This is a genomic window from Bradyrhizobium sp. USDA 4510, assembly GCF_054059095.1.
The window spans coordinates 4,042,017-4,098,408 of record NZ_JBSSBT010000001.1; the positions used below are offsets into that span (position 1 = coordinate 4,042,017).

General features: G+C 64.0%; 53 protein-coding genes and 1 pseudogene (2 of these 54 only partly in view). 30 read left to right on the plus strand and 24 right to left on the minus strand.

Features of this window, described 5'->3' with window-relative positions; genetic code table 11:
* Positions 1-162, plus strand: the 3' end of a protein-coding gene (locus ACVMDN_RS18490; protein ID WP_316397359.1) for an AI-2E family transporter. Its footprint begins 975 nt before the window's first position; the window shows 162 of its 1,137 coding nt (coding positions 976-1,137); the start codon falls outside the window, past its left edge; it ends in the stop codon at positions 160-162.
* A 7-nt stretch (positions 163-169) separates the two neighbouring features.
* Here the strand turns inward: ACVMDN_RS18490 and ACVMDN_RS18495 are convergent, their stop codons facing one another.
* The 5 genes from ACVMDN_RS18495 to ACVMDN_RS18515 form a co-directional block, all read right to left on the minus strand.
* Positions 170-406, minus strand: a complete 237-nt coding sequence (locus ACVMDN_RS18495) for a hypothetical protein (protein WP_316397358.1) — start codon at positions 404-406, stop codon at positions 170-172.
* Positions 407-450: 44 nt separating this feature from the next.
* Entirely contained in the window at positions 451-1,668 is a 1,218-nt protein-coding gene (locus ACVMDN_RS18500; RefSeq protein WP_057020653.1) for a GGDEF domain-containing protein, read from the minus strand.
* A 249-nt stretch (positions 1,669-1,917) separates the two neighbouring features.
* Positions 1,918-2,394, minus strand: a complete 477-nt coding sequence (gene rpsI, locus ACVMDN_RS18505) for a 30S ribosomal protein S9 (RefSeq protein WP_028333930.1) — start codon at positions 2,392-2,394, stop codon at positions 1,918-1,920.
* Complete coding sequence (rplM, locus tag ACVMDN_RS18510; protein WP_016840522.1) at positions 2,394-2,858, minus strand: 50S ribosomal protein L13; 465 nt, start codon at positions 2,856-2,858, stop codon at positions 2,394-2,396. The genes rpsI and rplM overlap by 1 nt, the downstream gene beginning before the upstream one ends.
* A 152-nt stretch (positions 2,859-3,010) precedes the next feature.
* On the minus strand, positions 3,011-3,439 hold the full coding sequence (locus ACVMDN_RS18515; RefSeq protein ID WP_057020654.1) for a PaaI family thioesterase: 429 nt from the start codon (positions 3,437-3,439) through the stop codon (positions 3,011-3,013).
* 70 nt (positions 3,440-3,509) lie between these two features.
* Between ACVMDN_RS18515 and ACVMDN_RS18520 the strand changes: the two genes are divergently transcribed.
* The 8 genes from ACVMDN_RS18520 (at position 3,510) to nadC (ending at position 11,425) form a co-directional block, all read left to right on the plus strand.
* Entirely contained in the window at positions 3,510-4,337 is an 828-nt protein-coding gene (locus ACVMDN_RS18520; RefSeq protein WP_316397295.1) for an enoyl-CoA hydratase, read from the plus strand.
* 106 nt (positions 4,338-4,443) lie between these two features.
* The gene (locus ACVMDN_RS18525; protein WP_057020656.1) at positions 4,444-5,028 is read left to right on the plus strand and encodes a CoA-binding protein; all 585 of its coding nucleotides are present in this window, start codon (positions 4,444-4,446) and stop codon (positions 5,026-5,028) included.
* A gap of 144 nt (positions 5,029-5,172) precedes the next feature.
* Entirely contained in the window at positions 5,173-6,453 is a 1,281-nt protein-coding gene (locus tag ACVMDN_RS18530; protein WP_141342882.1) for an O-acetylhomoserine aminocarboxypropyltransferase, read from the plus strand.
* A 157-nt stretch (positions 6,454-6,610) separates the two neighbouring features.
* Entirely contained in the window at positions 6,611-7,018 is a 408-nt protein-coding gene (locus tag ACVMDN_RS18535; protein WP_018271884.1) for a hypothetical protein, read from the plus strand.
* A 119-nt stretch (positions 7,019-7,137) separates the two neighbouring features.
* Positions 7,138-7,989, plus strand: coding sequence for an NUDIX hydrolase (locus ACVMDN_RS18540; RefSeq protein ID WP_233475385.1), 852 nt, complete (start codon positions 7,138-7,140; stop codon positions 7,987-7,989).
* Positions 7,990-8,043: 54 nt separating this feature from the next.
* Entirely contained in the window at positions 8,044-9,030 is a 987-nt protein-coding gene (nadA, locus tag ACVMDN_RS18545) for a quinolinate synthase NadA (protein WP_057020659.1), read from the plus strand.
* Positions 9,027-10,577: an L-aspartate oxidase gene (locus ACVMDN_RS18550; protein WP_316397294.1), complete on the plus strand. Its 1,551-nt coding sequence runs from the start codon at positions 9,027-9,029 to the stop codon at positions 10,575-10,577. Before nadA ends, ACVMDN_RS18550 begins: the two co-directional genes overlap by 4 nt.
* On the plus strand, positions 10,574-11,425 hold the full coding sequence (nadC, locus tag ACVMDN_RS18555) for a carboxylating nicotinate-nucleotide diphosphorylase (protein ID WP_168855921.1): 852 nt from the start codon (positions 10,574-10,576) through the stop codon (positions 11,423-11,425). The genes ACVMDN_RS18550 and nadC overlap by 4 nt, the downstream gene beginning before the upstream one ends.
* 21 nt (positions 11,426-11,446) lie before the next feature.
* Here nadC and ACVMDN_RS18560 read toward each other — a convergent pair whose 3' ends face one another.
* The gene (locus ACVMDN_RS18560; RefSeq protein WP_168855922.1) at positions 11,447-12,532 is read right to left on the minus strand and encodes a COX15/CtaA family protein; all 1,086 of its coding nucleotides are present in this window, start codon (positions 12,530-12,532) and stop codon (positions 11,447-11,449) included.
* 193 nt (positions 12,533-12,725) lie between these two features.
* Between ACVMDN_RS18560 and ACVMDN_RS18565 the strand changes: the two genes are divergently transcribed.
* Positions 12,726-12,935 (plus strand): DUF2842 domain-containing protein, encoded by a 210-nt coding sequence (locus ACVMDN_RS18565; protein WP_016844954.1) that lies wholly within the window; start codon positions 12,726-12,728, stop codon positions 12,933-12,935.
* Here the strand turns inward: ACVMDN_RS18565 and ACVMDN_RS18570 are convergent.
* Positions 12,932-13,960, minus strand: coding sequence for a polysaccharide deacetylase family protein (locus ACVMDN_RS18570; protein WP_168855923.1), 1,029 nt, complete (start codon positions 13,958-13,960; stop codon positions 12,932-12,934). The genes ACVMDN_RS18565 and ACVMDN_RS18570 overlap by 4 nt on opposite strands.
* A gap of 167 nt (positions 13,961-14,127) precedes the next feature.
* On the opposite strand from ACVMDN_RS18570, the gene ACVMDN_RS18575 reads away from it, so the two are divergent.
* Positions 14,128-15,321, plus strand: a complete 1,194-nt coding sequence (locus ACVMDN_RS18575; RefSeq protein ID WP_076825293.1) for a GNAT family N-acetyltransferase — start codon at positions 14,128-14,130, stop codon at positions 15,319-15,321.
* 4 nt (positions 15,322-15,325) lie between these two features.
* Here the strand turns inward: ACVMDN_RS18575 and ACVMDN_RS18580 are convergent, their stop codons facing one another.
* Complete coding sequence (locus ACVMDN_RS18580; RefSeq protein WP_076825290.1) at positions 15,326-16,264, minus strand: LysR family transcriptional regulator; 939 nt, start codon at positions 16,262-16,264, stop codon at positions 15,326-15,328.
* 323 nt (positions 16,265-16,587) lie between these two features.
* Between ACVMDN_RS18580 and ACVMDN_RS18585 the strand changes: the two genes are divergently transcribed.
* On the plus strand, positions 16,588-17,925 hold the full coding sequence (locus ACVMDN_RS18585; RefSeq protein ID WP_016844958.1) for an MFS transporter: 1,338 nt from the start codon (positions 16,588-16,590) through the stop codon (positions 17,923-17,925).
* Between the two features lie 50 nt (positions 17,926-17,975).
* On the opposite strand, the gene ACVMDN_RS18590 is transcribed toward ACVMDN_RS18585, so the two are convergent.
* Positions 17,976-18,935, minus strand: coding sequence for a LysR family transcriptional regulator (locus tag ACVMDN_RS18590; protein WP_310885900.1), 960 nt, complete (start codon positions 18,933-18,935; stop codon positions 17,976-17,978).
* Positions 18,936-19,074: 139 nt separating this feature from the next.
* On the opposite strand from ACVMDN_RS18590, the gene ACVMDN_RS18595 reads away from it, so the two are divergent.
* Complete coding sequence (locus ACVMDN_RS18595) at positions 19,075-20,055, plus strand: Bug family tripartite tricarboxylate transporter substrate binding protein (protein WP_057020864.1); 981 nt, start codon at positions 19,075-19,077, stop codon at positions 20,053-20,055.
* Positions 20,056-20,064: 9 nt separating this feature from the next.
* Here ACVMDN_RS18595 and ACVMDN_RS18600 read toward each other — a convergent pair whose 3' ends face one another.
* Complete coding sequence (locus tag ACVMDN_RS18600; protein WP_456835070.1) at positions 20,065-22,407, minus strand: GumC family protein; 2,343 nt, start codon at positions 22,405-22,407, stop codon at positions 20,065-20,067.
* Positions 22,408-22,582: 175 nt separating this feature from the next.
* Here ACVMDN_RS18600 and ACVMDN_RS18605 point away from each other — a divergent pair, with 175 nt between their 5' ends.
* The 4 genes from ACVMDN_RS18605 (at position 22,583) to ACVMDN_RS18620 (ending at position 27,412) form a co-directional block, all read left to right on the plus strand.
* Complete coding sequence (locus ACVMDN_RS18605; RefSeq protein ID WP_076825284.1) at positions 22,583-23,194, plus strand: polysaccharide biosynthesis/export family protein; 612 nt, start codon at positions 22,583-22,585, stop codon at positions 23,192-23,194.
* A gap of 3 nt (positions 23,195-23,197) precedes the next feature.
* Complete coding sequence (locus tag ACVMDN_RS18610; RefSeq protein ID WP_229190295.1) at positions 23,198-24,337, plus strand: glycosyltransferase family 4 protein; 1,140 nt, start codon at positions 23,198-23,200, stop codon at positions 24,335-24,337.
* Positions 24,338-24,452: 115 nt separating this feature from the next.
* Entirely contained in the window at positions 24,453-25,997 is a 1,545-nt protein-coding gene (locus ACVMDN_RS18615) for an undecaprenyl-phosphate glucose phosphotransferase (RefSeq protein ID WP_057020669.1), read from the plus strand.
* 146 nt (positions 25,998-26,143) lie between these two features.
* Positions 26,144-27,412 (plus strand): O-antigen ligase family protein, encoded by a 1,269-nt coding sequence (locus ACVMDN_RS18620; RefSeq protein WP_310885898.1) that lies wholly within the window; start codon positions 26,144-26,146, stop codon positions 27,410-27,412.
* Here the strand turns inward: ACVMDN_RS18620 and ACVMDN_RS18625 are convergent.
* Complete coding sequence (locus ACVMDN_RS18625) at positions 27,384-27,878, minus strand: MarR family transcriptional regulator (protein WP_141341084.1); 495 nt, start codon at positions 27,876-27,878, stop codon at positions 27,384-27,386. The genes ACVMDN_RS18620 and ACVMDN_RS18625 overlap by 29 nt on opposite strands.
* A gap of 123 nt (positions 27,879-28,001) precedes the next feature.
* On the opposite strand from ACVMDN_RS18625, the gene ACVMDN_RS18630 reads away from it, so the two are divergent.
* The gene (locus ACVMDN_RS18630; protein ID WP_310885897.1) at positions 28,002-29,201 is read left to right on the plus strand and encodes an FAD-dependent oxidoreductase; all 1,200 of its coding nucleotides are present in this window, start codon (positions 28,002-28,004) and stop codon (positions 29,199-29,201) included.
* Between the two features lie 178 nt (positions 29,202-29,379).
* Here the strand turns inward: ACVMDN_RS18630 and ACVMDN_RS18635 are convergent, their stop codons facing one another.
* From ACVMDN_RS18635 to ACVMDN_RS18645, 3 genes are all read right to left on the minus strand, one after another.
* A complete protein-coding gene (locus ACVMDN_RS18635; RefSeq protein ID WP_076825278.1) occupies positions 29,380-30,555 on the minus strand; it encodes a saccharopine dehydrogenase family protein in 1,176 nt (391 codons plus the stop codon).
* A 66-nt stretch (positions 30,556-30,621) separates the two neighbouring features.
* Entirely contained in the window at positions 30,622-31,404 is a 783-nt protein-coding gene (locus tag ACVMDN_RS18640; protein WP_076825277.1) for a DUF169 domain-containing protein, read from the minus strand.
* 86 nt (positions 31,405-31,490) lie between these two features.
* Complete coding sequence (locus ACVMDN_RS18645) at positions 31,491-32,285, minus strand: YdcF family protein (protein WP_083714900.1); 795 nt, start codon at positions 32,283-32,285, stop codon at positions 31,491-31,493.
* 66 nt (positions 32,286-32,351) lie between these two features.
* Between ACVMDN_RS18645 and ACVMDN_RS18650 the strand changes: the two genes are divergently transcribed.
* From ACVMDN_RS18650 to ACVMDN_RS18665, 4 genes are all read left to right on the plus strand, one after another.
* Positions 32,352-33,293: an acetamidase/formamidase family protein gene (locus ACVMDN_RS18650; protein WP_076825275.1), complete on the plus strand. Its 942-nt coding sequence runs from the start codon at positions 32,352-32,354 to the stop codon at positions 33,291-33,293.
* 195 nt (positions 33,294-33,488) lie between these two features.
* Positions 33,489-35,315, plus strand: coding sequence for an AMP-binding protein (locus ACVMDN_RS18655; protein WP_310885896.1), 1,827 nt, complete (start codon positions 33,489-33,491; stop codon positions 35,313-35,315).
* A 173-nt stretch (positions 35,316-35,488) separates the two neighbouring features.
* Entirely contained in the window at positions 35,489-35,689 is a 201-nt protein-coding gene (locus tag ACVMDN_RS18660) for a hypothetical protein (protein ID WP_016844973.1), read from the plus strand.
* A 107-nt stretch (positions 35,690-35,796) separates the two neighbouring features.
* Positions 35,797-36,264, plus strand: a complete 468-nt coding sequence (locus tag ACVMDN_RS18665) for a GcrA family cell cycle regulator (protein WP_141341067.1) — start codon at positions 35,797-35,799, stop codon at positions 36,262-36,264.
* 42 nt (positions 36,265-36,306) lie between these two features.
* Here the strand turns inward: ACVMDN_RS18665 and ACVMDN_RS18670 are convergent, their stop codons facing one another.
* The 6 genes from ACVMDN_RS18670 to ACVMDN_RS18695 all read right to left on the minus strand — a co-directional run bounded on the left by ACVMDN_RS18670 (position 36,307) and on the right by ACVMDN_RS18695 (position 45,107).
* Complete coding sequence (locus ACVMDN_RS18670) at positions 36,307-37,269, minus strand: SDR family oxidoreductase (protein ID WP_310881940.1); 963 nt, start codon at positions 37,267-37,269, stop codon at positions 36,307-36,309.
* A gap of 185 nt (positions 37,270-37,454) precedes the next feature.
* The gene (locus ACVMDN_RS18675; RefSeq protein ID WP_156436548.1) at positions 37,455-37,688 is read right to left on the minus strand and encodes a hypothetical protein; all 234 of its coding nucleotides are present in this window, start codon (positions 37,686-37,688) and stop codon (positions 37,455-37,457) included.
* A gap of 129 nt (positions 37,689-37,817) precedes the next feature.
* Positions 37,818-38,114, minus strand: coding sequence for a hypothetical protein (locus ACVMDN_RS18680; RefSeq protein WP_141341069.1), 297 nt, complete (start codon positions 38,112-38,114; stop codon positions 37,818-37,820).
* A 350-nt stretch (positions 38,115-38,464) separates the two neighbouring features.
* On the minus strand, positions 38,465-39,847 hold the full coding sequence (gene ltrA / locus ACVMDN_RS18685) for a group II intron reverse transcriptase/maturase (protein WP_456835857.1): 1,383 nt from the start codon (positions 39,845-39,847) through the stop codon (positions 38,465-38,467).
* Positions 39,848-41,046: 1,199 nt separating this feature from the next.
* Positions 41,047-42,429: a group II intron reverse transcriptase/maturase gene (gene ltrA, locus ACVMDN_RS18690; protein ID WP_456835857.1), complete on the minus strand. Its 1,383-nt coding sequence runs from the start codon at positions 42,427-42,429 to the stop codon at positions 41,047-41,049.
* A 1,145-nt stretch (positions 42,430-43,574) separates the two neighbouring features.
* Positions 43,575-45,107: a porin gene (locus ACVMDN_RS18695; RefSeq protein WP_057020678.1), complete on the minus strand. Its 1,533-nt coding sequence runs from the start codon at positions 45,105-45,107 to the stop codon at positions 43,575-43,577.
* Positions 45,108-45,561: 454 nt separating this feature from the next.
* Here ACVMDN_RS18695 and ACVMDN_RS18700 point away from each other — a divergent pair, with 454 nt between their 5' ends.
* The gene (locus tag ACVMDN_RS18700) at positions 45,562-46,074 is read left to right on the plus strand and encodes a MarR family winged helix-turn-helix transcriptional regulator (protein WP_076834347.1); all 513 of its coding nucleotides are present in this window, start codon (positions 45,562-45,564) and stop codon (positions 46,072-46,074) included.
* Between the two features lie 304 nt (positions 46,075-46,378).
* Here ACVMDN_RS18700 and ACVMDN_RS18705 read toward each other — a convergent pair whose 3' ends face one another.
* The gene (locus ACVMDN_RS18705) at positions 46,379-46,894 is read right to left on the minus strand and encodes a hypothetical protein (protein ID WP_310885895.1); all 516 of its coding nucleotides are present in this window, start codon (positions 46,892-46,894) and stop codon (positions 46,379-46,381) included.
* A 292-nt stretch (positions 46,895-47,186) separates the two neighbouring features.
* A pseudogene (locus tag ACVMDN_RS18710) lies at positions 47,187-47,435 on the minus strand (hypothetical protein); the annotation flags it as partial.
* A gap of 489 nt (positions 47,436-47,924) precedes the next feature.
* Between ACVMDN_RS18710 and ACVMDN_RS18715 the strand changes: the two are divergent.
* Positions 47,925-48,677: an outer membrane protein gene (locus ACVMDN_RS18715; RefSeq protein WP_310885894.1), complete on the plus strand. Its 753-nt coding sequence runs from the start codon at positions 47,925-47,927 to the stop codon at positions 48,675-48,677.
* Positions 48,678-48,804: 127 nt separating this feature from the next.
* On the opposite strand, the gene ACVMDN_RS18720 is transcribed toward ACVMDN_RS18715, so the two are convergent.
* A complete protein-coding gene (locus ACVMDN_RS18720) occupies positions 48,805-49,305 on the minus strand; it encodes a hypothetical protein (protein WP_310885893.1) in 501 nt (166 codons plus the stop codon).
* Positions 49,306-49,357: 52 nt separating this feature from the next.
* Here ACVMDN_RS18720 and ACVMDN_RS18725 point away from each other — a divergent pair, with 52 nt between their 5' ends.
* The 6 genes from ACVMDN_RS18725 to ACVMDN_RS18750 all read left to right on the plus strand — a co-directional run bounded on the left by ACVMDN_RS18725 (position 49,358) and on the right by ACVMDN_RS18750 (position 54,884).
* Positions 49,358-49,798, plus strand: coding sequence for a hypothetical protein (locus ACVMDN_RS18725; RefSeq protein WP_456835069.1), 441 nt, complete (start codon positions 49,358-49,360; stop codon positions 49,796-49,798).
* A gap of 78 nt (positions 49,799-49,876) precedes the next feature.
* A complete protein-coding gene (tnpA, locus tag ACVMDN_RS18730; RefSeq protein ID WP_253610664.1) occupies positions 49,877-50,350 on the plus strand; it encodes an IS66-like element accessory protein TnpA in 474 nt (157 codons plus the stop codon).
* Positions 50,331-50,684, plus strand: a complete 354-nt coding sequence (tnpB, locus tag ACVMDN_RS18735) for an IS66 family insertion sequence element accessory protein TnpB (protein ID WP_076834308.1) — start codon at positions 50,331-50,333, stop codon at positions 50,682-50,684. The genes tnpA and tnpB overlap by 20 nt, the downstream gene beginning before the upstream one ends.
* A 52-nt stretch (positions 50,685-50,736) precedes the next feature.
* The gene (gene tnpC, locus ACVMDN_RS18740) at positions 50,737-52,308 is read left to right on the plus strand and encodes an IS66 family transposase (protein WP_456783894.1); all 1,572 of its coding nucleotides are present in this window, start codon (positions 50,737-50,739) and stop codon (positions 52,306-52,308) included.
* A gap of 651 nt (positions 52,309-52,959) precedes the next feature.
* A complete protein-coding gene (locus tag ACVMDN_RS18745; protein WP_310885891.1) occupies positions 52,960-53,484 on the plus strand; it encodes a hypothetical protein in 525 nt (174 codons plus the stop codon).
* Between the two features lie 239 nt (positions 53,485-53,723).
* A complete protein-coding gene (locus tag ACVMDN_RS18750) occupies positions 53,724-54,884 on the plus strand; it encodes an IS110 family RNA-guided transposase (protein ID WP_083715145.1) in 1,161 nt (386 codons plus the stop codon).
* 753 nt (positions 54,885-55,637) lie between these two features.
* Here the strand turns inward: ACVMDN_RS18750 and ACVMDN_RS18755 are convergent.
* Positions 55,638-56,392, minus strand: the 3' portion of a protein-coding gene (locus tag ACVMDN_RS18755) for an IS91 family transposase (protein WP_456835868.1). It continues 415 nt past the right edge of the window; only the last 755 of its 1,170 coding nucleotides appear in the window; its start codon lies beyond the right edge, outside the window — the gene reads right to left on this strand; it ends in the stop codon at positions 55,638-55,640.

Here is a 56,392-nt window from a genome sequence, read left to right on the forward strand (position 1 = left end):
CGCCAGGCGCTCGACATCCCGCCGGCCACGCTGTTCGCGTTCCAGATCCTGCTCGGCGTCGTGTTCGGCATCTGGGGGCTGGCGCTGGCGCTGCCGCTGATGGCGATCGCCAAGGTGATGATCGACCACTTCAAGACGGAGGATCCGGCGCGGGCCGCGTGACCGCACGTCAGGAGAGCAGCAGCACCGTTCCCGCGACCATCAGCATCACGCCGGCCAGCATCACCATCGGCCAGCGACTCTTCGGCGGCTGGTATCGCCCCTGCGCGCGCCGTTCGGCGATCAGCGCGGTCTCGTATTCATGCGAGTCCGAGAACAGGCAGGCGAAACCGCTGCGCGCCGAAACCGCGGCGGCTTCGAGCGACATCAGGGCTGACTGCGGATTGCGGGTGCGGATCGACTCCATGCCCGAAAGCATGGGATCGAATGGTTAACCACTCGTTACCACACTCATGCCCGGACGCTCGCCGGCTTTTGCCGCGCCGAAGCCGGCAGGCCCGCGGTCTTGCGCCGCCAGTTCTCCAGCGAGAGCGGCAATTCCTCCGCTGCCTCGACGCGGTTGCGGCCGCCGCGCTTGGCCTGGTAGAGCGCGGTGTCGGCCGAGGCCAACAGCACCTCGAGCTCGGTGCCGGCGGGACCGCCTGCGACGCCGATGCTGACCGTGGTGTCGACCGCGCCTTCCTCGCAGGTGATGTTGCTGTTCTCGAAGGCTTCGCGCACGCGCTCGGCGACCAGCACACCCTCCTCCAGCGAGCACGGCAGCAGCGCCGCGAATTCCTCGCCGCCGATCCGGCCCGACAGATCGCTGATCCTGAGGCTGTTGACCACGACAGCGGAGAACAGCTTCAGGATCTCGTCACCCGCGGGATGGCCGAAGCGGTCGTTGATTGACTTGAAGTGATCGATGTCGAAGATCATCACGGTGACCGGCCGGCCGGCAATGGACTCGCGCTCGATCACCCGCGCGCAGGCCTCGGTGAAGCCGCGGCGGTTGAGCATGCCGCTCAGGGGGTCGATCGACGCGGCCGTCTTATGCACGGCCACCGCGCGGTCCGACACCATCATGAAGATCACGAACACCGTGCCGATCGCGTACAGCACGAGTTCGATCGAAAACAGCGTGACCCAAAAGCTGGAGACGAAATTCTGGCCGTTCAATCGCAGCAGGTCGCCGACCAGGATCGGCAGCATCAGGACGCAACCGTGCGCGACCGGGATGACGATCGCAAGCCAGCGCCGTTGCATCGCGCGGCGGCGCTCGCTCCACAGTTCTGATGCGGTCAGCGCGGCGTAGATCGCGACGATCCCGGCACCGATCGTCAGGCGCATCGCGGGATCCTCAACCGTCGTCACCGCCCCGATCCATGCGATCGGGCCGAGCACGAGGCCCAGCAAATTGGCCTTGCGGCCGTGGAAAATGCGCGCCGCATTCCAGACCAGGCCGCAGGCGGCGAATCCGATCGCATTGAGGCCCAGCAGAACCATCGGATCGAGCGTCGAACTACCGACCGTCCAGACCGCGACCGAGGCCGCGCCGAGCAGATAGGCGGTGCCCCACCATTTCAGCGCGGAAATGTTCTCCTGCCTGCCGAACAACCACAGCATGGCGCCGAGCATGCCCGCGACCATGGTGGCGAACAAATAAAGTGTCGATGGATCGAACGACATAAACTCACCCCAGCCCGGTGTGATGCAACGTTCGCAGGCGCAAATGAATACGGTGATGCAGCGCCATTGCGAGCCCGCAAGCTAGAAGGTGCGAGTTCCAATTTCGTTTGCACGCACACGCAAGTTTTCATGAAAAACTGCGCTAATTCGCGCCGAAGCATCGCCGGTCGGACGCAGCAAAAAGGGCGCCTCGCGGCGCCCTCTGCAACTCGATGCCCGCGGCAATTGCCGCGAATTTTAGAACTCGAATTAGCGCTTCGAGAACTGGAAGGACTTGCGGGCCTTCGCCTTGCCGTACTTCTTGCGCTCGACCGAGCGGCTGTCGCGGGTCAGGAAGCCGCCCTTCTTGAGGACGCCGCGCAGCTCGGGCTCGAAGTTGGTGAGCGCCTTCGAGATGCCGTGGCGGACAGCACCGGCCTGGCCGGAGAGACCGCCGCCGGCGACGGTGCAGATCACGTCGTACTGGCCGTTACGGGCGGCAGCGACCAGCGGCTGCTGGATCATCATGCGCAGCACCGGGCGGGCGAAGTAGACTTCGAACTCGCGGGTGTTGACCGAGATCTTGCCGGAGCCCGGCTTGACCCAGACGCGGGCGACCGCGTCCTTGCGCTTGCCGGTGGCGTAAGCGCGGTTGTACTTGTCGACCTTCTTGACGTATTTCGGCGCGTCGGGAGCGGCCGGCTTGACCTGCGAGAGCTGGTCGAGGGACTGCAACGTATCGGACATTATGCGGCCCTCGTGTTCTTGCGATTCAGGGAAGCGATATCGACCTTCTCGGGGCTCTGCGCTTCATGCGGATGATCGGCACCCGGATAGACGCGCAGATTGCCCATCTGCATGCGGCCGAGCGGACCACGCGGGATCATGCGCTCGATCGCCTTCTCGACGACGCGCTCGGGGAAGCGACCCTCGAGGATCTGCTTCGCGGTGCGCTCCTTGATGCCACCGATGAAGCCGGTGTGCTTGTAGTAGGTCTTCTGGTCGCGCTTGCGACCGGTCAGCACCACATGCGCGGCGTTGACGATGATGACGTTGTCGCCGCAATCGACATGTGGGGTGTAGGTGGGCAGGTGTTTGCCGCGCAGGCGCATCGCGACGAGCGTGGCGAGACGACCGACGACCAGACCCTTGGCGTCGATCACGACCCACTTCTTCGTCACTTCGGCGGGCTTGGCCGAGAACGTGCTCATGTGTGAAATCCGTGAAAAAGAAATCGGCGCCGTATGCGCCGAACTGGCAGCTTTCTAGAGAAGCCGCGATCGCGCGTCAACGCCCATGTGCTCAAATTACATCAGAAAAAACAATGGCTTGCAATTATGGTGCAATAATACCGTAGAAAAGCCTATTGATTTGGAATGGAATAGGTCGCCGTGACATGGGCGATGGGATCGGGAGACGAGCCGGACAGCAGGTTGACCTCGCCGACCGCGAGCCGCTTGCCGAGCTTGAGCAGCCTCGCCACCGCAAGTACGTCCTGCCCCGGCTGACCCTTGCGCAGGAAGTTGATGTTGAGGTTGGTGGTCACGGCAAGGCCAACCGGCCCGATCGCCGACAGTAGCACCACGTACATCGCGAAATCCGCCAGCCCCATCAGGGTCGGCCCGGACACCGTACCGCCCGGCCGCAGCATGCGCTCGCTGAAGCGCTGGCGCAGCAGGGCGGTCTCGCCGTCGGCGCTTTCGATCCGGACATCGTCGTAGACGAACGCCTGCGGGAATTCCCTCCGCAGGAACTCCTCCACGTCAGCCACGCTCATTTTCGCAGTCGCCATGCCGTCCCTGCCCTCGCTTCAGCCTGCCTGTTACATTAAGTTGTCACAGAGACCAAAGTGGAATTTCACCATGTCCGCCCAAGCCGCCCGCGCCGAAGCGCCGCAACACCAGCCGATCCTGCTGCGCGAGACCGTCGGCAGTATCGCGCTACTGACGCTCAATCGCCCCGGAGCGCGCAACAGCCTCTCCGAGGGCCTGATCGCCGAGCTGCACGCCGCCCTGAACGATGTCGGCGGCGACAAGCGCATCCGCGCCGTCGTGCTCGCCGCCAAAGGCCCGGCGTTCTGCGCCGGCCACGACCTCAAGGAGCTTACCGCGCGCCGTAGCGATGCCGACCGCGGCCGCGCCTATTTCGCGCAAATCATGAACGCCTGCAGCGCGATGATGCAGGCCATCGTGCGCCTTCCGAAGCCGGTGGTCGCATCCGTCCAGGGCATCGCCACCGCGGCCGGCTGCCAGCTCGTCGCAAGTTGCGACCTCGCGGTCGCCTCCGAAGCGGCGGCGTTCGCGACGCCGGGCGTCGACATCGGGCTGTTCTGCTCGACGCCGATGGTGGCGCTGTCGCGCAACGTGCCGCGCAAACAGGCCATGGAGATGCTGCTGACCGGAGAGCCGGTCTCGGCGGCAACGGCGCAGAGCATCGGCCTCGTCAACCGCGTGGTATCCGCTGGCACCGAACGCGACGCCGCGATCGCGCTGGCCGAGAAGGTCGCGCTGAAATCGGCCTACACCGTCAAGCTCGGCAAGGAAGCGTTCTATCGCCAGGCCGAGATGAACCTCGCCGATGCCTATCGCTTCGCCGCCGAGGTGATGACCGAAAACATGATGGCGCGCGACGCCGAGGAAGGCATCGGTGCCTTCATCGAGAAGCGCGATCCGAAGTGGCAGGACAAGTGACGACCTGAGGTCGTCATTCCGGGATGGTGCATTAGCACCAGACCCGGAATCTCGAGATTCCGGGTTCTCGCTGCGCGGGCCCCGGAATGACAAACCCGGAAGAAAAATGAATCACGACGCCTACGACGACAACTACATCCGCAGCATTCTGAACAACGTCAAGACCATCGCGATGGTCGGCGCCTCGCCGGTCAATGTGCGGCCGAGCTATTTCGCGTTCAAATATCTGGCGCAGCGCGGCTACGACATGATCCCGGTCAACCCCGGCCATGTCGGCAAGACGCTGATGGGCAAGCCGTTCGTCGCCTCGCTTGCGGACATCGATCGGCCGATCGACATGATCGACATCTTCCGCAACTCAAGCCACATCATGCCCGTGGTCGAGGAGGCGCTGAAATTGTCGACGCCGCCGAAGGTGATCTGGATGCAGCTTGGCGCGCGCGACGATGCCGCTGCCGAGAAGGCGGAAGCCGCGGGCCTCAAGGTGGTGATGAACCGTTGCCCGAAGATCGAGTATGGCCGGCTGTCGTCGGAGATCTCGTGGATGGGCGTCAACTCGCGCACGCTGAGCTCCAAGCGTGCGCCGATCCCGACGCAGGGCATGCGGCTGTCGCTCAATCGCACGAGCTTCGGCGGCGGACAGACCGCGGCGTCCGACCGCGCGGCAAAGAACAAGACCGAGACGACCTGACATCGCAGCGGAATAATCGCTGCGATCATCCGGTATAGCGCGGATGCCCGTCCAACTGGCGGTGTGCCTAACTCGCTTGACGGCGGGCGCCGTCGCCATCAGCATGCCGCGCGTTTCGACCAGGCCACAACAGGATACTAAAGAATGACCGATCGCCTTCCGGGATTTTCCACCCTCGCCGTGCACGCCGGCGCGCAGCCTGATCCCACCACCGGAGCGCGGGCGACACCGATCTACCAGACCACGTCATTCGTCTTCAACGATGCCGACCACGCGGCCTCGCTGTTCGGCCTGCAGGCCTTCGGCAACATCTATACTCGCATCGGCAACCCGACCAATGCCGTGCTCGAGGAACGTGTCGCAGCCCTCGAAGGCGGCACCGCGGCGCTCGCCGTCGCTTCCGGTCACGCGGCGCAGGTCGTCGTGCTGCAGCAGCTGTTGAAGCCCGGCGATGAGATCATCGCGGCACGCAAGCTCTATGGCGGCTCGATCAACCAGTTCACGCACGCCTTCAAGGCGTTCGGCTGGAACGTGGCCTGGGCCGACCCAGATGAGATCGAAAGCTTCGAGCGCGCGGTGACGCCGCACACCAAGGCGATCTTCATCGAGTCGATCGCCAACCCGGCCGGCAGCATCACCGATATCGAGGCGATCGCGGCCGTTGCGCGCAAGGCCGGCGTGCCGCTGATCGTCGACAACACGCTGGCCTCGCCCTATCTGATCAAGCCGATCGACCACGGCGCCGACATCGTCGTGCACTCCCTGACCAAGTTCCTCGGCGGTCACGGCAACTCACTCGGCGGCATCATCGTCGATGCCGGCACCTTCGACTGGTCGAAGGACAACAAATATCCGATGCTGAGCGAGCCGCGCCCGGAATATCACGGCATCCGGATCCAGGAGACCTTCGGCAACTTCGCCTTCGCGATCGCCTGCCGCGTGCTCGGCCTGCGCGACCTCGGCCCCGCGCTGTCGCCGTTCAACGCCTTCATGATCCTGACCGGCATCGAGACGCTGCCGCTGCGCATGCAGAAGCACTGCGACAACGCCAAGGCGGTGGCGGAATTCCTCTCCACTCACCCCGCTGTGTCGGCGGTGAACTATGCCGGCCTGCCCGGCGACAGGTACAACGCCTTGCAGCGCAAATATGCGCCGAAGGGAGCCGGGGCGGTGTTCACGTTTAGCCTTAAGGGCGGCTATGACGCCGGCGTCAATCTGGTGTCGAACCTGCAGCTGTTCTCGCATCTCGCCAATGTCGGCGACACCCGCTCGCTGGTGATCCATCCGGCCTCCACCACCCACAGCCAGCTCGACGACGCCGCCAAGGTGAGGTCGGGCGCGGCGCCCGAGGTGGTGCGGCTTTCGATCGGCATCGAGGACAAGGAAGACCTGATCGCCGACCTCGACCAGGCCCTGCGCGCCTGATCCCGCAATTGTTCCGGAGCGGTGCGCCGTATCGCTCCGGCAACTTGCCCAAGGCGGCGGGCCTCCCGTTAACGCTTAATACCGACGGGCCTCTCGTTAACGTTCAATCCGGCTTAAAGTGGCAGTGATAGGCTCCGGATGATTCGGGAGACCATTGATGCTGCGCTGGACATTGCCGCTCGCGATCGCATTGTTTGCGATCCCGCCTGCTGACGCCGCCGACGGCCCGGCCGTCGCCAAGAGCGCGACCGTCAAGGCCGCGCGCCAGCTGCCGGCGGGCCTGCCGCACCGGCATTACGCCTACCGCACCACGATCACATCGCCGACCTATGTGCGGCGCGGACGCCAGCTCGTGGTCGTCGAGCAGCCCGTGGTGATCCCGCTCAATTCCGAGCCGTATATCCCGTTCGTGCCCGGCGAGCCGCTGCTGCCGGGGTCGTCGTCGCTGCCCGGCTATTACGGCAATTGGCACTCCTACAACTATTTCGGCCCGTACTACGGCGGTGCCTATGTGACCTATTGGGACCGCCTGCCCTACGCCTGTGGCGTCTACGGCTACTGCTAGCGCGGACCGATCGGGTGGCCAGATCGCCGCAGAAATCCAGCGCACCGGCTTCGGGGAACGCGGTGACCGCCGATCTCGTCGCGGTGCTGGTCGCCGTCACCGAGGGCACGCCCAAGATCATGACCATCGCCGGCGGCTCCGCGCTGCCGAGCGGCCCGTTCGAGTTCACCCATCGCTCGCTGCAGACCGCGCTGCGGGCCTGGGTCGAAGCGCAGACCGGCCACCCGCTCGGCTATGTCGAGCAGCTCTACACCTTTGCCGACCGCGGCCGCTCCGGCGATGCCAAGGGGCCGCACAGCGTCTCGATCAGCTATCTCGGCCTGACCCGCGAGGATCGTGTCGGCGAAGGCTTTGAGGCGCACTGGTCCGGCTGGTACGACTACTTCCCCTGGGAGGATCATCGCGCCGGCGCGCCGGCCTTCCTGGCGAAGACGATCGCGCCGAAGCTGAAAACGTGGGCGAAGGCGGCGCCGTCGCCGACGCTGCAGCGCGAGCGCTGGCAGCGTTGCGCCATCACTTTTGGACTCGACGATCGCGACTGGAACGAAGAGCTGGTGCTGCAACGCTATGAGCTGCTCTACGAGGCCGCGCTGATCCCGGAAGCCGGACGCGGGCATGCCCGCGAGGCGCCGGTCGTGCCGGGCAAGCCGATGACGGCGGATCATCGCCGCATTCTCGCGACCGGGATCGCGCGGCTGCGCGCCAAGATCAAATACCGTCCGGTGGTATTCGAGCTGATGCCGGCCGAGTTCACCCTGCTGCAACTGCAACGCAGTGTTGAGGCGCTCGCAGGCCGGCTGGTCCACAAGCAGAACTTCCGCCGGCTGATCGAGCAGCAGGAACTCGTTGAAGAGACTGGCGCAATGGCCGCCGATACCGTCGGCCGGCCGGCCAAGCTATTCCGCTTCCGCCATGCCGTGCTGGCCGAACGGGCCGTCGCCGGCACCAAGCTCCCGCTTTCGCGCACTTGACACGCCTTATGCTCAGGATAAGTATAAGCCATCTTATGCTCACGGAGAGTATAAATGGTTGCGCTCGATACCGATCTGCTCACCCGCACCGCGCCGCTTTATGAGCGCGTCAAACGCGTCATCCCGCCGTTCGAATGGGCCACGTTCGCCGAGGACGTCGATGCGATCCTCGCGCTGAAACGCCGCCGCAACGCGGTGGTACTGGCGCATAATTACCAGACGCCGGAGATCTTCCACGGCGTCGCCGATATCGTCGGCGACAGCCTGTTGCTCGCGCGCGAAGCAACCAAGGTCGATGCCGATGTCATCGTGCTCGCGGGCGTGCACTTCATGGCCGAGACCGCGAAGCTACTCAATCCGGCCAAGACCGTGCTGATCCCCGACCTCAAGGCCGGTTGCTCGCTGGCGGATTCCATCACCGCGCAGGACGTGCGGCTGATGCGCGCGCGCTACCCGGACGCACCGGTCGTCGCCTATGTCAACACCTCGACCGCGGTGAAGGCCGAGTCCGACATCTGCTGCACGTCGGGCAATGCGCTGAAGGTGGTTGAATCGCTCGGCGCCGAGCGCGTCATCATGCTCCCGGATGAATATCTGGCGCAGAACATCGCCAAGCAGACCAGCAAGAAGATCATCGCCTGGAAGGGCCACTGCGAGGTGCACGAGTTGTTCACCGCCGATGACGTGCGTCAGCTGCGCGAGGATCATCCCGATGTCACCATCCTGGCGCATCCGGAATGCCCGCCCGAGGTGGTCGCCGAAGCGGACTTTGCCGGGTCGACGGCTGCGATGCAGTCGTTCGTCGAGACCAAACGTCCGCCGCGCGTCGTGCTGCTGACGGAATGCTCGATGAGCGACAACATCGCCGCGCTAAATCCCGGTGTCGACTTCGTCCGCCCCTGCAATCTCTGTCCGCACATGAAGCGGATCACGCTGAAGAACATCCGTCACGCGCTGGAGACCAACCAGCACGAGGTCACCATCGACTCCGCGATCGCTGATCGCGCGCGCAAGAGCGTCGAAAGGATGCTGGCGATATGAGCATCGATATCTCCGATCTCAACGGCCGCCCGGTGATCATCGGCGGCGGTGCCGCCGGGCTGATGACCGCGCTTCAGCTCGCCCCCGAGCCGGTCGTGCTGCTGTCGAAGTCGCCGCTCGGCGCGGAAGCTTCCAGCATGTGGGCTCAGGGCGGCCTTGCGGCCCCGGTCGGCGCAGATGACAGCCCTGCCCTGCATCTCGCCGATACGCTCGCGGCCGGCGCCGGCCTTTGCGACGCGGCCGCCGCGAGCCGGATCGTCCACGCCGCGCCCGCCGCCGTCGAGCAGCTGGCGAGGCTCGGCGTCGCCTTCGACCGGCACGCCGACGGCAGCTGGCGCCTCGGGCTCGAGGCCGCACACCGCCGCAACCGCATCGTGCACGCCACCGGCGACGGTACCGGACGCGAGATCATGCGCGCGCTGATCGCGGCGGTCCGGCGCACACCATCGATCACGCTGCTGGAAGGCGTCGAGGCGCGCCGGCTGCTGGTCGAGGACAATGCGGTCAGGGGCGTGCTTGCAGCCAACGCAAGCGGCGCGCTGACGATCACGACCAATCGCGTGGTGATCGCGACCGGCGGCATCGGTGGGCTGTTCGCCGACAGCACCAATCCCGGCGGGTGTTTCGGCCAGGGGCTCGCACTTGCCGCACAGGCCGGCGCGAAACTGTCGGACATCGAGTTCGTCCAGTTTCATCCGACCGCGTTCGACGGGCCGTCGCGCCCGATGCCGCTGCTGACCGAGGCGATCCGTGGCGATGGCGCGGTGTTGATCGACGAGACCGGCGAGCGCTTCATGGCCGATCAGCCCGGCGCCGAGCTTGCGCCACGCGACATCGTGGCGCGCGCCGTGTGGCACCACCGTGCCGCGGGGCATCGCACCTTCCTCGACGCGCGCCAACATCCGGGCGCGGAGTTTGCGCAGCGCTATCCCGTGATCAGCGCGTTCTGCAAGATGGCCGGCATCGACCCCGCCCATGATCCGATCCCGATCCGGCCGGCGGTTCACTACCATATGGGCGGCATCGCGGTTGATGGCTATGGCCGCAGCACGGTGCAGGGCCTGTGGGCCTGCGGCGAGGCCGCGCGCACCGGGTTGCACGGCGCCAACCGCCTCGCCAGCAACTCGCTGATGGAAGCGATCGTCTGCGCGCGCTGGGTCGCGGAGAGCATCGAAAGCGTAAGTGCGGGCCCGCGCGCCATGCTGCGCGACGATGCGATGCCACAGGCTTCCGATCCCTCCGCCGTGCGACCGATCCTCACCCAGGGACTCGGCGTCCTGCGCGATCGCGACGGGATCGCCCGCGCGATCCGCAGTCTCTATCCACTCGCATGCGGTCACAGTGCGGCGTCCGACGCAGCATTGGTCGGATTGATGGTCGCGGTTGCCGCCATCCGGCGTGAGGAAAGCCGCGGCGGCCACTTCCGCACCGATTTCCCGCACATTGCTGCGTCGGCCGTTCCGTCGTCCCTTACCCGCGCCGATGCACTCGCCGCCGCGCGCGACATCGTCGAATCCACGCCATTTGCCAGGAGTGCCCTGTCATGACCCTCACCCCCCTGCTGCCGCTGATCTATGAGCCGATCGTGCAGACCGCCTTGCGCGAGGATCTCGGCCGCGCCGGCGATATCACCGCAGACGCCATCGTGCTGGCCGGCCAGCAGGCGCGGCTGGTGATGCGGGCGCGGCAGCCCGGCGTGATCGCCGGGCTCGATGTCGCGCGGTCAGCCTTCCAGACGGTGTCGCCGGCCATCACGCTGCGCGCCGAACGGCCCGACGGCAGCGCGGTCGAACCCGACCAGGTCATCGCGATCATCGACGGCCCGGCCCGCAGCCTGCTCACCGCCGAGCGGACCGCGCTCAACTTCCTCTGCCATCTGAGCGGTGTCGCCACCGCAACGGCTACGCTGGTCAAGGCCGTGGCGGGCACCCGCGCGCAGATCGTCTGCACCCGCAAGACCACGCCGGGACTGCGTGCGCTGGAGAAATATGCGGTGCGCGCCGGCGGCGGCGGCAATCATCGCTTCGGGCTGGATGACGCGGTGCTGATCAAGGACAACCACATCGCGCTCGCCGGCGGCATCCGCACCGCGATCGAGCGCGCCAAGGCCAATACCGGCCATCTCGTCAAGATCGAGGTCGAGGTCGACACGCTGTCGCAGCTCGAGGAGGCGCTGACGCTCGGCGTCGACGCGGTGCTGCTCGACAACATGACGACCGAGCAGCTCAGCCAGGCGGTCGACATGGCGCGCGGCAAGGCGATCACCGAAGCCTCCGGCCGCATCACCGCGGCGACGGCCGCAGCGATTGCCGCAACCGGCGTCGACCTGATCTCGGTCGGCTGGGTGACCCACAGCTCGGCCGCGCTCGATATCGGGCTCGACTATCTGTCCTGATCGATCAAAGAGGTTGATCGATCAACCGGGCTGGCCGACCGCAACGAGGGTCGGCTGATCCCGCTCGGTCCGGCGCGCGGCGAAGCGCTCGGCCTGCAGCACCGCGAGCGTCAGCACGACGATGGCGACGGCCTGGTGCGTCAGCGCCAGATCGATCGGCACCTGATGCAGCAGCGTCAGGATGCCGAGCGTCGCCTGCAGCGTGATCGCCGCCACCAGCCACCAGGCGCCGGCGATCACCGCGCCGCCGGCGCGCGCGCGCATGGCATCGATCGCATGTGCGATCGCCAGCGCGAACAGCAGATAGGCGGTCATGCGATGTTCGAACTGCACCGTCAGCGTGTTGTCGAACAGATTGCGCCACCACGGTGTCTCGAACCAAAGCCGGTCAGCCGACGGAATGAAGCCGCCGTCGATGTCGGGCCAAGTATTATAAACCCTGCCCGCGCGCAGCCCCGCGACCAGCGCGCCGAAATAGAGCTGCACGAAGGTCAGCACGAGCAGCACCGCGCTCGTGAGCTTCAGCCTGAGCGGCGCGATCACGCTTGGGCGGTCGGTCAGGCGCCGCAGCGTCCAGACGATCGCCGCGAAGATCAGAAGCGCCAGCACAAGATGCGTCGCCAGCCGATACTGCGATACCTCGATGCGTTCCGAGAGGCCGGACGCGACCATCCACCAGCCGACGCCGCCCTGCAGCGCGCCGAGGCCGAAAATCACCCACAATCGCCGGCCGAGTTCGCCGCTCACCGCGCCGCGCCACAGGAAATACAGGAACGGCAGCAGATAGGCCGCGCCGATCACGCGGCCAAGCAGCCGGTGGCTCCACTCCCACCAGAAGATCGTCTTGAATTGCTCGAGCGTCATCCCGGCGTTGAGCTCGCGATATTGCGGGATCCTCTTGTAGCCCTCGAAGGCTTGGGTCCACTGCGCCTCGGTCAGCGGCGGCAGCGTACCGGTCACCGGCTTCCATTCGACGATCGACAGGCCGGACTCGGTCAGCCGCGTGGCGCCGCCGACCAAGACCATCAGGGCGATCAGGGCGGCCACCGCGACCAGCCATACCCTGACGGCGCGAAGCTGCGATGTCTTTGCGGAAATACCGGCCATTTCGCCCTGACTTGATTGGATTTTCGGGCCCCTTATAGTCCGCCGCGCCCGCGGCGCAAGCCGCCGTCCGGAGCCTCGTTTCCGATCAAGTCGGAAGCAAGCTCCAGAACGTTGTTTTGACGCGTTTTCTTTGCGCGAACCGGTGCCCGCTTCGCTCGAAAACGCCCTGGATCACGAGTTGCAAATATCCGCCATGGCCATACGCACCCGCAAACTGCTCGGAACCATCTTCCTGCTGATCCTGGTGGTGGTGTGGTCGCTGCTTGGCATGACGGTCGCGCAGACGCCGTGGCTTGCCAATTCGGGGCTGCTGCAGGCGATCTTCTACGTCGTCGCTGGCCTCGGCTGGGTGCTGCCGGCGATGCCGATCGTCGCCTGGATGTCGCGGCCCGATCGCGCCTAAGTAACGTCCTGGTCGCGCGCGCTGCGCGTCGGCCGCACCGGCGCGAACATCACGCCCGACAGCAGTACCCGCATCATCCGCAGCGAGCGCACGCGGCCGTCCCATGCGATGCGCGGCAGCGCGTGAAGGTTGGTGCGCCCCTGCGCCTCGATGACCCCTGGTATGGTCGACACCGCGCTGGCAAAGCCGGCCTCTTCGGCCATCACGACATGCGGACGGCCGAACGCATCGCGGTCCCCGAACGGGAATGCGAAATGTCTGACCTGCCGCCCAAGCGCGCTCTCGGCCACCGCCTTGCCCATCGCCATCTCGCGCTGCGCGTCGGCATCCCTGAGGCTCGACAGCGCCGGATAGTTCACGGTCGCGCTGCCGAACGTCACGTTCGGATCGGCGGCAAGCTTCGCCAGATCCTGCCAGTCGAGTGACGCATTGCGTGACAATTGGGCTGCGTCGGCCGAATAGCGCCTGGCGAGATCGTTCAGCGCGTAGGACAGGTCCGACGGCGGCAGCTTGCGCAGCCAGCCGGACAGGAAATCGAACAGCTCGTATTTGTCCGAGAGATTTGAAATCGCGAAGTGCCGCTCCCGGCCGTCGATCATCATGCTGATGCGGTTTTCGCGCGCGATGATTTCCTCCAGCACCAGCCACCACGCCACGCCGACGCCATCGGGAAAGGCCGTCGGCAGATACAGCGCGAAGGGAACGCCGTGCCTGGCGAGCACCGGCCAGGCATGGGTGACGATGTCCTTGCTGGCGCCGTCAAAGGTCAGGCAGGCAAAGCGCCGGCGCTCCGGCAAGGTCACCGCGCGGCGGCAAGCCTCATCGATCCTGACGATGTCATACCGCCAGCGCTTCAACCCACGGATCGTGCGATCGAGGAAAGCCGGCGTGATCTCCTGGGACTTCAGCGGCTGAAACCGGCCGCGTCGCGCGGGACGAACGCGGGCGAAGCGCAGGATCACCCCGGCGCCGCCGCTCTCGCGTTCCCGCAGCTTGAAGGCGCCACTGAAATACGCGAGCTCCATTCCGGCCCGTCGTAAAATCCCGCTGTCCGGCGCCAAGATCCCCGTCCTTGTCAGGCGGTTCCCGCACACCGCCGCGGCATTGTTCTTACTCTTTGTTGACATTTCCCTGCGAAGGTCGGCCCCAGCCGAGAACTGTAAATTAATACCCTAAAATTTCGGGTTCCGAGATGACCATGGCGGCGGCAATCGAAGGCCAGACGGCCGAGACGCGGGCGTGGCCGAACGCGATCCGCGTCGCCGGCGTCGACATCTTTCATGATCTCACCGCGGCCGAAGCGACCTGGCGCGGCTTCGAGACGTCGCAGCACAGCTACACGCCCTATCAGCGGTTCGATTTCCTCGCCAGCTGGCAACGCCAGGTCGGTGAGCGCGAGGGCCTGCGGCCCTTCATCGTCGTCGCTCATGACAGCGAACGCCGGCCGCTGCTGCTGCTGCCGCTCGCAATCGAATCCCGCCTCGGCGCGAACTGCGCGAGCTTCATGGGCGGCAGGCATGCGACCTTCAACATGGCGCTGTGCGCGAAGGATTTCGCCGCCGATGCGACGGAAGCCGACATCGCGGCCCTGATCCGATCGATCGCCGAACGCTCCCGCGCCGATGCGCTCGCGCTCTGCCAGCAGCCGCTGCGCTGGCGGGATCTGCCGAATCCGCTGGCGCTGCTGCCGCATCAGGCTTCGGTCAACGACTGCCCGGTGCTGGCGATCGAGCCCGGCGCGGCACCGGCGGCGCTGGTCAGCAACTCGTTCCGCCGCCGCCTCAAGGGCAAGGAGCGCAAGCTGCAGGCGCTGCCCGGCTATCGCTATTATGTCGCGAGCGAGAGCGCCGATGTCTGCCGCCTGCTCGACTGGTTCTTCCGCGTCAAGCCGCAGCGCATGGCCGAGCAGAAGCTGCCGAACGTGTTCGCCGAGCCGGGCATCGAGCAGTTCATTCGTGCCGCCTGCCTCGCGCCGCGCGCCGACGGCAACGGCTACGCGATCGACATCCACGCGCTGGAGTGCGACGAGGAAGTGATCGCGATCTTCGCCGGCGTGTCCGACGGTCATCGCTTCTCGATGATGTTCAACACCTACACGATGTCGGCCAATTCCAAGTTCAGCCCCGGCCTGATCCTGATGCGCGATATCATCGATCGCCATGCCGGCCTGAACTACCGCGCTCTGGATCTCGGCATCGGCTCGGACGAGTACAAGCGGCTGTTCTGCAAGGACGATGAAGCCGTCGTCGACAGCTTCGTTCCGCTCAGCTTGCGCGGCAAGCCGGCGGCCAGCGCGCTGTCGGCCATCAATCGCGCCAAGCGCGCTGTGAAGCAAAATCCGGCGCTGTTCGAGATTGCCCAGAACCTGCGCAGCATGTTCCGCTGAGTGTTCAGCGCGCCGCGTCGCCCTGCTCTGCGCCGCCATTCGGTACGCCGAGCCGTTTCATCGCGTCGAACAAGAGTGCCGCAGCGGGTGACAGCGCACGCTTGCGCAACTTGATCAGGCCGTAATTCTCCAACAACAGCCTGTCGCGCAGGCGCAGCACCTTGAACCGCTGCGGATCGACCAGATCGAACACCAGCATGGGGACCGGCACGATCGCGTCGATGCCCGCGGCAATTCCGACCGATGCGAAAAACGACTCGGTGTTGATGACCCGGCGCGGCGGCGTCACGCCGCGGCTCATGAACAGCCTCTCGAGTGCCTGGCGCATGAAGGATTCGCGCGGCTGGCAGATCCATTGCTGGTCGGCCATGTCCTCCAGCTCGACCGTCTCGCGGCCGGCCAACGGATGCTCCGCGCGAACGAGCAGCACCGCCTCCTCCGCGCCGATCTCGTAATAGTCGAATTGCCGGGGGTCGATGCCGGCGGGAATCCTGGCGATGACGAAATCGAACTCGAGCGCCAGCAGTCGCGTGATCAATGGCGGGCTGGTGCTGACATCGAGCGAGATGTTCACCCGATTCAGCTTTTCGCCGAGATACTGGATCACGTCGACGACGAGGTCGATGCTCGGCTTGGCGACTGTTCCAACGGAGACGGTGCCGAGCTCACCGGATTTGTAGCCCGCGAACTCGTCGGTGACCTGGTCGAGATCGGCCAGCACGCTCTTGCCGCCACGGATCAGGATCGATCCATAGGCCGTCGGTTCGACGCCGCGCGCCGTGCGCTCGAACAAGGGAACCCGCGCCAGCGCCTCGATTTCGGCAAGCATCTTCGATGCCGCCGATTGGGTGATGTTCAACCGCTCGGCGGCGAGCTGCAACTTGCGCTCATTGTCGAGAGCGACCAGCAAGCGCAGCTGGCGCAGTTTCAGATTACTGATCACGGCCCGCCACCATCCTGCCCGGCAAGGGCCCTTTCCGTTCCGATTAAGCCGGAACGGGGCTCCAGATTCTGCTTTGAGGCGTTTTCTTGACGCGAGCCGGCAGCCACTTCGCCGGAAAACGCTCCAGGGTTCCCGCGTTTATACCGCGGTGCATCATGACAGTTTCGCCGTGGCTCCATTCCCAAATGCCATTAGTCACGCGGCAGTCGATTACACAACAATGAAGAAGACTTGCAAGAGCAACGCGACGAACCGCTGCGGGTGCGCGAGGTGCCGCCCCGAACAGCGCAGTGATCGTCTGCCGAATCGAAAAACAGGAAGGGATGGGAACGATGAGCGACGATGTCGAGAAGCGCGCGATCGGAAAGATGATGCGGCGGCTGATTCCGTTCCTCATCCTGTGTTACTTCGTGGCCTATCTCGATCGCGTCAATGTCGGCTTCGCCAAGCTGCATATGAACGCGGCGCTCGGCCTCAGCGAGGCCGCCTACGGGCTCGGCGCCGGGCTGTTCTTCATCGGCTACTTCTTCTTCGAGGTGCCCTCCAACATCCTGCTGGAGCGGTTCGGTGCGCGGCGGTGGATCGCCCGCATCATGATCAGCTGGGGCATCGTCTCGGCCGCATTTGCCTTCATCCCGCAGATGTCCGCGGCGAGCGGCCTGTCGAGCGAATGGATCTTCTACTTCCTGCGCCTCCTGCTCGGCGCCTGCGAAGCCGGCTTCTTCCCGGGCATCATCTTCTATTTGACGCTCTGGTTCCCGTCGGTGTACCGCGCGCGCGTCATCAGCCTGTTCATGCTGGCGATCCCGATCTCGAGCATCATCGGGGCGCCGATCTCGGGATTGCTGCTCAACCTGTCGGGCGCCGGCCTGACCGGATGGCAGTGGCTGTTCGTCTGCGAGGCATTGCCGTCGGTCCTGGTCGGCTTCGCTGTCCTGACCTTCCTGCCGGATTTTCCGCGCCAGGCAAGCTGGCTGCAGCCCGACGAGGTCAAGTGGATTCAGACGACGCTTGAGCGCGAGCGGCAGCAAACCGAGGCCGTGGAGCATATTTCCGTCCTGCAGTCGCTCACCGACTCGCGGGTCCTTGCCTGCGCCTTCGTGTATTTCTGCCTCAACGCGGCAAGCTACGGCGTCGCATTCTTCCTGCCCACCATCATCAAGGCGTTTGGCGTCACCGACACCCAGACCGGCTTGATCGCGGCCCTGCCCTTCGTGTTCGGCGCGGTCGGCATGGTGCTGCTCGGCCGCCATTCCGACAAGACCGGCGAGCGGCGATACCATGTCGCCGGCGCGCTGACGCTCGCCGCCGTCGGTATCGGCCTTGCCGGGCTGGTGTCGAATCCGGTGCTGATCGTCGCCCTGCTCTGCCTTGCGCAGATCGGCGTGTCGGCGGTGCCGCCGATGTTCTGGCCGATGCCGGCAGGTATCCTGACCGGCGCCTCGGCGGCGGCAGGCATTGCCGCGATCAACTCGCTCGGCAACCTGTCAGGCTTCGCCGGCCCATTCGCCGTCGGCTATCTGAAGGACCTGACGGGCAGCTTTACGGCAGGGCTGCTGCTGCTCGCCGTGATGGGACTGATCGGCGCGCTGGTCACGATCAGGCTGCGGATCGATCCGGTGCTCGAGCGAACCGCGCGCGAGCCGATGATGGCGCACTAGGCATCGGGCGCCTCCACCGGATGGGATGGGAACGGCGCCGGTAATGCCTGTCACCTGCCGGCGGCCGCCTTGCTTGCGGCCGCCTTGGCGATCTCACGGATGCACGCGATGAAGATCTCGGCGGTCGGGCCCAAGGTGCGGCCTTTCAACGTGACGATCGCGGCCGAGACGGCGGCCGCTCGCGGAAGCTGAACCGGAAGCTCCTTCAGCCCGAGATCACCGCCGGCAAACCGCGCGACCGAGCCCGGCAGCACGGTGATGAAGCGGCCGGTCGCGGCGAGCCGGCAGCACAAATGAAGCGACAGCGTCGTGATCGGCGCGCTTGGCATCTGCATTCCGAATTCGCGAAACGTCTCCGCCACCGCGGCGCCCGGAAAGGTGTCCGGCGGAGGCAGCACCCAGCGCTCGTGTGCGAGGTCGGCCAATTCGAGCCTGGACGCGCGCGCCCATTTGCTTCGCCTTCCCGCGACCACGACGCGCCGATCGTCGAGCAAGGGCTCGACCGCCAGGTCCGTCTCGTCAAACGGCGTCGGCGTCCATCCAAGCAACAGATCGATGTTGCGCTCGCGCAGTTCGCGGTAGCGCAGATCGCTGAGAACGGTCTGCGCGACATTGATGCGGATGCCGGGATGCTGCCGCGTGAAGCGGTCGATCGCCACCGGAAGCAAGCCCGCTGCGATGCTCTCCGTGCTGCCGATGCGCAACTCTCCGATGCTCGGATCGGCCAGAAACTCGAGCTCCTGCAAGCCCTGGGTAAGCTCGTCGAAGATCGAGACCCCGCGTCGCACCAGAGCATGGCCATAGGCCGTCAGTTCGATGCCGTTACGGCAACGATCGAATAGCCGAAGGCCGAGCGCGTGCTCCATGTCGCTGACCGCCCGCGAAATCGCCGGCTGCGACACCGCGAGCTCCGCGGCAGCCTTCGCCATGCTGCCGCGCCGCGCGATAACGAGCAGGATGTGCAGGTCGCGCAGCTTGATCCGGCGTCGGGCACGCTCGATGTCCTGCATCAGCGATCCTTACCAAAACGGTTATGGACGCCTCAGACACTAGCATTGGACGTTTATCCCCGCCTCACGCATCCTCCGCGTGCGATGACGCAGATCGTCGCGCCCCGAACGGCGCGGCTCGACGACCATGGAGGCATGCATGTTGACCCGTCGCGACGTCCTGACCGCGTCAGCGGCCGGTGCCGCGCTCGCCGCCGCAGGCCTGGTCCGGCCAGTCGGCGCGCAGCCCCGCCTGAAGACCGCCCATATCCTGACCGGCTACACGCCCGGATTGCCCGACGCCGTCGCAAGGCTCGTTGCCGGGCAGATGAAGGACTATGCCGACTCCATCGTCGTTGAGACCCGGCCCGGCGCGAGCGGCCGGATTGCGATCGAGGCGGTAAAGAACGCCGAGGCCGATGGATCGGTCATGCTGCTCGCGCCGCTTGGGTTCATCGCGCTGTTTCCACACACCTACAATTCGCTCGCATACACACCGCAGGACTTCACGCCGGTATCGACCGTCGGCTCATTCGCGACGCTGCTGGCGATCGGCCCGAAAGTCCCGAACGATGTCAGGAGCCTCGCCGACTTCGTCGCCTGGTGCCGCGCCAACCCGACACAGGCGACCTACGGCACGCCGGGCGTTGGCACCACCCTGCATTTCATCGGTGCGATGCTCGGCCGAACCGCGGGCTTCGACTATCTCCACGTGCCCTATCAAGGCAGAGGGGCGGTCCAGGATCTCCTGAAGGGCGAGATCGCGTCGGCGGTGATGCCGATCGACAGCCTGCTGGGTCAGGTCCAGTCCGGACAGCTTCGCGCTCTGGCGACGACCGGTCCCAGCCGTCTCAAATCCCTCCCCGATGTGCCGACGGTGGCGGAAGCCGGTTACCCCGGGCTTCAGGACGTGACCTGGTTCGGCATCTTCCTGCCGGCGAAGACGCCCGCGGCAATCGTCGCGCAACTCAACGGCGCGATCCAGGCGTCATTGCGCAGCGACGAGGTCAAGTCCGGCATGGCCAAACTGTCGGTCGACGTCGACGCAATCGCGATGAATGACTTTGCGCAACTGCTCGCCACCGAATCCGATCGCTGGAAAGGGATCGTGCGGGCGACCGGATTTACCCCGACGGGCTGACGGTGGCGCTCAGGCAGCCACCACCCGCGGGCCCCTCACAGCCGCTTCCGACGCCGCGTAGGGCTTGCTCAGCATCGTCACTTCGGCGAAGCCGACCGCCCTGAGTTGCTCGACCATCGAGTGGCGGGCATCCTGCGCCATGGTGGCGTCGGGCACGACGACCGCCTGCGCCTTCGCGGTCAGCAGTTCGGCCGGCAGGTCGAGGGCCGAACCGGCGTCGAGCAGCACGTGGTCGTAGACCCTGAGCAGCGCATCGATCGCAAGGGCGAGCCGCGGCGATTGCAGATGCGAGCGATCGAAGCCCGGACGCCCGGCGCTGACGATCTGAACACGCGACTGCCGGTCCTTGGTGATGATCTGCGCGAAGGTCGCCTCGCCCTGCATCAGCTCGGCAAGGCCGGGCGCCGCCGGATCGACGGTCGCCGACGTCAGCACCGGCGAGGACGCGACGAGATCGACGACGACAACCTTGGCCTGGCGCGCCATCAGACGCGCCAGCGTCAGGGCGGTCAACGTAACGCTATCAGCCGCGGCCGGGCCGAGCACGGTGACCTTGTGGGCGGCGGGACCGGCGGCGACAAGGCGCTCGGCGAGCTCATCGATCTCGTCGGCAGTCTGGGCGGACTCAGGCTGCGGCGGAGGTTCATAGGCAGCCGCAGGCTCCAGCGGCAGTTCGGGCTCCACGGCCGGCTTCGGCGCGACCGGCGATGCGAGCGCGGGTTCAGGGGGCAGCGCCGGCGCGGGCTGGTCCACGGTTGCGGCATCCATGACCGGCTCGCGGCGCCTGATCACGGCAGCCGCCGGCGCGAAGGCGCGGCCAACCGCACCGGGCGCGGAGATGCGCAGCAGCTCGCCGGTGATGATGATGCCGGATGACAGCAGCAGCGTCGCCAGCGTCGCGATCAGCACGATCGGCAGCTTCTTCGGATAGGCCGGCGTATTCGAAACCGAGGCGCGCGAGATGATGCGACCGTCGGTCGGCGCGGCCTCGATGTTCTCGCGCGCCGTCGCCTCGCGGTACTTGGCGAGATAGGCCTCCAGCAGGTCGCGCTGCGCCTTGGCTTCGCGCTCCAGCCCGCGCAGTTGCACGTCCTGGCTATTGCTAGACGACGCCTGCCTCTTCGACTGGTCCAGGCTCGCCTGCAACGCCATGACTCGGCCATCGGCGACGCGGGCGTCATTGTCCAGCGAGCGCGAAACCTTGCCGGCTTCTTCGCGCAATTGCCGGTCGAGATCGGCGATCTGCGCCTTCAATTCCTTGATGCGCGGATGGTTGTCGAGCAGCGTCGACGACTGCTCGGCAAGCTGCGCGCGCAGCGTGCCGCGCTGTTCGGCCAGCCGGCGGATCAGCTCGGAATTGAGCACCTCCGACGCCTCGATCGGCTTGCCGACCTGAAGCATCTCCCGGATCAGCCGTGCCTTGGTCTCGGCATCCGCCTTCAGCGCGCGGGCATTGTTGAGCTGCGTGTTCAGCTCACCCATCTGCTGGTTCGACAGCGGGATGTTGTTGGTGCCGACGAACAGGCTCGACTTCGAGCGGAATTCCTCGACGCGCGAATCCGCCTCTGCGACCTTGGTGCGCAGCTTGTCGATCTCGCCGAGCAGCCATGTGCTGGCGGATTTGGCCTGGTCCTGCCGCGCGGCCTGCTGCAGCACGAGATAGCCGTCCGCGATCGAGTTGGCGACGCGCGCCGCAAGCTCGGGATCCTCGGACTGGAACTCGATTACCATGACGCGCGACTTGTCGACCGCAAAAGCCTGGAAGCGCTCGTAATAGGAATCAAGCACCCGCTCTTCCGGCGTCAGGCTGAACGGGTCACGGCCGATGCCGAACAGCGCCAGCAGCGACTTCAGCGGCGAAAAGCCCCGCAGCACCGGATCGAACTCCGGAAGTTCGGCCAGCTTGTTCTTCTTGATGATGTCGCGCGCGAGATCGCGCGACAGCAACAGCTGCACCTGGCTCGTCACCGCCTCGGCGTCGAGCGAGGTGCGCTCCAGGTCGCGCTCGCCGTTCGGACGCAGGAAGGCGTTCTCGCGATTGTCGATCAGGATTCGCGCTTCCGACTTGTAGCGCGGCGTCACGACGTTGACCGCGGCAAGCGACAACGCGAACACCAGCACCGTCGGCACGATGATCCAGCCGCGCTTGCGCGCCAGCGCGCGGCCGAGCACGTGCAGGTCAAGATCGGCCGCCTCCGCCGGACGGGCCGGCTTGTCAGGAGCAGGCTTGTCGGGATCAGGCTTGGGCGCAGCCGGCTTCACGACAGCTTCGTCGGCAACGGGCGCAGACTTCGGCAACGCCCGTTGCACGACGGCCTTATCCTTGCCTCTACGCCAGAATGCAAAACGCATAACGAACCCCCGCGGACACCGCGACTCCATCTCAATGGGGCGATTACAGTCCATTAAGGTTGCCGCTGGGTTAATCGGTGGGGTTGACGGGCATGGCCGCCACCACCCGCCCCGTCATTCTTTGTTAACCATGGGTGCCGTTAATCGGAGCCGATATTGTCGCGGGATTCCTTGCATGCGCGATCTGCGCGCTCCCCTTATTTGTCTGGTCGCTGCGCTCGCGCTGTCGGGCTGCATTGGCCGAACGTCGCCGCTTGCCGGTGACCCCGGTCTCGAACCGATGGCGTATGCTGCGCCCGTGGCCTATGCCGATCCCGCACCGACGCGCGAGGGCTATAATCTCGGCCCCGGCGACAAGCTCCGCGTTGTGGTCTATGGCCAGGAAGGGCTGACCAACGCCTATGCGATCGACGCCGCGGGCGCGATCACCATGCCGCTGATCGGCTCGGTGCCGGCGCGCGGCCGGACGCCCGCCGGGCTTGCCGCCGAGATCACCGCGCGGCTGCGCAACGGCTTCATCCGCGAGCCGTCGGTCGCAGTCGAGATCGAGGCCTACCGGCCGTTCTTCATCCTCGGCGAAGTCCAGGCCCCCGGCCAATATCCCTATGTGCCCAACATGACGGTCGAAAGCGCGATCGCGATCGCCGGCGGCTTCTCGCCGCGCGCCAGGCGCGACGAGGTTACCGTCACCCACACCAATGCATCCGGCGCCGGCCGCTTCGTCGCTCCCCTGGGCACGCCGATCGGCCCCGGCGACACCGTGTTCGTCGGCGAGCGCTGGTTCTGATCGATGGCGCAGGATCAAAATCAGCAACCGCCCCTCCGCATCCTGCACGTGGTGCGTGCCCCGGTCGGCGGCATCATTCGTCACATCCTCGACGTCGCCAACGGCCAGATCGAACGCGGCCATCATGTCGGCATCGTCGCCGACAGTTTGACCGGCGGCGCGCGGGCCGACGCGGCGCTTGCCGAGATCGAGCCGCGGCTCAAGCTCGGCGTCCACCGCGTCGCGATACGCCGTGAGCCGCGCTTCGCCGACTTCATGGTCTGGGCCCACATCGCCGGCCTGATCCGCAAGCTGAAACCCGATGTCGTCCACGGGCATGGCGCCAAGGCCGGCGCCTATGTCCGGCTGCGGCGGCGGTCGGGCAAGGTGATCCGGGTCTACACGCCGCATGGCGGCTCGCTGCACTACCCGCTCGACACCTGGAAGGGCCGCTTCTACAGCCAGCTCGAGCGCACCCTGATGAACAGCACCGACCTGTTCCTGTTCGAGAGCGCGTTTGCCCGCGACACCTATCAGCGCACCGTCGGCAAGCCGGCAGGCCTCGTGCGCTGCGTGTTCAACGGCGTCACCGCGGAGGAGTTCGAACCGGTCCCCCGCGCCGACGATGCCACCGACGTGGCCTATGTCGGCGAGTTCCGGCGCATCAAGGGCGCCGATCTGCTGATCGACGCGGTGGCGAAGCTGCGCGCCGAGGGCAAGCCGGTGACGTTGACGCTCGGCGGCGACGGCGAGGAATTCGAGCGCCTCAAGGAGCAGGTGAAGCGGCTGTCGCTCGGCGAGGCCGTCCGCTTCATCGGTCACGTCAAGGCGCGCTATGGCTTTTCGAAGGGCAGCCTGCTCGTGGTGCCCTCGCGCGGCGATTCGATGCCCTATGTAGTGATCGAGGCGGGCGCGGCCGGCGTTCCGATGATCGCCGCCGATGTCGGCGGCATCCCGGAGATCTTCGATACCCACACCGACGCCCTGTTCGCGCCGAGCAATGCTGGAGCGATGGCCGACGCGATCAAGGCCGCGCTCGACGATCCCGCCGCGACCGCGGCGCGCGCCGAGCGATTGCGCGAGCGGATTTCGGAACATTTCTCGCAAAGCGCGATGGTCGAGGGTGTACTGGCCGGCTATCGCGACGCCTTTGCCAAACGTTAACCACTTCTTGCACACGTAACCGTTTCTTCCGATTTGTCCCCTTAAGTCACGTCCGGGGGAATTTTCGTGCTGCGCGCGGATGCCCATCTGCATGCGCAGGAATGGACGTGGACTCGTGGAACCGTTTAACGCACGCTCGATGCTGGATGCCGCTGCGTCTGCGACGGCCGCTCAGCCGCAGATCGAACGGCGCCGGCGCCTCTCGCCGGCCGCGCTCGCCGTTACCAACCAGAAGGTTCGCGGCGCCTACTCGCCGGTTGTGATCGCCGGCGTGGTTCGCCTCGCCGACTTCGTGCTGCTCAGCCTGGTCGGCGTCGGGCTTTATCTCGCCTATGTCAGGCCGCTCGCCGGCGGCAGTATTCACTGGGGGTACATCGCATCGATCCTCGGCATGTCGGCTGCCGCCGTGGTTTGCTTCCAGGCCGCCGATATCTACCAGGTGCAGATCTTCCGCGGCCAGCTTCGCCAGATGACGCGCATGATCTCGTCGTGGGCCGTCGTGTTCCTACTGTTCATCGGCATCTCCTTCCTGGTCAAGCTCGGTGGCGAGGTCTCGCGGGTCTGGCTGTCGTCGTTCTTCTGCGTCGGCCTTGCGGTGCTGATCGCCGAACGGCTGCTGCTGCGATCGATGGTGCGCGCCTGGGCGCATGACGGCCGGCTCGACCGCCGCACCATCATCGTCGGAGCAGACCACAATGGCGAGCAGCTGATCGAGGCGCTGAACGCCGAGGATGATTCCGACATCCATCTGCTCGGCGTGTTCGACGACCGCAATGACGATCGCGCCACCAACACCTGCGCCGGCGCACCGAAACTCGGCAAGATCGATGACATCGTCGAATTCGCTCGCCGCACCCGCGTCGACCTGGTGCTGTTCGCGCTGCCGATCTCGGCGGAGACCCGCATCCTGGAAATGCTGAAGAAGCTGTGGGTGCTGCCGGTCGACATCCGCCTGTCGGCCCATACCAACAAGCTGCGCTTCCACCCCCGTTCCTATTCCTATATCGGCAAGGTGCCGACGCTCGATATGTTCGAGGCGCCGATCACCGACTGGGATCTGGTGCTGAAATGGCTGTTCGACCGCGTGGTCGGCGGTCTGGCCTTGGTTGCGGCGCTGCCGGTGTTGGGACTGGTGGCGCTCGCGGTGAAACTCGACAGCCCCGGCCCGGTGCTGTTCCGCCAGAAGCGCTTCGGCTTCAACAATGAGCGGATCGACGTCTACAAATTCCGCTCGCTCTACCACCATCAGGCCGACCCCACCGCCTCCAAGGTGGTGACCAAGAACGATCCGCGCGTGACCCGCGTCGGCCGCTTCATCCGCAAAACCTCGCTCGACGAATTGCCGCAACTGTTCAACGTTGTGCTGAAGGGCAATCTCTCGCTGGTCGGCCCGCGCCCGCACGCCGTGCAGAGCAAGCTGGAGAACCGCCTGTTCGACGAGGCGGTCGACGGCTACTTCGCCCGCCACCGCGTCAAGCCCGGCATCACCGGCTGGGCGCAGATCAACGGCTGGCGCGGCGAGGTCGACACTGACGAGAAGATCCAGAAGCGCGTCGAATACGACCTCTATTACATCGAGAACTGGTCGGTGCTGTTCGACCTCTACATCCTGCTCAAGACCCCGTTCTCGCTGCTAACGAAAAGCGAGAACGCGTACTGATCGAGGCGGGTTCAAACCGCACGTCATTGCGAGCGCAGCGAAGCAATCCACGCTGCCGCTAGGGGATAGGTGGATTGCGTCGTCGCTGACGCTCCTCGCAATAACGGGTGTCAGGTTCTGTGTCCGTTGCGTTGCGTGAGTATCCGATGGCCTATGCGGCGACAGCCGGGACGACCCATTCGCTGACATCAGCACCAACGGGCGTGCTGGCGCTGCAGCGGGCGCTGGTGTGGCTGGCCGGCGCGTCCGGCGCCATCGTGTTCATCGAGCCGAGCCCGTATGAGCTCGTCACGCTGACTGCCTGCGTGCTGTTCTTCGCCACGGGCCTGCGCATGCGGCTCGTGTTCATGCCGCTGCTGTTCACATTGATCGTGCTCAATGTCGGCTACAGCATCGGTGCGGTGCCGTTCCTCGACAAGCCGGAGGTGGTGAACTGGATCCTGACCTCCTGGTACATGGCCATCACCGTCATCTTCTTCGCGATGGTGATGTCGGAGGATACCGAAGCCCGCCTCGACATGCTGCGCCGCGGCCTGATCGTCGGCGCGATGATCGCTTCGCTCGCCGGCATCGCCGGCTACTTCCGTCTGGTGCCCGGCGGCTACGACCTGCTGACGCTGTATGACCGCGCCCGCGGAACCTTCAAGGACCCGAACGTGCTCGGCGCCTTCCTGATCCTGCCGGCGCTGTTCACGCTGCAGAGCGTGGTCTCCGACCGCTTCGGCAAGGCGCTCCGCAACGCCATCGCCTTCGGCATCATCTCGCTCGCGATCCTGCTGTCGTTCTCGCGCGCCGCCTGGGGCGGCCTCGTGATCACCGCGGCCTTCATGCTGGCGCTGATGGTGTTCACCAGCCGCTCGCAGGCGCAGCGCTCGCGCATCATCGTGATGACCTTGATCGCCGCGATCCTGGCCGTGGCGCTGATCGCTGTGCTGCTCTCGATCGGCTCGGTCGCGGACATGTTCAAGCAGCGCGCGAGCTTCGACCAGAGCTATGACGAAGGCCGCTTCGGCCGGTTCGGCCGCCACATCCTCGGCGCCCAGATGGCGCTCGAGCTGCCGTTCGGCATCGGGCCGCTGCAATTCCACACCTACTTCCCCGAGGACACCCACAATTCCTATCTCAACGCCTTCATGTCGGGCGGCTGGATCTCGGGGATTTGCTATCCGGCGCTGGTGTTCGTCACCGCGATCATCGGCTTCCGCTACATCTACATGCAGGTGCCGTGGCAGCGCGGCTATCTCGCGGTCTTCTCGGCGTTCCTCGGCTTCGTCGGCGAGAGCTTCATCATCGATACCGACCACTGGCGGCACTTCTGGATGATGCTGGGCACGATGTGGGGCATGTATGCGGCAGCCGAGCACTACCGCGCGACGTCGGCACGGATCATCGACGAGTCTTCGGCGGCATCTTGAGACTGGCGCGCTGCTCCGGCGGCATGTCGATCACCGCCTTCAATGCTCCGGTCGCTTCCAGCACGCCCTTGTAGCCGTCATTGGCGAAGCGCAGCAGCAAGCGCAGCTCGTCGTCGGTGTAGCTGCTCCACAGCTTGAGCATCGCCTCCTGCATCGGCACGTAGAACTTGCCGATCTCCGCCGCTTTTTCCTCCACCACCGAGATGAAGACCTTGCGGCGGTCGCTCTCGTCCCGCTCGCGGCGCACGTAACCCGCCTTCTCCAGACGATCGACCACGCCGGTGATCGCGCCGGTGGTCAGCCCGGTGACCTCGGCGAGGCGCCCCGCGGTCACACGCCCCTCAAGGTGCAGGATGTCCATGCATTCCATGTCGGAGTTGGAGATTCCGGCCATGTTTGCAACGGCTTGGCCGTACATCACGCCCTGCGCGGATGACCGGCGCATCGCCTCCTCGAGTTCCTGCATCAGCGCTTCGCGCGACGTCGTGCTTGACAAATCGGCTCCTATATCTTACTCGCCTAATATCTTATAAACTAAGATAATTAGCAACTGACCTTTCCTATCCCACACGGATGCATGGAGCAAGGCATGACCTCACGTCCCCGTAAAGCTCTGATCATCGGCGCCGGCATCGCAGGCCCTGTCACCGCGATGTTCCTGACCCGCGCCGGAATCGAGACCGAGCTCTATGAAGCCTGGCCCTACTCCACCGGGATCGGCGGCGGGCTGCAGATCGCGCCGAACGGCATGCACGTGCTGGCGGAGCTCGGCCTCGCCGACGAGTTGATCCGCAACGGCTCGATCGCGGAGTCCTTCGACTTCTATTCGCAGGGCGGCAAGAAGCTCGGCTCGCTCAACCAGAACATGCAGCAGCGCTTCGGCCAGCCCGCGGTGAACATGTGCCGCGCGACGTTGAACGAGACGCTGATCGACAAGGCCTGGGCCTCCAACGTCTCGGTGTTCTTCGAGAGGAAACTGGTGAAGATCGAGGACCGCGGCGATCAGCCCGTGATCGCCTATTTCAACGACGGCACCACCGCCGAGGGTGATTTCGTGATCGGCGCCGACGGCGTGCACTCTGCGGTGCGGCGCCATGTGATCCCTGACGGCCCGACGCCGTTCGACACCGGGCTGATCGGCTTCGGCGGATTCGTGCCCCGCGCGGTGATCGAGAAGCTGCCGATCGGCCAGAGGGTGGCGACCACGTTCGGGCAGAGCGGCTTCTTCGGCTTTGGGATGTGCAGCCCCGATCCGGACACGGGCGCGATGTGGTGGAGCACGCAGCCGTCGCACGGCATGACCGCGGCGGCCTACCGGTTGCAGAGCCAGGCCGCGATCAGGCAGCATCTGCGCGATTTCCACGCCGGCTGGCACGCGCCGATCCCCGAGATCATCGAAGCCGCCGAGAATATCGTGGTCACCGACACGCTCGACGTCGCGACGCTGCCGACCTGGTCGCGCAAGCGCACCCTGTTGATCGGCGACGCCGCGCACGCGACGAGCCCGCATGCCGGCCAGGGCGCATCGCTGGCGCTGGAAGACGCGCTGCGGCTCGGCATCCTGATGCGCGACGGCCAGGAGCTCGGCATGACGTTCCAGGCTTTCGAGCACGAGCGGCGCCCGCGCGCCGAGAAGATCGTGGCGATCGCCCGCCGCAACGGCAACAGCAAGCGCGAGTTCAGCCCGACCGGCGCCTGGCTCCGCGATCACATGTTGAAGCTGCTGCTGCCGGTGTCGTCCAAGGGCATGGACTTCATGTACGCTTATAATCCGCGCGCGGCGGCGTAGCGCCTCTCCCTCTCCCCGTCCTTCACGGGGTCGAGACGAGCGAAGCTCGCTCTTAGAGGGTTGGGGTGAGCGGCTCTCTCCACGAGCAATGCGATCGGACGGACCTGTACCCCTCACCCGGATCGCATCTGACGATGCGATCCGACCTCTCCCCGCAAGCGGGGCGAGGTAAGCGAAGCTACTTCTCGACCTCGAACGTCAGCCCGGCGTGATCGATCAGGCGCTTGATCAGCTTGTGCTGCATCGCCGCTCCCGGCGTCCAGAAGCCGGCGGCGACGTCGGGTGTATCGCGCAGCAGGCAGATCGCGCATTCGGAGATCATCTTCGAGGTCGAGCCGTAGCCGGGATCGCGATCGCCCTTGATGCCGGCGCGGACCATGCGGCCGTCGGGCGCGACCGCGAGATAAAGCAGATCGTAGCGGCCGTTCTCGCGCTCCTCCTTTGACGGCCCCTCGCCCGGCTTCGGCGCGCTTGGGCCGGTCTTCTCGGAATTCAACGCCATCACCTTCTTGGCGTTGGCCTCGCCCTTCTCGCCCGGGCCGGTCAGGACCATCTCGTCGTAAACGAAGTCCCGTCCGTAGGGAAAGCCCATCAGCATGTTGGAGCGGTGCACGTTGCGCGTGTTGATCAGCGCCATCATGAACGGCGCGGTCCAGGAGTGCAAATCCTCCTCATAGGCCGGCTTGCTGCCGCGTGGCTGCTTCGGGCCCTCGAAGCCCGGCGTCAGCGCGAAAGGGTTGTTGAGGATCGCAACCAGGCTGAGGTCCTTGGCGACCGCATCGAAGGTCGCCTTGGCGCTCGCCGCGGTGCCGCCGGACAGCGTGCCGCGCATGTCGCGCACGCGGCCCTTGATGCGCGGCGCCGGCGCGCCGAACACGCGCCTCGCTTCCTCCTGCACGAAGAACGCGCCGAGTTCGAACGGCACCGAGTCGAAACCGCAGGAGAACACGATGCGCGCGCCGCTGGCCTTCGCGGCGGCTTCGTATTTGTCGATCATCTGCCGCATCCAGATCGGCTCGCCGCAGAGATCGAAATAGTCCGTGCCGCTTTCCACGCAGGCCGCGATCAGCTCGTTGCCATAGAGCTGATACGGTCCGACCGTCGAGATGACAGACCTGGTTTGCGCAAGCATCGCCTTCAGCGAGGCGGCATCGCCGGCATCGGCGACGATCAGCGGCGTGTCGGCGGGCGCGCCGATCGCGTCGCGTACCGAGGCGAGCTTGTCCTTGCTGCGCCCGGCCATCGCCCATTTCAGGCTGCCGACGCGATAATGCGCCGCGAGATATTCGACGACGAGCTGGCCGGTGAAGCCGGTCGCGCCGTAGACGACGATGTCGAGTTTCGACGAGGACATGGATCAGGCTCCCTGCGCAGCGAATTGGGCGCCCTTTTGTCATCGCGGGCGCGGCGACGCAATCGGCTATTTCTTGTACGAGACGCCCATGCCGGCGCGCACGTCGGCCTGGATGCCGTAGGGCGCGATCGGGTAGCGCAAACCGTTCTTGGCGAGCTGCTTCATGCCGGCGATCGCCTTCACCAGATAGGCCGGCGGCAGCGCCATCAGCATCTCCTCGTCGGGCACGCCGCCATAGCGGCGCTCGGCGAAGCACGGCAGCGACAGGCTCGGCTCGCCGGTCTTCAGCGCCCGCCCCCACGAATCCGCGCAGGCGGTTTCGCCGACCACGCCCCACTCGAACTTCTTGTAGCCGGTGTATTGCAGCCCGTTGATCAGGATGATCATCTGTCCCGGCGTCGCATAGACGAGGCAGATGTCGGGCGGGTTGAGCCGTCCGCTGGTCAGCGGGCTCACCGCCATCGCCTGGTACTGGCCGTAAGGCACCACGTCGAGCGCCTCCTGGCGCTTGCGCGCGTCTTCGGCGGTGCCGTGCCAGACGCCGACATAATTCTCGCCGGCAAGCCATTTCTCATCCTGCGGCGCGAGCCCGATCACGGCGCGGCATTGCGCGCCGACCAGATCGTCGCCGGTGATGCCGACGGTCCAGCCGAGCCGCGAGGCCATGCTGACGATCTGGTCCGTGGTGTGGACCGCCGACGGACGGCGAATCTTCGGGATCGCCTCCATCTCCTCGGCGCGCGCGAACATCTTGATGCCGATCACCGTGGTCTTCAGCCGCAGCAGATTGTTCAGATCGGTGACGATTGCGCCGAGGTCGAACTTTTCCGGCGGTGTCTGCTGTTGCATGGCGAAAACTCCCGTGATCGGCGGCTTGGCGCCGCCTGTTGATTTGATGTTAGGATTGGCCGTTGGAGGCGACAAGTGCCTACGCCTCAACGTGCAGCCGGTCCCGGCAACAAATCGTCGGTCTTGCCGGCCAGATGATAGGCCAGAAGCCCGACCCACTCCCGCGTGCCGAGATCAGTGCGCGACAGGCCGTCGATCGCAAGCGTCGCGAAGCTGAAGACATCGCCGACGCGCCAATCGACCGGATAGGCCTCGACATTGAATCCCGCCTTGCGGAACAGCCCGACCGAGCGCGGCATATGGTAGGCCGAGGTGACGAGCAGCCAACGCTCGCCCGGCTTGGGATCGACCAGCGCCCTGGAGAATTCGGCGTTCTCCACCGTGTTGCGCGAGCGGCGCTCGATGATCAATCGCGACCTGGCAATGCCGAGCCCCTCGAACATCTCGGCGGCATAGTCGGCTTCGCGCGCATCGTTCGAGATCAGGTTCGCGCTGCCGCCGGTGAACACAAGGCGCGCATTCGGATATCTGCGCGCGAGCGTCGCCGCCGCGATGACGCGATCGGCGGCGCTGCGCACCACCGGCGTGCCATGTGCAACCGACAGATCGGCATCGATCGAGCCGCCGAGCACGATGATGCCGTCCGGCGCGCCGCGCGAGGCATCCCATGGCGGGAAGCGCTGCTCCAATGTGGAGATCAGGACATTGCCGAGCGGCGAGAAGCCGCAGATCGCGAGCAGCAGCAGCGCGGCCACCATCAACCTGCGGCCGAGGCGCGCAAACCGCGTCAACAGCAGCACGGTGCCGATCACGCCGATACCGATCAGGAAGTTGATCGGCAACAGCATGATGCCGAGCGTCTTGGAGAGCACAAAAAACAAGAGAAGCCCCTGCGAAGTTCTGCTACAGCGTCATACGCTGCTGGGAAACCAATCAAAAGCCGTCACATGACCTATCATCATCTGAAGTCGAGCCCTGAAACCTGCCATTGGGGCTTCTTTGAAGCCAAGCTGAAACCGGTTCTGACCGTTGCGAGCGGCGACGAGATCACGATCGAAACCGTCAGCGGCGGCCCGGACGTGGTGCCCGACCGCGGCAAATTCTTCGTTCCGCCGGAGCTCGACGAGATCCATGCGAAGTGCGAGCGGATGGTACCCGGACACATTCTGACCGGCCCGATCGCGGTTGCCGGCGCCGAACCCGGCGACGTGCTCGAGGTCGATATTCTCGACGTTCAGCTGCGACAGGACTGGGGTTACAATCTGATCAAGCCATTGTCCGGCACCCTGCCCGACGATTTCCACGAAACACGCGTCCTCAACATCCCGCTCGATCGCGGGCGCATGGTCGGCCGTATGCCCTGGGGGCTCGATCTGCCGCTCAAGCCGTTCTTCGGCGTGATGGGCGTGTCGCCGCCGCCGGCCTGGGGCCGGATCTCCTCGCTGATCCCGCGCGCGATGGGCGGCAATCTCGACAACAAGGAGCTCGGCGCCGGCGCCAAGCTCTATCTGCCGGTGTTCGTTCCGGGCGCGCTGTTCTCCTGCGGCGACGGCCATGGCGTGCAGGGCGACGGCGAGGTCTGCGTCACCGCGATCGAGACCGCGCTGACCGGCCGCTTCCGCCTCACATTGCGCAAGGATATCAAGCTCGCCTATCCGCGCGCAGAGACCGCGGATCATTACATGACCATGGCGATGGATCCCGATCTCGACCAGTGCGTGGTGCGGGCGCTGCGCGACATGATCGTGCTGCTCGGCGAGAAGCGCAATCTGTCGCGCGAGGACGCCTACACGCTGTGCAGCCTGGCCGCCGACCTGCGCGTGACGCAGACGGTCAACGGCTCCAAGGGCATCCACTGCATGATCGCCAAATCGGTGGTCCACGGGTAACCACGCACGTCATTCCGGAGCGATGCGCAGCATCGAATCCGGAATCTCGAGACTCCCCGGTGCGCAATTCACGCACCTGAGGTTCGGCTCGGCGAGCCGCCCCGGAATGACTGAGTGCTATGGCCGCACTTGTGTTCCGCGAGCACGGCTCGATACAATCCCCGTCCCAACGAACAAGAATGGACGGGGACGGATATGCTGAAGGACAGGCTTTCGCCGGCCGACGAGGCTGCGCGCGACAGGGAAATGCAGGAGACGCTCGCGGCATGCCCGCGCATCCTCGACCTCATTGCCCGCGGCCCGCAGGGCGCTCCGGACGCTGAAGCCGCGATCTATCTGCGCTCGCCGCTCGATCTCAACCCGGTCGTGATCTCGAACGATCACTTGATGGGCTGCATCAAGGCCGCTGAAACCTATTTCCGTAAGCACGGCATCGGCAAGGACGACGCGGTGGCTGTCCTGCTCCCGGCGTGCCCCGCGACCGTCGTCGCGATCTTCGGCGCAGCCGCCTGCGGCGTCGCCGAGCCGCTCAATTTGCTGTTCACGCGCGAAGCGATCGTCGCCCAGCTCAATGCGATCAATGCGAAGCTATTGCTGGCGCCGCCGCCGGGCATGCCAGGCGGGCTCTATGAGAGGGTCGAGGGCCTGCAGCGCGAGGTGCCGTCCCTGAAGCACATTGTGATCGTGCCGCTCGACGGCAGCATCGCCTTCGACGGTGAGGTGCTGCGGCCTGATCCCGCCTGGCGCGACGACTACGGCAAGTCCAAGGACATGAGCGAGGCCGACCGCGTCGCCGTGATGCTCCCGACCGGCGGCACTACCGGCCATCCCAAGGTGGCGCGGCTCACCAACCGCGCGATGGTCGCCTCCACCGTATCCTCGCGGATGGCGCTCGATTTCCATCGCGGCGAGCGCGCGATGATCACGTTGCCGCTGTTCCATGTCGGCGGCCTTTTCTGCACCACGGCCAATTCCCTGGCGGCCGGCACGACGATGGTCATCCCCGGTCCCGCCGGCGCGCGCGATCCGGCGCTGGTCCGGCACTTCTGGCAGATCATCGAGAAGTACCGCATCAACATCGCCGGCAACGTGCCGACGATACTTGGCGCCCTCGCCGATATCCCGGTCGCGGACAGCGACATCTCGACCCTGCGCGTCACCGCCACCGGCGCCTCGATCTGCCCGCCGGAGATCGAGCGGCGTTATCTTGCGACCTGGGGCGGCCCCTGCATCCAGCAGCTCTACGGCATGACCGAGCTCGCCGGCGCCATCACTCACGATGTGCACGGCGTGAAGCCGCGCGCCGAGAGCGTCGGCACCCGCAATCCGCTGGTCGAGCTTGCGATCCTCGACGGCGGCAAGCTCCACTCCGGACCGTGGCCCTCGCCGGTCGGCGAACTGCTGACCAGGGGCCCGCAGGTGTTCGCCGGCTATGTCGACAAGAAGCAGACCGAGGAGGCGTTCCGCGACGGTTGGCTGCGCACCGGCGACATCTGCCGGATCGATGCCGACGGCTTCGTCTACATCATGGGCCGCGCCAAGGACGTCATCATCCGCGGCGGCCACAACATCGATCCGCGCGCGATCGAGGACGCCGCGCTGGCGTTTCCGGGCGTGGCGCTTGCCGCAGCCGTCGGACGTCCCGACGCCTACGCCGGCGAAGTGCCGATGCTGTTCGTCTCGGCGCAGCCCGGCTCCCATATCGATCCGAACGCGCTCGCCGCCTTCGTGCAGGACAACATCCTGGAGCCGCCAGCGCGCCCGCGCGTGGTGTCGGTGATTCCGGAGATGCCGGTGACTCCGGTCGGCAAGATCTTCAAGCCGAAGCTGCGCGAGATCGCCGCCGGCGAGGCCGCGCGCGAGCTGCTGGCGCTGGAAGGATTGTCCGGCGAGGTCAGTGTCGACGCGATCACCGATCCGTCCCGCGGGCTGTACCTGACCGTGAGCGCGCCTCCGGACAAGGCCGAGAAGGCTGAGCGGCTTCTCAAGAAGTTCCCGGTCAAGGTCGAGTTACGGCCCTAACACGTTCATCTATCTTAATGATTCGATGCCCAAGCGCGCTGGAACTCGCTTCCAGCGCGCTTGGGCGCGGCTGGCTGTTTCTTGCCGCCCACGGCTTGACGAACTGCCGCATTCCTAAATAGACTCTAAATAGATACTTTTCAGTACAGGCGTTCGGGGTTAAGCGTTTCACCATGGCTACGGAAAAGGCCGAAACCGACCGCGTCCCGGTCACGCTGGCGCTCTCGACCATCGGATACCTCGAGAAGCTGGTGAGACAGGGCACCCACGGCACGAGCGTCCCGGGCGTCGCACGGACATTGATCGAGGAAGGCATTCGGCTCGCCATCAAGGACGGGTTGCTTGCAATCCGCGACAACGGCCGCACGCCCTGAGAGCATGATCCGGAAAAGTGGAAACCGGTTTTCCGAACAGATCATGCTCAAGAACTAAGGGCGCGTGTGCCGGCGCGGCGGTTCAACACAGAACGTGGAACCGTCAGATGATTGCCATCCAAGAGACCTGGACGCCGGAGCGCGTCGACCAACTCAAGATCTACTTTGAAGCCGGCCTCTCCTGCCGCGACATCGCCGTCAATATCGGCGTCAGCCGCAATGCGGTGATCGGCAAGCTGTCGCGGCTGAACCTCACACGCACGACGCCGGACGAACGTCGGGCGCGGCGCAAGAAATCCGCCGCCCACGCCGCGCAACGGGCGACTGCCAAGCAGCAGCTCCGGTTGCTCCAGGCGGTCTACGAGCAGGAGCCCGACGACGCCCCGATCGTCAGCGCCAACAGCTGCTCGCTGCTCGAGCTGAGCGAGCAGCGCTGCCGCTGGCCGATCAGCACCCCAGGCGCCGATGATTTCTGCTTCTGCGGCAACACACCGCTCGGCGGCATGCCCTATTGCTCAGGGCATTACCGCCTCGCCTATCAGGCGGGATCGCGCCAACGCGCGATGCGCGGATAGCGCTTGAGTGAAGCCGTCCCGCACGTGATGCGGGACGGCCGTTCAGCCGACCTTCCACCCGGTTGCTGCCACGAGGTCCTGATAAAACTCCGGCGTGTAGGCCTGTTCCGGCGTCTTGCGCACGCGCTCGTCGAGCAGATGCGCATCGTCGCCGACCAGGATGCGCCAGCGTTCGGCTTTCACACCGTCGAGGATGATCTTGGCGGCGGCCGCGGCCGAAGTCGGTGCCTCGTCGTGGAAGATGCGGGCACGATCGAGCGCGAGCTGCTGGATGTCGGCGTCCGACATCTTGGCGACGTCGATCCCCTGCCCCTGCAGACGCTGACGGGCCTGCTTGAGCTCGTCGGCGTTGAGCTGGTCGGAGCCGTTCTGGACCTTGCGCGAGTTCGACACGATCGAGGTGCCGATGTGACCGGGCATCACGACCGAGCACTTCACATGCGGCGCGTTGAGCCGGAGATCATTGATCATCGCCTCGGTGAATCCCTTCACGGCAAATTTCGCCGCGCTGTAGGCGGTGTGCGACACGCCCATGCCGACCGAGGCCCAGAAGCCGTTGACGCTCGAGGTGTTGACGATGTGCGCCTCGTCGGCCTTCACCAACAGCGGCAGGAAGGTGCGGACGCCGAGATAGACGCCGCCCCAGCAGATGTTGAAGGTGCGCTCCCACTGCTCGCGCGTGTTGGAGAACAGGCTGCCGCCGCCACCGATGCCGGCGTTGTTGAACAGCAGGTGGATCTTGTCGGTCGCCTGCTGCTCGATCAGCTCATCGCGGAAGCGTTTGTAGTGATCCTCGATCGAAATGTCGGCAATGTGGGTCGTGATGCGCAGGCCCTGCGGCAGCTTCTCGACCTCGCAGAGCCGCTTGGTCTCGGCCATCGCCTCGGCCGAGACGTCGCACATCGCGACATTGCAGCCCTCGGCAACGAGCTGCCGTGCCAGCTCGCGCCCCATGCCCGTGCCGCCACCGGTGATGACGGCAATCTTTCCGGCGAAATCCTTCATGTGAGATCCGTTCCTTCCCTTATTTTTCTTGCCCTGTTCTTCTTTGTTTCGGCCGGAGCGCGGATCGCAGCCCCAACCGCTTGGCTGCGGCACCTTACATCACCGAATTGTCGCCCAGCAACGGCGCCGCCTCACGCGCAAGTGAGCCGCCTGCAGCCGGTTGAGACGGTGGCCGCGTAACGAAATCATTCCGCGTTGCGAACAATCCGACATCGACAATCGGAGACCATGATCGTGCACATCCTGAACAGATTGGTCGCGACAACGCTGATGGCGATCGCGGCCGAAATTTCCACCGCGGCCGCAGCTGCCGAGGTAAAACCAGCGAAGCAGCGCGACAGCACCTGCACAGATGAACTACGTTGATCGCAATCGGCGCACAGCGCAGCGCGCGGCGTGGCACAGCGTGCGATCGTCATGGGCGAAGCTCTGACAATGCTGCGATCACGTCGCTCGAATTCGAATGCTTGTTCACGAAGCGTGAGACTCACGCGATGATCGCGCGCATCCTGGCCGCAGGCCAAGCCGCGTCATGACGCGGCCCCGTGCTATTCGGCTGTCTCGATGCGCACGGACGCGCGCCGCCGCAGGACGCCGGCACCCGCGCTCAGGGCCAGCTTGAGCAGGCCGCGCCAGGAGAAATCGATGATTACCTCATGGTGCCGCAATCCCTTGCCGCCCTTCACCAGCCCGAGATCCCGGATCAGGCAATAGTGGCCGCTGCTCATGCGCGCCAGGCGGCTGTTCTTGAAGCGTCCCATCAATGGCGAGAATGCACTGCGGATCGATTCCGTCAAATCTTGACGGCATCGAATCGGCAAGGCGACGGCAACCCGCGCCACCATCGTCGCCGCCGGCTGGGCCTTGAATCAAAAACCTCCGGCAGGGCATTGCCGGAGGTTTGGGAGGCTTAGCAGCTAGCTAAGAGCCATCATTCAATGTGTTGGCCGTGGCGTATATAGTTTAGTAGATCAGGTAAGTAAATAAGTCTGCGGCGAATGAATCGCATGGCTCGTCTTCGTCGTTCGCGTGGACCGAATTGACGCAGCGCAGCTCTCCTTAGAATCTTTCGCAATCGGGATAGGGGGGAGCCTCGCAGCCCCTCCCACCGGGTCACCGGAGGCGGTCGCCCGCCCCCGGTTCCCACAGAACGTGGCGTGCGGATTTCCCGCACCGACGCTCTTCGACAGTTGGTTCACAGCACTGCAAGCGCTTGCAGCTCCCGATAAGGGAGGCGCAGCTTAGGCTTCAGCAACGGTGTCCGTTCTTTGATTTGGTTGAAGGCGTCCCAAGTGAGGCGTCGGCCTGCCCAGCTGCGGCTGCGCAGCATTCCGCGCCAGTAACGCTCCACGGCCCGATAGACTTTTACGAGGCTCCGGAGATTTCCGGCGACGCCGTAATAGCCATAGTGGCCGCGCAGGACGAGGTTGATTTCATCGGCCTGGTCACTGATCTTGTAATGCCGTATTTGCCGCATCAGCTCCTGCAGAGACATAAGGCTGCGCTTTAGCCGAGATTTCTCGGTGCGCATCCCAACCTTGAAGTTGCCTTTTTGGTTTCGCGTGCAATAGAGCGTCAGCCCCAGAAAGTAGATTGTTTCCGGGCGGTTTCTGCCGCGTTTGCCCGCATGTCTTTGCGCGAACCGACCAAACTCGACCAACTTGGTCTTGGTCGGCTCTAGAGTGAGGCCGAACTTCCCCAACCGAAGACGCAAGGCCTCCTGTACGCGGGTGGCGTCCGATCGATATTGGAAGCAGATCACAAAGTCGTCGATATAGCGCACCAGTCGGGCTTCGCCCCGCAACCGACCCTTCACCACGCGTTCGAACCAGAGGTCGAGAACGTAATGAAGGTAGAGGTTGCTCAAAAGCACACTGATCGATCCGCCTTGTGGCGTTCCTTGTTCGCTCGGGTGCACCGCTCCGTCTTCCAGGATGCCCGCTTTCAACCAGCGCCGGATCAAGCTGATCAGGCGCGGATCACCGACTCGATGTTCGACAAACCGGAGGACCCGATCATGATCGAGACTCCCGAAGAAGTTCTTCAAATCCGCCTCCAACACCCAGCTGATCATGCCGCCGGCGATCACCTCATTGAGGGTCGCCAAGGCATGATGGGCGCTGAGCTTCGGCCTGCCGCCGAACGAGCAGGGTAAGAAGTCCTGCTCGTAAATAGCGGCCAGCACCTCAGCCGTGCTGCGCTGGAGCGCCCGGTCGGCGACAGTTGGAACCCCGAGGGGGCGCTTCTCCGTCTTACCGGGCTTGGGGATATAGACCCGCCGAATGTTCGGCGCCCGATATCCCTGGCGATGGATGGATTGGAGCATTGGCCCTATCCAGTCCTCGAAGCTCTCCTTCGCCGCCTCCACCGTCTGTCCGTCCACCCCGGCGGCGGAGCGCTTCGGAATCTGTAATAGATTCTTTTGCACTCGGTCGCGCGTGATGTGATGGGCCAACGAGGTGAAGCGAAGATTTGTCTCGCGCCGAGCTTTCACTGCTATTTGTTCAAGTTTCGTTTCCATGGTCAGCTGATCTTCTCTTTGCATAGAAGGCCGTAACTCCCGTTGAATGGAGCCCATGTCGCCCAAGAACAATTCAACTACCGCTGACCGCTTCCCCATGTGGCCGGCTCTCCCGTCCTCGGAGTACTATCGGTCAGTCTGACTTCCACCCGGTCGTCAGACCCTTCTCACCTCAGCGGCTTGGCAGGTCTTACAAGCTTGCGCTTGAACCGGATGGATCTCCCTTGTTCACGCTGCTTCCTTTGATTGCATGCTGGCGGTACGAACCCCGGGAGCACCTCTGACCGCTCGCGTTGTCGCGGCCTGCGGTTCCGCCTTCCCCTTTGAGAGACAGGGTCGGCTACTCCGATCACGTTCGATTTCGGGGCTATTTTCCCGTTCACTTCATTCCGGCCTACAACCTCCCTGTCTACGCTTCGCAACGGCCGTTACCGGACGCCACGCAAGACTCGGTTCGCGGCTGCTCGCTAGGCTTTGCCGCGGCCGTCATCTCAGACGGCAGACTTCAACGCGCTTGCAAGGCGCAACTCCCACACCACCGTACATACGGGTCCGTATACGGCGGTTCGCTGGATTAAGCGGCAAGAGTTGTTCTGTTGCCGCCGTAGTTTGGGTGTCAGCAATCGTCGCGCCAGCTTCGACTCCTCTGATCAGCGTCAGTCAGGGTTTCACCCCTTCCCGCCGTTCCGAGGCCAGTTGCCCGGATTTCAGTCGCATGGCCGATGCGATATCGCTGCATCTACTCGTCACTTCCAGCGTTCAGGCCTTCGGCGAAACTCGTTCCGCCTACTATGCCCTCTGCTGACTTCTGCACTGCGGTCAGATCGCCTTACGACGACCTCAGTCTCGTTGCCGAGACGCAGCGCAGATCTCCCGAGGTAAGATCGACCGCCTTCGCCGCACGCCCGCCGGATTTACCACCCCGGCCCTTGATGACCGTGGACTTCGCGATCACGTGCTCGCTCGTCCGGCCGGGTAGGCCTCGTTATCCGGTTTTTGTCCATCGGGCCGCGGCTTTGCTCCACGCTTCCTTCAGACCCCACCTCGCGATGACGCCCTTGCACTTCGCTAATCCTTCACCGTCATCAGGCTGGATAGAGGACTTCCACCTCCAAGCTGCCGGTCATGCTCGGCACAATCGGGATAGGGGGAGTCTCGCGACTCTCCCACCGGGTCACCGGAGGCGGTCGCCCGCCCCCGGTTCCCACAGAACGTGGCGTGCGGATTTCCCGCACCGACGCTCTTCGACAGTTGGTTCACAGCACTGCAAGCGCTTGCAGCTCCCGATAAGGGAGGCGCAGCTTAGGCTTCAGCAACGGTGTCCGTTCTTTGATTTGGTTGAAGGCGTCCCAAGTGAGGCGTCGGCCTGCCCAGCTGCGGCTGCGCAGCATTCCGCGCCAGTAACGCTCCACGGCCCGATAGACTTTTACGAGGCTCCGGAGATTTCCGGCGACGCCGTAATAGCCATAGTGGCCGCGCAGGACGAGGTTGATTTCATCGGCCTGGTCACTGATCTTGTAATGCCGTATTTGCCGCATCAGCTCCTGCAGAGACATAAGGCTGCGCTTTAGCCGAGATTTCTCGGTGCGCATCCCAACCTTGAAGTTGCCTTTTTGGTTTCGCGTGCAATAGAGCGTCAGCCCCAGAAAGTAGATTGTTTCCGGGCGGTTTCTGCCGCGTTTGCCCGCATGTCTTTGCGCGAACCGACCAAACTCGACCAACTTGGTCTTGGTCGGCTCTAGAGTGAGGCCGAACTTCCCCAACCGAAGACGCAAGGCCTCCTGTACGCGGGTGGCGTCCGATCGATATTGGAAGCAGATCACAAAGTCGTCGATATAGCGCACCAGTCGGGCTTCGCCCCGCAACCGACCCTTCACCACGCGTTCGAACCAGAGGTCGAGAACGTAATGAAGGTAGAGGTTGCTCAAAAGCACACTGATCGATCCGCCTTGTGGCGTTCCTTGTTCGCTCGGGTGCACCGCTCCGTCTTCCAGGATGCCCGCTTTCAACCAGCGCCGGATCAAGCTGATCAGGCGCGGATCACCGACTCGATGTTCGACAAACCGGAGGACCCGATCATGATCGAGACTCCCGAAGAAGTTCTTCAAATCCGCCTCCAACACCCAGCTGATCATGCCGCCGGCGATCACCTCATTGAGGGTCGCCAAGGCATGATGGGCGCTGAGCTTCGGCCTGCCGCCGAACGAGCAGGGTAAGAAGTCCTGCTCGTAAATAGCGGCCAGCACCTCAGCCGTGCTGCGCTGGAGCGCCCGGTCGGCGACAGTTGGAACCCCGAGGGGGCGCTTCTCCGTCTTACCGGGCTTGGGGATATAGACCCGCCGAATGTTCGGCGCCCGATATCCCTGGCGATGGATGGATTGGAGCATTGGCCCTATCCAGTCCTCGAAGCTCTCCTTCGCCGCCTCCACCGTCTGTCCGTCCACCCCGGCGGCGGAGCGCTTCGGAATCTGTAATAGATTCTTTTGCACTCGGTCGCGCGTGATGTGATGGGCCAACGAGGTGAAGCGAAGATTTGTCTCGCGCCGAGCTTTCACTGCTATTTGTTCAAGTTTCGTTTCCATGGTCAGCTGATCTTCTCTTTGCATAGAAGGCCGTAACTCCCGTTGAATGGAGCCCATGTCGCCCAAGAACAATTCAACTACCGCTGACCGCTTCCCCATGTGGCCGGCTCTCCCGTCCTCGGAGTACTATCGGTCAGTCTGACTTCCACCCGGTCGTCAGACCCTTCTCACCTCAGCGGCTTGGCAGGTCTTACAAGCTTGCGCTTGAACCGGATGGATCTCCCTTGTTCACGCTGCTTCCTTTGATTGCATGCTGGCGGTACGAACCCCGGGAGCACCTCTGACCGCTCGCGTTGTCGCGGCCTGCGGTTCCGCCTTCCCCTTTGAGAGACAGGGTCGGCTACTCCGATCACGTTCGATTTCGGGGCTATTTTCCCGTTCACTTCATTCCGGCCTACAACCTCCCTGTCTACGCTTCGCAACGGCCGTTACCGGACGCCACGCAAGACTCGGTTCGCGGCTGCTCGCTAGGCTTTGCCGCGGCCGTCATCTCAGACGGCAGACTTCAACGCGCTTGCAAGGCGCAACTCCCACACCACCGTACATACGGGTCCGTATACGGCGGTTCACCGGATTAAGCGCGAACGGTTTGTTTTGCGTCCGCGCCAGAGGCTCAGATAGTGGTCTCCGTCGTGTCGGCTTCGGCCCCTTTGAGCGGCGCCGTCCGGGCTTCACCCTTTCCCGCCGCTCCAAAGGCCAGTGACCTGGATTTCAGCCGCATGGCCGGCTCGAGGCTTCCACATCCAAACGTCTTTCCAGCGTTCGGGCCTTCAGCGAAACTCGTTCCGCCTACTATGCCGTCTGCTGACTTCTCCGTCGCGATCACGGACCTTGCGGCCCGCTCAGTCCGGTCGCCCGGACACGCCGAAGATCTCCCGAGGTAAGTTCGACCGCCTTCCCTGCACGCCCGCCGGATTTACCACCCCAACCCTTGATGACTGTGGACTTTGCGATCATTGGCTCGCTCGTCCGGTTGGGTAGGCCTCGTTATCCGGTTTTTGTCCATCGGGCCGCAGGTTTGCTCCACGCTTCCTTCAGACCCCACCTCGCGATGACGCCCTTGCGCTTCGCTAACCCTTCGCCGCCATCAGGCTGGGTAAAGGACTTCCACCTCCAAGCTGTCGAACATGCTCGGCACACCAAGAAAAACCCCGGCAGTTGCCTGCCGGGGTTCTGTTGGATCGTGATCAGATCAACCGGTATTACCAGTTGCGCTGAGCGCGGAAGAGCATCTGGACAGTGTCCTGATCCTTCAGCTCGTAGGTCGCGGTCGGCTTGCCGATAGCAGTCGACGACGTCGTGATGATACCGGCATACTTCTGATCGAGGTGCGAGTAGGTCACGTCGGCCGAGAAGGTCAGGTTCTTGACCGGGGTCCAACGGGTGATCACGCCGATCTGCGCGATGTTGTAGTCGGGGTTGCAGGCGGTCACGCCAGCGCCGCCAGCGAATGCGGCACGGAACGAACCACCGACGCCACCAACGCCGCAGATGAGCGACTTAGCCGCGTCGTTGTACGAAACAGCGGCGAACGCACCGTACAAGCTGGTGTTCCAGTAGGGATCCCAGTTGTGGGTGTACGCACCGCGCATACCCCAGGTCTTGATGGACTGCTGCTGACCGCCGGGGCCGAACACCGTGTCGGGTGCCGTACCGAAGCCAACGCTGCCATAGACGCCCGGCAGGCTCGAACCGCCGAAGATGGCGATCGCGCCGGCCTGGCTGGCCAGTTCCTGGATGTTGTAACGGGTCGCACCGTCGGTGTAGACGCCCTGGATGTTGATGGTGTCACCGGGTCCGGTCGGGATGTTCTTGATCGACAGGGCCAACGCACCAGCCCAACCCCACTTGTCGTCGGGATGACCGGTCAACTCGGTGCCGCCATAATAGGCAGCGTGGTTGTCATGCGCGGCGACCGACGCCTGGAAGATACCCCAAGCCTGGTCGACCTTGAGCGAAGCGACGAAGTCCGGAGCGATCGTGCCGGCGTAGTCGCTGGAGCCGTAGGCACCACCGACGCCGAGGTTGTTCACGCCAGCCTGCATGTAGGCAACCTGGTCCTGCGCCGACAGAGCCAGCGACACGCCGTTGCCGAACTGCGCGGTGTAGGTGAACTGGTTGATGCCGTTGGTGGTGTTCACGCCACCGACGAGTGCGTCGTAGTTGTTGCCCGGATAACCGTTCCAGGGGGCAGCGAACTGCGAAACGGCCTTACCCATCGTGAAGCCGGCGAACTGGATGAAGGCGTAGTAGACGCCGACCGTACCGGCAGCCACGTTGCCCGAACCGGCGTTGTTCGGCGCGGAAGACGAGCCGATCGCCGAGTACACGGTCGAGCCGTTGCCCTGGCCGGCATAGGTGTCGGAGGTCCAGGTGAACACCGCATCGAAATAGGTGCGGACCACGCCGTATTCGGTCGCGGTGCGCGTATCGATGTTGAAGTCTTCACGCGAACGCCAGGTGTAGCCGTTCGTAAAACGGTTGTTGGCACCGCTGGCGCCGTTGTAGTTCGCGCCGTACACGCTGTTGCCGTTCACCACGACGTCAGCACGCACATAGCCGCCCAGCTTGATGCAGGTGTCGGTGCCGGGGATGTAGTAGAAGCCCGGACCGTAAAGCGAGCAAACCTTCACGTACTCGACCGCTTTGGCCTTGACGGGAAGATCGGCCGCCTGTGCCCCGCCGACCGCGACCAGCGCAGCCGTCGAGCCCAGGATAAGGCTCTTCAAATTCATATTAAACCTCCAAGTTGCTCATATGCGGAGAGTCCGAGGCCGCGAGCGCCCCGTGATCCTCCCGCATTGTCCAAGACCGTTTTCCCCAAACCCCGCACCCTCAGATCAATCTGTGGTGTGCGACGGACTTGAACGATCACCGCAACGGGACGATCGAGATTCCCCTACCGCCGGGTTCAATATGCATTGGCGAGTTCGCCAATCAAAATAGTTTATAAAGTCAGGAATGCGAATGCGGCCACACTGTGTCTCGTCGGCAACGCTGCCTGTAAGCCCTTTGCTTACCTGAGAAAACTTGTCACATCCCAAATAGTCCAGCCGTCACACGACCATCATAATTACTTTACGTTCACTTGCGTTCGTTGGCGGCTTGCGGGAAAAAACCTACTGCAGCGCGGAAAACAAGAAATAAATCAGCACAAAGCTGAGTCGGCGCCCGAGGGAAGAGGAAGCTGTGTCAGTGACAAGGAAGGATTCGACGCGCCAGCGCGCCATCGAACATCTCGACATCATCAAGCGGTTCACGCTCGAGATTTCGGCCATCAACTCGCATCTGGAGCGCGTCCGTCAGTTCTGGGGCAAGTCGCTTGGCGTCAGCGGTCCGCAATGGATGATTCTCATCGCGATCTCGGATCTCGACAAGGATGACGGCGTACCGATCAACGTGGTGTCGAAGCTGCTGCACGTCGATCCGTCGTTCGTGACCACGCAGTCCAAGCTGCTCGAGCAGAAGGAGCTGCTGCGGCGCGCGCCCTCCCCGGCCGATGCGCGAGTGGTCCGGCTGTCGCTGACCGACAAGACCAAAAAGCACCTCGCGGGCCTCGCCGAACAGCACAAGGCGTTCAAGAAAACCGTTTTCGAGGAGTTCAGCGAGGCTGAGCTGGCCGAGTTCACGGCCAAGCTTTCGATGCTCACCAACCGCCTCGAAAAGGCCTGCCTGATTGTTGCGATGGAAGCCGAGGCCTGAGGCGACCGGCTCTGCAGCGGACGGGACGACTGGCAACCGGCACGATCGCGCCGCTCACCTCGCGAAGCGTTGGAAGCGGAGACTTATCGGTGGCCGCGCCCCGGCGACTGGAACGCCAGGAAGGCGAGAACGCTCAGCAGCGCAGCCCAGACCAGAAAGTGTTCAGCAATCATGTTGGCCCCCCATTTGCCCCTCAATGGAAAGCATGAAACGGGCCAAGCCGCGGTCGATCCGTGAACGGGCCATGAAAAAGGAGCCCCGGCGCTGACGGCCGGGGCCCCGATAAACCAACCTTGCAGTGTAACTATCTGGACTTGGTCGGGCCGCCTCCGGTCATCCCGCTGCCCGACCCCGTCGTCTGACCAGGGGCGTAGCCAGAGGCCCCTGGGCTCCCGGCTTTCGATCCTCGTGCCTGCATCTCGCGCCCGGGTGCATAGCCCGAAGCGCCGGGACTGCCCTTCTTGGAGCCCTTCTTTTGCATCTCGTGTCCAGGTGATTTGCTCGAAACGCCCTGTGCAAAAGCAACCGGGGTGGAAGCCATCAGGCATGCCGCGGAAAGGACGATGATTGCGTGCTTCATTTTGTCCTCCAAAATGCGCCCCGCAACTAACCGCCTGAAATCAGTGACGTTCCATGAACGCTTGTTCATCGACAACGACAGCCGCCGATGCGATCGGCTTGGTGCTGCCTCATCAACGAGCGTTTGCTCGATATTAACGACAGCGTGTTGGCTTCCGCGCACAGCTTTCCGCGACTGGCGAACAGCATTGGCAACCAATCGCAAGCCGACGGCGAGCGATGCGCCCGCTTCAAACCACACCGAACGAATTTTGAGAAAAATGGTCGGAGCGAGAGGATTTGAACCTCCGACCCCTAGTCTCCCAGACGCGGGAAGCCGATTGAATTAGCTCACCCTTTTTGGCAACTACCCTATTCTAATAATACTGAAAACAAACGATTTTCTATTCCGATTGGCAACTGGAATTCATATGTTCGGCTCTGGTGATTTGGGACGGCATCCATATAGGCCGGATCCACCGGCAGACCGGCTTGTCGCGCGCCATGGAAAACTGCCCCCTCGGCGTCACGAGGAATTGCCCCCTCCTTGGATACCGCCGCACGCCAACGCGATTGACGCCTCCGTTCAAATTGCCACCGGCATTATGACGGACGGCAGCGCGCGCCACCGGACGAGGCCTGAGCACGACGCCGGCCCTCGCCACGCAACCGTGCGGATAACCGACGTACTCGCAGTAAATGACGGCCTTCGCCGGTGCTGGACTGAGTGTGACAACTGCAAATCCCAGCGTCAGGCTGGCCACAATTCCCGCAACTGTCATTGGTTTGGTCGAAAGATGCATGGTGCTCCTCCGCGAACCGAAAGGTGAAGGGCCGCTTCAGGCGCGGCAAACCTAACGTGCGTGGCAAAGGACAGGTGATGTTGACGTAGGATCAACGTCGTTGCCTGATTGCGACCCATCCAATGGGGAGGGCTTCACCGAACTCTGTCCGCTCGCGCGACGCTCGATGCATGCGGTGGCGATCGTAGCTCTTGTGAGCAGGCTTCACGTCAAGGCACCGCCACGGTCAACCGCCTAGAGATCAGCTGCTCGATTTTGGCGGTCCCCAGCCAATCAAGCCAACGGTCGCGCGGCACAAACTGCATAGTGCGCGCAGTAGCGTGCATACGTTTGCTGAAAAGCCGCAACTGTTGCAGTCCTGGCACACGTCGTCGGCTCCAAATCGATTAGGCTGACAGGTGGAATGGGAATGCAAGCACAACCTTTGCAACATAGTTAGCGGCCGTCGTCCGGGCAGTCATTGCAACGACGCCGGAAGGGGACAATGCGATGAAGAAACTGTTGATGGGTACTGCAGGTTTGATTGCGCTCGGCATGGCAACTTCCGCGTCGGCAGCCGATATGGCGGTCAAGGCGCCGCCACCGGCCCCGCTTCCCGTGATCTACAACTGGAGCGGTTTTTACATTGGTGCCAATGGCGGCTGGGGTGAAAGCCACAATTGTGTGGATTTCGTCACGCTCGCAGGAACAGTCGCAAGCGGTTGCCGTGATCGTTCGGGCGGCCTCGCCGGTGGGCAAATTGGCTATCGCTGGCAATCCAATCAGTTTGTGTTCGGATTGGAAGCGCAGGGTGATTGGGCCGACCTCAGCAACACGCGCGTCAGCCTGTTCAATCCGACGCTATCAACCACGGTTAAAACCGATGGCATCGGCCTCTTCACGGCCCAACTCGGTTGGGCATGGAACGCGTCACTGCTCTACGTGAAGGGCGGCGCGGCCGTGACGAGCAATCGCCTAACGATATTCGACAACACAACCGGGATCGGCCTGGTCTCGGCGGATAACACGCGCTGGGGCGGCGCACTGGGTGTCGGCTGGGAGTATGGCTTCGCACCGAACTGGTCGGTCGGTGTTGAATACGACCATCTGTGGATGGGACACGCCAATAACTCCTTCTCCGTGGCCGATCCGCGCCTTGCGGCAGTACTCAACGACCGTATCAGCCAAGACGTGGACATGGTCACGGTGCGCTTCAACTACCGCTTTGGTGGATACGCCGCGCCGGTTACGGCGCGTTACTGACCAACTGGTGATCTTCAGCAGACTAGAAGCCCCGGCGTCGTCCGGGGCTTTTTCTGTCAATTCGATGATCAGAAGATCAAGAGGGCGGCTCAGGGAGCCGCCCGCTTGCCGTGCCGTTGTGCCGACGTCACTGGCAGACGTACATGTGGCCGTCAGCCATCTTCGTCATCGTACCGGGTTCGCAGCCGATGCCATTAGCTGCCTTGTATTCCGTCCATCCGGCATAGCCGTAGTAGGGGCTGATCCCATGATAGGCCCGTGCCGGGTAGTAAGGTTGGCCGAAGTGAGGATCAGTCTGGGCGGCATAGGCATTGCCCCAATCGCCTGTGCCCCATCCGGAATAGGCCGGCGCGGCAGCGGCGGCCGTGGCGACAGCTGCGGTCGCGGCGATTCCCGCGCCATAACCATAGTGCCGATGCCCGTACCCATATCCGTACACGGCGCGCCGCGTGTGACGACGGGCAACTCCCGCAACGCTCATGGGCGTCAGCGGTCGGCCCACGCGCGCCTGGGCACTTTCGACTGACGCCGAAACGCCACCTTGCTCAGACCAAGTGATGGAGAGCAGTGTCGCACAAGCGATAGTCGAAAGTGCAATTGCAGTATTTCGGACAATTCTCTGCGTCATGTTCAGTCTCCAGCGTTGAGTACTCCAGTGGCTCCACGCCATCTTGCGAAGAATGGCCCAGCACAAGACCGACCGTGAAATCGCCGTGCAGATCGGCGGCACTCCACATGTCGGCGGAGCGCTGCTCGCGCTCCTCATTCTCTTGGGTGCCTATCTGCCGAATTCGCCGGTGGCAGAGCGATCCAACTCCGTTCGCCCGGCCATTCGCATCCATTCGATGGAGAAGCTGCCCGACCTCGTCGTGTACGATACGAGCCGGCCGATCATCGTTCCCGAGCACGTCGCGCAAGATGATCCTGACCCAGCCCAAGCCCCAGTCCCAGTCGAGATTGCCGAGGCGTCGCCGGGAAATCGAGCGGCCTTCGCCCAGATGCAGCCATCCGGTATCGAGCGGCCAAAGTTGTCAGTCCCCAAATCGAAAGCAGCCAAGCCGTCCCATAAGTACGCACATGCAGGGAGAACTACACCGCCATATTACGCACTCTTTGCGTAAGCGCGAATTTCCCCGCACCTTTTGGTTTTGAGTGCTCTGATGCATGAGGTGTCCACTTAAATAGGTGGATACCTCATGATGAGCGACGATGGTCAGAAACTGCGTGTCAGGCTTGTTGGTCGGAACGGTCGCCGGCGCTTTGAGACGACATCGAAGGAGCGTCTTGTGGCGGCCTGCCTTGAGCCTGGCGTTTCGGTCTCGAGACTTGCACTCGAACATGGGGTCAACGCGAACCTGCTTCGGAAGTGGATCAAGAAGGACGCCGCGGCCAGGTCGGCGCCGTCGTCGTCACCCTCGGCGTTCATCCCGGTTCACCTTGAGGGGGCCGCCGAGCGGGGTTTGTCGCGGCAAGGCAGTGTGGAGGCGGTGGATTTGCCGGCGACCTGCGATGAAGTGGGTGGGTCGGAATCCAAGGGGTCTCCAGCTTTTTGTTCTCCGGCCAAAGTGAGCGCGTCGCTGCCGAATGGCGTGAAGCTCGCGCTGGAATGCGGGGATGTGGATGCATTGACGGCGATCATTGGAGCCCTGGGCCATGTTCAGACTGGGCGGTGACCTGCAGGTCTATCTGCACCGTGAGCCGATCGACTTCCGAGCTGGCATCAACAGCCTTGCGGTTCTGGTTCAGGAGACGATGGCGCTCGATCCGTTTGTGCCGGCGGTTTTTGCGTTCTGCAATCGCCGTTGCGACCGGATGAAGTTGCTGTTCTTCGACCGGTCCGGCTTTGTGCTGGTCCTGAAGCGGCTGACCGAGGACAAGTTCCGATGGCCGCGCCGCCAGGAGGCGGTCGTCCGGCTTACGACCGAGCAGTTGCACTGGATCCTCGACGGCATCGATATCGATGCGATGGTCCGTCATCCGGTGCGGCAATATCAGGTTGCCGGCTGAGCTCTTGAGTTGAGCGGTTGACGCGTCGGAACGGTTCAGATTCAAGAATCCGATGAATCGAACCGGCAATCCGAGTGTCGAGGTGCTGTTGGCGCGCATTGCCGCGCTGGAGGCGGAGAATCGTCAGCTCACGGAGCGCGTCGTCAAGCTGGAGGAAGAACTGGCGCTGGCACGCCTGCATCGTTTTGCGCCGCGCAGCGAAAAGCACGTCGACCGTCTCTTCAATGAAGCCGAGCAGGCCGCCGATGAGGATGACGCCGGCAGCGAAACGAACGATACCGCCGAACTTCCGGACACGGGTCTGCCATCGGTCGAAAGCACGACGGGAAAGAAGCGCGGCCGCAGGCCGCTGCCGGCAAACCTGCCGCGCGAGCGCGTCGAGTATGACCTGCCCGACGATCAGAAGGCGTGTCCTTGCTGCCGTGGCCAGATGCATCGCATGGGCGAGGCTGTCACCGAGCAACTTCATATCGAGGTGAAGGCGAAGGTTTTACAGAATGTGCGCTTCAAATATGCCTGCCGCCATTGCGATCGCACCGGGATCAACGCCCCTGTCGTGACCGCGCCGATGCCGACGCAGCCGTTGCCGGGCAGCGTTGCCACGGCCTCGACGCTGGCGTTCGCGCTGGTTCACAAATATGTCGACGGCACGCCGCTCTACCGCTTGGCGCAGGCCTTCGAACGCGCAGGCGTTCCTGTCAGCCGCGGCGCTTTGGGCCACTGGGTGATCGGCTCGAGCGAGAAGCATCTGCATCGCATTTATGACGCCCTGAAGCTGCGGCTCAGATCGCAGCCTCTCATCCATGGCGACGAGACGACGGTTCAGGTCCTCAAGGAGAAGGACAAAGCGGCCACCAGCACATCGTACATGTGGGCGTATCGCAGCGGCAAGGATAGTCACGAGCCGATCGTTCTTCTGGATTATCAGCCGGGCCGCGGCCAAATCCACCCGCAGGTCTTCCTCGGCGATTACCGTGGCATCGTGATGAGTGACGGCTATAGCGCATGGCGCACGCTGGAAGGGGCCACCCACATTGGATGCATGGCCCACTCCCGGCGGCGTTTTGTCGACGCCCTCAAAGCGAGAAAGAAGGGCGGCGGGCCGCCCGAGCAGGCGCTGCGGTTCTTCGAGCAGCTCTACCGGGTTGAAAGGCAGGCGCGGGACGAGAAACCGGACAGAGACGAAACGCCGGATCAATGCATCCGTCGCTTCCGCCAGCAACACAGCATTCCTGTCCTGAACGCCCTCAAGGAATGGCTCGATCAAATCGCCCCGAAGGTCCTGCCGGACAGCAAGCTTGGCGACGCCGTATCTTACACCCGGAACCAATGGGACTATCTGACGCGTTACACCGAAGATGGCAGGATGCCGATCGACAACAATCTTCTGGAGCGCGACATCAGGGTTTTTGCCACTGGCCGAAAAAGCTGGCTGTTCAGCGACACCGTCGACGGAGCCAGGGCCAGCGCCGTCGTCTACAGCCTGATGCTGACCTGCCGCGCCTCACGTGTCGAGCCGTTAACATGGCTGCGCCATGTGCTCACCGAGTTGCCTCAGCGCGCAGACAACGCCGATATCGCTGACCTGTTGCCCTTCAACTTCCCCAAAGCGGCCACTGCCTGAACGGCTCAGCATCGCCCCGATACGAAGGCCATCCGTCAAATCGCGGCCGACAACGTGCGCGGAAAATCGCGCTTACCTCTTTGCGGAGCGGCGGCCGCGGTTTGGTTGGTTTGACAGCTATGTCTGGTGACCAGCTAGATGATGGCGATGGATTACGGCTGCGTCATCGCGCGAAACCTTGACCGACCTCAATGACAACCGATGCGATCGACGCGCAAATCGTTTGACTTAAATCAAGGGTGAAAGGGCGCAGTCCTCCAATTTTGTCACTTTCTTGAGGTGCAGGAGGTTCAGATCATGAGCGAAAATAGTGTCTCCCGCCGAAAGGTTCTCACCTTGGTCGCGGCCGCGTTTGGCGCGGGAACAATGCTTCCGGTCATTATGACTTCTGATGCCGAGGCCCAGACTGCTGGGATGGAACGCCGTCAGGAACGGCGCAGCGGCCGCCATGAACGGCGGGAAACCCGGCGTACAGGCCGTCACGAGCGACGTGAGACGCGGCGCGGTGGTGGCTCAGACACCACAACAACCGGCACTGCGAAGTAGCTCCAATCGTGGGGCCATGGCAGCCAAGCGCGGGCTAAAGCAGCGCTAATGCGGCTTGCGCTGCCCAATGGCAGCGTGTGCTGTCGACAACGACCGGAGGCAACCATGGCTGAGCCCGGCGGCAATGGCATTTCCGCGCGGTTGTGGAGGCTCCCTGGGCAGTTGCTGCTGGCGCTGATCAATGCGACCGCAATCCTGGTGATTGTCGCCGCGATTGTTGCGCTTGTCGCGATTGCGCGCATCAACCATTTTGCAGAAAACGTCGTCGCAACAATGACTGAAGCCGTGCTGTCGAAGGTCGATCTGCCAGCGAAAGACGTGCTGGCGAACCTGCAAAATCTGACGGCGGAAGTCCGCACGCTTGGCAATACCCTTCGGGAGATCAAGGCAGGAGAACACCCAGCTCTTCAACACGAGATGGTGCAACTGAGGGACGCGCTGACGGACTTGAATGTCAGCGTCGATCGGCTCGGAAGCGCAAAATCGATCCTCACTGATCAAGCGATTGAACAATTGGGCCGGACGGTCACCGACGCGCTGGCGAAGCTGAGGGACTGCTCTTCCAGTGCCGGCCAAATGGCACCTGACCGCACCCTCAGGAACAAGACGGTCGCCTTCAACAAGTCATGAAAGAAAATTGACACACCGCCGCTATGGGTCATTTTCGACGCATTTGGCAGAGATTGAGGGCTGGTTGATGTCCGCTTCTGTGAAGGGTTTCGGATGCCGGCCGCATGACTGACGGCGCGGCACATTCGGCGGCCGGCGTCCGAAAGCCTGCAAGGGAGATGCTATGGTGCGGGCGGCGGCGGTGAGGACGGTGAGGATATGGCATTCATCGGCGCTGATGTGAACCGATGGAGCACCCCATGCAGAAGTTGAACGACCTGAGCCGATCCCTCACACCCCTCAAACCGGACGGTACGCTGATCGCTGTGATCGAGATGAGCCTGTCGAGCTGGCTCGTTGCGGGGATTGTGCCTGGTGTCGAGCGCCAGCCGTCGAAGAAGCTTGAGGTCGACGAGAACGCCTTGCTGAAGCTGCTCAATCGCTGGCGAGAAGAGGCGCGGAAGGCAGGACACCGCATCGAACGCATCGCGGTCGCTTTCGAGGCCGGCCGTGACGGTTTCTGGCTGGCCCGCTGGCTCAGGGTGCGCGACATCGAGGCGCATGTCATTCACGCATCGAGCATAGCGGTATCGCGCGAGCACCGGCGCGCCAAGACCGATCGTCTCGACACCGAACTGCTGAAACGCTCTTTTCTCGGCTGGTTGCGGGGCGAGCGTGATCACTGCAAGATGGTCGCGATCCCGACAATCAAGGACGAAGATGCCAAGCGCCCCACCCGTGAGCGCGAGAGCCTTGTCGGAGAGCAAAGTCGGATCGTCAACCGAATGAAAGCAGCGTTGATACGGCTCGGCATCCGCGGCTTCAATCCCAAGCTGAAGAAAGCCGCCGAACGCCTTGACGGCTTGCGCACCCCCGAAGGAGAGCCGATCCCGCCCAACACCCTGGCTGAGCTGCGTCGCGACATGGCGCGCCGGCGGCTCGTCAGCGATCAGATACGGCAGATCGAGGAGGCTCGCCTGGAGCGTCTCAAGCAAACGCCCAGTGATGGACCACACGCAATGGAGCGCCTGTTGGCGCGGGTAATCGGGGTTGGTGTCGAGACCGGCGACATGCTGGTGCAGGAGGTACTATCGCGAAGCATGCGCGACCGAAGGGCGATAGCGCGTTATGCCGGCCTCACTGGCTCGCCTGACGAAAGCGGCAGAAAACGCCGGGAGAGAGGGCTGACCCGTTCCGGCAATGCCCGAGTGAGACGAGGCATGATCGAATTGGCGTGGCGATTTCTCAGATTCCAGAAGGACAGCGTCTTGGCGCAGTGGTTTCGAACTCGTACCGAGAATGCCCGCGGGACGCGCAAGACCATGATCGTGGCCTTGGCGCGCAAGCTCCTGATCGCTCTGTGGCGACTCGTGCGGGAGGGCGTAGTGCCGGACGGCGTCGTTCTGCGGCCGGCATCATGAACGGAGGAAGGACACCCCAACAGTTTCGGCCTTCCGTCCGCCTGTGACGGTGTCGCCGATGACGGTTCGAGGTGGCGGGGTCCCGACGTGTTTCCTTGGCTTCGATGCCGAAAGGGAGAATGGGTCCGCCGCTTCGGAGCTTCGCTGCCGATGCGCATGACTGCATCATGGTTCGGGGTCCTTGGACCCACCGGATACAAGGTTGTGGCGCGATTGATCGCGCCCGCAAGCGGGCTCCCCTCCGATCGTCATCCCGATCGCACCAAGCGATGCCGTCGTGCTCGAAGCTGTCAAGGTGTGGCCTGGCAACGGCGGAGCCTGTCGTACGATTCGTGCGGCGGCCAACCTTGACAGCTTCTGCGCGCGCCAGCGCAAGCGAAGTGCGGGTCGGGACGAAGAAACGGCCTCAGATCGAACAAAGAAACTGACGAAGGAAAAGATGCGCCGACCTATCGCCTATTTAAACGCCTCCCTTGACAAAGCCCATACAAGGAAACCGCGCTTAAGGGAAACGTAGGCGGTGCCGCAGGCGCTATGGGGATTTGACTGCCGCGGGCGAATTGGCTGATTTGAATCGAGCCGATGCAACGAGGTGTTCGAGCGTGAATCGGCTGGCGAATGCGCGGCGGGTGGTGTCGAGCTCTACAAATTGTCGAGCGCGTTATGGCGGGCGGTGGATATCTGAGCGCGCTCTGCCGTGGCTGGCCGAGAGGCAGCGAGCACTACGAATAGATTTGCAGGACAGCGACGTGGTCATGAGGTGTCGATCCTGATGCGGTTCGTTGGAGCTGTCGGCCGATGCCGTGGCGTACAACCGCGCTCGAAGACCTCGATGATGATCATGCGACCGCCGCAGCATGGGCAAGCCGGCTTGTTGGCATCGACGGCAGCCGCGGTGGGATTGGCTTCAGGCTTTGCACCGGTGAGCAGCTCGCGGACGCGTGCGATGTTGTCGGCGCAAGCGCCTTTGGCGAACAGGCCGTAATGGCGGATGCGGTGAAGGCCCTTGGGCAGCACGTGGATGAGGAAGCGGCGGATGAACTCGTCTGTGGCGAGCGTCATCTGCCTGTATCGATCGCGGCCCTCGATGCGGTAGTCCTTCCATTTGAAGGTGACGCGCTGCTGGTCGCAAGCGATCAAGCGGCTGTTGGCGATGGCAACCCGGTGGGTGTAGCGCGACAAATAGGCCAGCACCGACTCCGGTCCACCGAACGGACGCTTTGCATAGACGACCCACTTGGTTTTGCGCAGCGGCGCCAGGAAGACTGCGAAGCATGGGGTATCAGCGAGCTGGCTGTTGTCGCCAAAGAAGCTCAGGCGGCCGGCTTGATGGGCGGCGACGAGCTTCTGAAGGAACAATCGCCGGAACAGGCGGGAGAGCACGCGCACGGGGAGGAAGAATCCGGGCCGGCAGGACACCCAGCGCTGACCATCGGGCGAGATGCCGCCGCCCGGCACGATCATGTGCACGTGGGGGTGATGGGTCAGCGCCGAGCCCCAGGTGTGCA

What these genes read in the sequence shown, in the direction of transcription:
- ACVMDN_RS18585 (WP_016844958.1), top strand. Translation starts at nt 16,588, where the DNA reads ATGGGAACGATGAGCGACGATGTCGAGAAGCGCGCGATCGGAAAGATG.
- ACVMDN_RS18530 (WP_141342882.1), top strand. Translation starts at nt 5,173, where the DNA reads ATGACCGATCGCCTTCCGGGATTTTCCACCCTCGCCGTGCACGCCGGC.
- tnpC (WP_456783894.1), top strand. Translation starts at nt 50,737, where the DNA reads ATGAATCGAACCGGCAATCCGAGTGTCGAGGTGCTGTTGGCGCGCATT.
- ACVMDN_RS18560 (WP_168855922.1), bottom strand. Translation starts at nt 12,532, where the DNA reads ATGGCCGGTATTTCCGCAAAGACATCGCAGCTTCGCGCCGTCAGGGTA.
- ACVMDN_RS18670 (WP_310881940.1), bottom strand. Translation starts at nt 37,269, where the DNA reads ATGAAGGATTTCGCCGGAAAGATTGCCGTCATCACCGGTGGCGGCACG.
- ACVMDN_RS18590 (WP_310885900.1), bottom strand. Translation starts at nt 18,935, where the DNA reads ATGCAGGACATCGAGCGTGCCCGACGCCGGATCAAGCTGCGCGACCTG.
- ACVMDN_RS18625 (WP_141341084.1), bottom strand. Translation starts at nt 27,878, where the DNA reads ATGCAGGAACTCGAGGAGGCGATGCGCCGGTCATCCGCGCAGGGCGTG.
- ACVMDN_RS18575 (WP_076825293.1), top strand. Translation starts at nt 14,128, where the DNA reads ATGACCATGGCGGCGGCAATCGAAGGCCAGACGGCCGAGACGCGGGCG.
- ACVMDN_RS18495 (WP_316397358.1), bottom strand. Translation starts at nt 406, where the DNA reads ATGGAGTCGATCCGCACCCGCAATCCGCAGTCAGCCCTGATGTCGCTC.
- ACVMDN_RS18655 (WP_310885896.1), top strand. Translation starts at nt 33,489, where the DNA reads ATGCTGAAGGACAGGCTTTCGCCGGCCGACGAGGCTGCGCGCGACAGG.
- ltrA (WP_456835857.1), bottom strand. Translation starts at nt 42,429, where the DNA reads ATGGGCTCCATTCAACGGGAGTTACGGCCTTCTATGCAAAGAGAAGAT.
- ACVMDN_RS18675 (WP_156436548.1), bottom strand. Translation starts at nt 37,688, where the DNA reads ATGACGATCGCACGCTGTGCCACGCCGCGCGCTGCGCTGTGCGCCGAT.
- ACVMDN_RS18525 (WP_057020656.1), top strand. Translation starts at nt 4,444, where the DNA reads ATGAATCACGACGCCTACGACGACAACTACATCCGCAGCATTCTGAAC.
- ACVMDN_RS18745 (WP_310885891.1), top strand. Translation starts at nt 52,960, where the DNA reads ATGGCTGAGCCCGGCGGCAATGGCATTTCCGCGCGGTTGTGGAGGCTC.
- ACVMDN_RS18535 (WP_018271884.1), top strand. Translation starts at nt 6,611, where the DNA reads ATGCTGCGCTGGACATTGCCGCTCGCGATCGCATTGTTTGCGATCCCG.
- ACVMDN_RS18520 (WP_316397295.1), top strand. Translation starts at nt 3,510, where the DNA reads ATGTCCGCCCAAGCCGCCCGCGCCGAAGCGCCGCAACACCAGCCGATC.
- ACVMDN_RS18715 (WP_310885894.1), top strand. Translation starts at nt 47,925, where the DNA reads ATGAAGAAACTGTTGATGGGTACTGCAGGTTTGATTGCGCTCGGCATG.
- ACVMDN_RS18610 (WP_229190295.1), top strand. Translation starts at nt 23,198, where the DNA reads ATGGCGCAGGATCAAAATCAGCAACCGCCCCTCCGCATCCTGCACGTG.
- ACVMDN_RS18550 (WP_316397294.1), top strand. Translation starts at nt 9,027, where the DNA reads ATGAGCATCGATATCTCCGATCTCAACGGCCGCCCGGTGATCATCGGC.
- ACVMDN_RS18720 (WP_310885893.1), bottom strand. Translation starts at nt 49,305, where the DNA reads ATGACGCAGAGAATTGTCCGAAATACTGCAATTGCACTTTCGACTATC.
- ACVMDN_RS18635 (WP_076825278.1), bottom strand. Translation starts at nt 30,555, where the DNA reads ATGTCCTCGTCGAAACTCGACATCGTCGTCTACGGCGCGACCGGCTTC.
- ACVMDN_RS18595 (WP_057020864.1), top strand. Translation starts at nt 19,075, where the DNA reads ATGTTGACCCGTCGCGACGTCCTGACCGCGTCAGCGGCCGGTGCCGCG.
- ACVMDN_RS18515 (WP_057020654.1), bottom strand. Translation starts at nt 3,439, where the DNA reads ATGGCGACTGCGAAAATGAGCGTGGCTGACGTGGAGGAGTTCCTGCGG.
- ACVMDN_RS18605 (WP_076825284.1), top strand. Translation starts at nt 22,583, where the DNA reads ATGCGCGATCTGCGCGCTCCCCTTATTTGTCTGGTCGCTGCGCTCGCG.
- ACVMDN_RS18750 (WP_083715145.1), top strand. Translation starts at nt 53,724, where the DNA reads ATGCAGAAGTTGAACGACCTGAGCCGATCCCTCACACCCCTCAAACCG.
- nadC (WP_168855921.1), top strand. Translation starts at nt 10,574, where the DNA reads ATGACCCTCACCCCCCTGCTGCCGCTGATCTATGAGCCGATCGTGCAG.
- ACVMDN_RS18650 (WP_076825275.1), top strand. Translation starts at nt 32,352, where the DNA reads ATGACCTATCATCATCTGAAGTCGAGCCCTGAAACCTGCCATTGGGGC.
- ACVMDN_RS18600 (WP_456835070.1), bottom strand. Translation starts at nt 22,407, where the DNA reads ATGCGTTTTGCATTCTGGCGTAGAGGCAAGGATAAGGCCGTCGTGCAA.
- ltrA (WP_456835857.1), bottom strand. Translation starts at nt 39,847, where the DNA reads ATGGGCTCCATTCAACGGGAGTTACGGCCTTCTATGCAAAGAGAAGAT.
- ACVMDN_RS18680 (WP_141341069.1), bottom strand. Translation starts at nt 38,114, where the DNA reads ATGGTGGCGCGGGTTGCCGTCGCCTTGCCGATTCGATGCCGTCAAGAT.
- rpsI (WP_028333930.1), bottom strand. Translation starts at nt 2,394, where the DNA reads ATGTCCGATACGTTGCAGTCCCTCGACCAGCTCTCGCAGGTCAAGCCG.
- ACVMDN_RS18660 (WP_016844973.1), top strand. Translation starts at nt 35,489, where the DNA reads ATGGCTACGGAAAAGGCCGAAACCGACCGCGTCCCGGTCACGCTGGCG.
- ACVMDN_RS18695 (WP_057020678.1), bottom strand. Translation starts at nt 45,107, where the DNA reads ATGAATTTGAAGAGCCTTATCCTGGGCTCGACGGCTGCGCTGGTCGCG.
- tnpB (WP_076834308.1), top strand. Translation starts at nt 50,331, where the DNA reads ATGTTCAGACTGGGCGGTGACCTGCAGGTCTATCTGCACCGTGAGCCG.
- ACVMDN_RS18630 (WP_310885897.1), top strand. Translation starts at nt 28,002, where the DNA reads ATGACCTCACGTCCCCGTAAAGCTCTGATCATCGGCGCCGGCATCGCA.
- ACVMDN_RS18570 (WP_168855923.1), bottom strand. Translation starts at nt 13,960, where the DNA reads ATGGAGCTCGCGTATTTCAGTGGCGCCTTCAAGCTGCGGGAACGCGAG.
- tnpA (WP_253610664.1), top strand. Translation starts at nt 49,877, where the DNA reads ATGAGCGACGATGGTCAGAAACTGCGTGTCAGGCTTGTTGGTCGGAAC.
- ACVMDN_RS18500 (WP_057020653.1), bottom strand. Translation starts at nt 1,668, where the DNA reads ATGTCGTTCGATCCATCGACACTTTATTTGTTCGCCACCATGGTCGCG.
- ACVMDN_RS18565 (WP_016844954.1), top strand. Translation starts at nt 12,726, where the DNA reads ATGGCCATACGCACCCGCAAACTGCTCGGAACCATCTTCCTGCTGATC.
- ACVMDN_RS18620 (WP_310885898.1), top strand. Translation starts at nt 26,144, where the DNA reads ATGGCCTATGCGGCGACAGCCGGGACGACCCATTCGCTGACATCAGCA.
- ACVMDN_RS18725 (WP_456835069.1), top strand. Translation starts at nt 49,358, where the DNA reads ATGGCCCAGCACAAGACCGACCGTGAAATCGCCGTGCAGATCGGCGGC.
- ACVMDN_RS18540 (WP_233475385.1), top strand. Translation starts at nt 7,138, where the DNA reads ATGACCATCGCCGGCGGCTCCGCGCTGCCGAGCGGCCCGTTCGAGTTC.
- nadA (WP_057020659.1), top strand. Translation starts at nt 8,044, where the DNA reads ATGGTTGCGCTCGATACCGATCTGCTCACCCGCACCGCGCCGCTTTAT.
- ACVMDN_RS18640 (WP_076825277.1), bottom strand. Translation starts at nt 31,404, where the DNA reads ATGCAACAGCAGACACCGCCGGAAAAGTTCGACCTCGGCGCAATCGTC.
- ACVMDN_RS18665 (WP_141341067.1), top strand. Translation starts at nt 35,797, where the DNA reads ATGATTGCCATCCAAGAGACCTGGACGCCGGAGCGCGTCGACCAACTC.
- rplM (WP_016840522.1), bottom strand. Translation starts at nt 2,858, where the DNA reads ATGAGCACGTTCTCGGCCAAGCCCGCCGAAGTGACGAAGAAGTGGGTC.